Annotated in this window: 46 protein-coding genes and 1 pseudogene; all 47 read right to left on the reverse strand. The window is 33.6% G+C overall.

The annotated features are described in order from the left end of the window. Positions 1 to 19: 19 nt before the first annotated feature. A complete protein-coding gene (infB, locus tag V7056_RS03825; RefSeq protein ID WP_499699446.1) occupies positions 20 to 2,194 on the reverse strand; it encodes a translation initiation factor IF-2 in 2,175 nt (724 codons plus the stop codon). 23 nt (positions 2,195 to 2,217) lie between these two features. Continuing rightward, positions 2,218 to 2,517: a YlxQ family RNA-binding protein gene (locus V7056_RS03830; protein ID WP_499699448.1), complete on the reverse strand. Its 300-nt coding sequence runs from the start codon at positions 2,515 to 2,517 to the stop codon at positions 2,218 to 2,220. Then, positions 2,514 to 2,783 carry an RNase P modulator RnpM gene (gene rnpM, locus V7056_RS03835; protein WP_464958704.1) on the reverse strand — a complete coding sequence of 90 codons (270 nt, stop codon included), beginning with the start codon at positions 2,781 to 2,783 and terminating at the stop codon, positions 2,514 to 2,516. Before rnpM ends, V7056_RS03830 begins: the two co-directional genes overlap by 4 nt. Before the next feature lie 8 nt (positions 2,784 to 2,791). Next, positions 2,792 to 3,913 carry a transcription termination factor NusA gene (nusA, locus tag V7056_RS03840; RefSeq protein ID WP_499699450.1) on the reverse strand — a complete coding sequence of 374 codons (1,122 nt, stop codon included), beginning with the start codon at positions 3,911 to 3,913 and terminating at the stop codon, positions 2,792 to 2,794. A 16-nt stretch (positions 3,914 to 3,929) separates the two neighbouring features. Further along, positions 3,930 to 4,403 (reverse strand): ribosome maturation factor RimP, encoded by a 474-nt coding sequence (gene rimP / locus V7056_RS03845; protein ID WP_499699452.1) that lies wholly within the window; start codon positions 4,401 to 4,403, stop codon positions 3,930 to 3,932. A 242-nt stretch (positions 4,404 to 4,645) separates the two neighbouring features. After that, positions 4,646 to 8,953 carry a PolC-type DNA polymerase III gene (locus tag V7056_RS03850; protein ID WP_499699454.1) on the reverse strand — a complete coding sequence of 1,436 codons (4,308 nt, stop codon included), beginning with the start codon at positions 8,951 to 8,953 and terminating at the stop codon, positions 4,646 to 4,648. Positions 8,954 to 9,070: 117 nt separating this feature from the next. After that, positions 9,071 to 10,768: a proline--tRNA ligase gene (locus V7056_RS03855; protein ID WP_499699455.1), complete on the reverse strand. Its 1,698-nt coding sequence runs from the start codon at positions 10,766 to 10,768 to the stop codon at positions 9,071 to 9,073. A 23-nt stretch (positions 10,769 to 10,791) separates the two neighbouring features. Beyond that, positions 10,792 to 12,048: an RIP metalloprotease RseP gene (gene rseP, locus V7056_RS03860; RefSeq protein WP_430509373.1), complete on the reverse strand. Its 1,257-nt coding sequence runs from the start codon at positions 12,046 to 12,048 to the stop codon at positions 10,792 to 10,794. 13 nt (positions 12,049 to 12,061) lie between these two features. After that, positions 12,062 to 13,213 (reverse strand): 1-deoxy-D-xylulose-5-phosphate reductoisomerase, encoded by a 1,152-nt coding sequence (gene dxr / locus V7056_RS03865; protein ID WP_499699456.1) that lies wholly within the window; start codon positions 13,211 to 13,213, stop codon positions 12,062 to 12,064. Between the two features lie 33 nt (positions 13,214 to 13,246). After that, positions 13,247 to 14,035 carry a phosphatidate cytidylyltransferase gene (locus V7056_RS03870; RefSeq protein ID WP_499699457.1) on the reverse strand — a complete coding sequence of 263 codons (789 nt, stop codon included), beginning with the start codon at positions 14,033 to 14,035 and terminating at the stop codon, positions 13,247 to 13,249. A 17-nt stretch (positions 14,036 to 14,052) separates the two neighbouring features. Next, complete coding sequence (uppS, locus tag V7056_RS03875; RefSeq protein WP_499699459.1) at positions 14,053 to 14,832, reverse strand: undecaprenyl pyrophosphate synthase; 780 nt, start codon at positions 14,830 to 14,832, stop codon at positions 14,053 to 14,055. A gap of 193 nt (positions 14,833 to 15,025) precedes the next feature. Continuing rightward, positions 15,026 to 15,583, reverse strand: a complete 558-nt coding sequence (gene frr, locus V7056_RS03880) for a ribosome recycling factor (RefSeq protein WP_499699461.1) — start codon at positions 15,581 to 15,583, stop codon at positions 15,026 to 15,028. A 3-nt stretch (positions 15,584 to 15,586) separates the two neighbouring features. Next, positions 15,587 to 16,309 (reverse strand): UMP kinase, encoded by a 723-nt coding sequence (pyrH, locus tag V7056_RS03885; RefSeq protein ID WP_087998518.1) that lies wholly within the window; start codon positions 16,307 to 16,309, stop codon positions 15,587 to 15,589. 92 nt (positions 16,310 to 16,401) lie between these two features. Next, positions 16,402 to 17,286: a translation elongation factor Ts gene (gene tsf, locus V7056_RS03890; RefSeq protein ID WP_499699463.1), complete on the reverse strand. Its 885-nt coding sequence runs from the start codon at positions 17,284 to 17,286 to the stop codon at positions 16,402 to 16,404. A 125-nt stretch (positions 17,287 to 17,411) separates the two neighbouring features. Further along, positions 17,412 to 18,110 carry a 30S ribosomal protein S2 gene (gene rpsB, locus V7056_RS03895; protein ID WP_056470859.1) on the reverse strand — a complete coding sequence of 233 codons (699 nt, stop codon included), beginning with the start codon at positions 18,108 to 18,110 and terminating at the stop codon, positions 17,412 to 17,414. Between the two features lie 158 nt (positions 18,111 to 18,268). After that, a complete protein-coding gene (locus tag V7056_RS03900; RefSeq protein WP_499699465.1) occupies positions 18,269 to 18,835 on the reverse strand; it encodes a hypothetical protein in 567 nt (188 codons plus the stop codon). A gap of 271 nt (positions 18,836 to 19,106) precedes the next feature. Then, complete coding sequence (locus tag V7056_RS03905) at positions 19,107 to 19,874, reverse strand: FliA/WhiG family RNA polymerase sigma factor (RefSeq protein WP_499699467.1); 768 nt, start codon at positions 19,872 to 19,874, stop codon at positions 19,107 to 19,109. Positions 19,875 to 19,896: 22 nt separating this feature from the next. Next, positions 19,897 to 20,394 (reverse strand): chemotaxis protein CheD, encoded by a 498-nt coding sequence (locus V7056_RS03910; protein WP_499699468.1) that lies wholly within the window; start codon positions 20,392 to 20,394, stop codon positions 19,897 to 19,899. Continuing rightward, positions 20,387 to 21,028 (reverse strand): chemotaxis protein CheC, encoded by a 642-nt coding sequence (locus tag V7056_RS03915; protein ID WP_499699470.1) that lies wholly within the window; start codon positions 21,026 to 21,028, stop codon positions 20,387 to 20,389. Before V7056_RS03915 ends, V7056_RS03910 begins: the two co-directional genes overlap by 8 nt. Then, positions 21,028 to 21,492, reverse strand: coding sequence for a chemotaxis protein CheW (locus V7056_RS03920; protein WP_499699472.1), 465 nt, complete (start codon positions 21,490 to 21,492; stop codon positions 21,028 to 21,030). The genes V7056_RS03915 and V7056_RS03920 overlap by 1 nt, the downstream gene beginning before the upstream one ends. 18 nt (positions 21,493 to 21,510) lie before the next feature. Continuing rightward, positions 21,511 to 23,529 (reverse strand): chemotaxis protein CheW, encoded by a 2,019-nt coding sequence (locus tag V7056_RS03925; RefSeq protein ID WP_499699473.1) that lies wholly within the window; start codon positions 23,527 to 23,529, stop codon positions 21,511 to 21,513. Between the two features lie 15 nt (positions 23,530 to 23,544). Continuing rightward, positions 23,545 to 24,675 carry a protein-glutamate methylesterase/protein-glutamine glutaminase gene (locus tag V7056_RS03930; RefSeq protein ID WP_499699475.1) on the reverse strand — a complete coding sequence of 377 codons (1,131 nt, stop codon included), beginning with the start codon at positions 24,673 to 24,675 and terminating at the stop codon, positions 23,545 to 23,547. A gap of 8 nt (positions 24,676 to 24,683) precedes the next feature. After that, positions 24,684 to 25,538 (reverse strand): MinD/ParA family protein, encoded by an 855-nt coding sequence (locus V7056_RS03935; protein WP_499699477.1) that lies wholly within the window; start codon positions 25,536 to 25,538, stop codon positions 24,684 to 24,686. Continuing rightward, positions 25,535 to 26,719 (reverse strand): flagellar biosynthesis GTPase FlhF, encoded by a 1,185-nt coding sequence (gene flhF, locus V7056_RS03940; RefSeq protein ID WP_499699479.1) that lies wholly within the window; start codon positions 26,717 to 26,719, stop codon positions 25,535 to 25,537. The genes V7056_RS03935 and flhF overlap by 4 nt, the downstream gene beginning before the upstream one ends. Next, a complete protein-coding gene (gene flhA, locus V7056_RS03945; protein ID WP_499699481.1) occupies positions 26,716 to 28,752 on the reverse strand; it encodes a flagellar biosynthesis protein FlhA in 2,037 nt (678 codons plus the stop codon). Before flhA ends, flhF begins: the two co-directional genes overlap by 4 nt. Positions 28,753 to 28,764: 12 nt before the next feature. Next, on the reverse strand, positions 28,765 to 29,847 hold the full coding sequence (gene flhB / locus V7056_RS03950; protein WP_499699482.1) for a flagellar biosynthesis protein FlhB: 1,083 nt from the start codon (positions 29,845 to 29,847) through the stop codon (positions 28,765 to 28,767). A gap of 1 nt (position 29,848) precedes the next feature. After that, positions 29,849 to 30,625: a flagellar biosynthetic protein FliR gene (gene fliR / locus V7056_RS03955; protein ID WP_499699484.1), complete on the reverse strand. Its 777-nt coding sequence runs from the start codon at positions 30,623 to 30,625 to the stop codon at positions 29,849 to 29,851. A gap of 5 nt (positions 30,626 to 30,630) precedes the next feature. Beyond that, a complete protein-coding gene (fliQ, locus tag V7056_RS03960; protein ID WP_087998531.1) occupies positions 30,631 to 30,900 on the reverse strand; it encodes a flagellar biosynthesis protein FliQ in 270 nt (89 codons plus the stop codon). Positions 30,901 to 30,914: 14 nt separating this feature from the next. Next, positions 30,915 to 31,580 carry a flagellar type III secretion system pore protein FliP gene (gene fliP / locus V7056_RS03965; protein ID WP_499699486.1) on the reverse strand — a complete coding sequence of 222 codons (666 nt, stop codon included), beginning with the start codon at positions 31,578 to 31,580 and terminating at the stop codon, positions 30,915 to 30,917. Beyond that, positions 31,573 to 32,238: a flagellar biosynthetic protein FliO gene (locus tag V7056_RS03970; RefSeq protein ID WP_499699488.1), complete on the reverse strand. Its 666-nt coding sequence runs from the start codon at positions 32,236 to 32,238 to the stop codon at positions 31,573 to 31,575. The genes fliP and V7056_RS03970 overlap by 8 nt, the downstream gene beginning before the upstream one ends. 36 nt (positions 32,239 to 32,274) lie before the next feature. After that, positions 32,275 to 32,637, reverse strand: a complete 363-nt coding sequence (gene cheY, locus V7056_RS03975) for a chemotaxis protein CheY (protein ID WP_087998534.1) — start codon at positions 32,635 to 32,637, stop codon at positions 32,275 to 32,277. A 27-nt stretch (positions 32,638 to 32,664) separates the two neighbouring features. After that, the gene (gene fliY, locus V7056_RS03980) at positions 32,665 to 33,900 is read right to left on the reverse strand and encodes a flagellar motor switch phosphatase FliY (RefSeq protein WP_499699490.1); all 1,236 of its coding nucleotides are present in this window, start codon (positions 33,898 to 33,900) and stop codon (positions 32,665 to 32,667) included. Beyond that, the gene (gene fliM / locus V7056_RS03985; protein WP_499699491.1) at positions 33,893 to 34,888 is read right to left on the reverse strand and encodes a flagellar motor switch protein FliM; all 996 of its coding nucleotides are present in this window, start codon (positions 34,886 to 34,888) and stop codon (positions 33,893 to 33,895) included. Before fliM ends, fliY begins: the two co-directional genes overlap by 8 nt. 31 nt (positions 34,889 to 34,919) lie before the next feature. Then, on the reverse strand, positions 34,920 to 35,348 hold the full coding sequence (gene fliL / locus V7056_RS03990) for a flagellar basal body-associated protein FliL (RefSeq protein ID WP_499699493.1): 429 nt from the start codon (positions 35,346 to 35,348) through the stop codon (positions 34,920 to 34,922). A gap of 4 nt (positions 35,349 to 35,352) precedes the next feature. After that, positions 35,353 to 35,562: a flagellar FlbD family protein gene (locus V7056_RS03995; protein ID WP_499699495.1), complete on the reverse strand. Its 210-nt coding sequence runs from the start codon at positions 35,560 to 35,562 to the stop codon at positions 35,353 to 35,355. Positions 35,563 to 35,607: 45 nt separating this feature from the next. Then, positions 35,608 to 36,867 (reverse strand): flagellar hook protein FlgE, encoded by a 1,260-nt coding sequence (locus tag V7056_RS04000; protein WP_499699497.1) that lies wholly within the window; start codon positions 36,865 to 36,867, stop codon positions 35,608 to 35,610. 47 nt (positions 36,868 to 36,914) lie between these two features. Beyond that, positions 36,915 to 37,415, reverse strand: a complete 501-nt coding sequence (flgD, locus tag V7056_RS04005; protein ID WP_499699499.1) for a flagellar hook assembly protein FlgD — start codon at positions 37,413 to 37,415, stop codon at positions 36,915 to 36,917. Between the two features lie 3 nt (positions 37,416 to 37,418). Continuing rightward, a complete protein-coding gene (locus V7056_RS04010) occupies positions 37,419 to 38,735 on the reverse strand; it encodes a flagellar hook-length control protein FliK (RefSeq protein ID WP_499699500.1) in 1,317 nt (438 codons plus the stop codon). 30 nt (positions 38,736 to 38,765) lie between these two features. After that, the gene (locus tag V7056_RS04015) at positions 38,766 to 39,374 is read right to left on the reverse strand and encodes a MotE family protein (RefSeq protein ID WP_499699502.1); all 609 of its coding nucleotides are present in this window, start codon (positions 39,372 to 39,374) and stop codon (positions 38,766 to 38,768) included. Between the two features lie 12 nt (positions 39,375 to 39,386). Further along, entirely contained in the window at positions 39,387 to 39,827 is a 441-nt protein-coding gene (gene fliJ / locus V7056_RS04020) for a flagellar export protein FliJ (RefSeq protein WP_499699504.1), read from the reverse strand. After that, positions 39,827 to 41,146 carry a flagellar protein export ATPase FliI gene (gene fliI, locus V7056_RS04025; RefSeq protein WP_499699506.1) on the reverse strand — a complete coding sequence of 440 codons (1,320 nt, stop codon included), beginning with the start codon at positions 41,144 to 41,146 and terminating at the stop codon, positions 39,827 to 39,829. The genes fliJ and fliI overlap by 1 nt, the downstream gene beginning before the upstream one ends. Further along, positions 41,133 to 41,912, reverse strand: coding sequence for a flagellar assembly protein FliH (gene fliH / locus V7056_RS04030; RefSeq protein ID WP_499699508.1), 780 nt, complete (start codon positions 41,910 to 41,912; stop codon positions 41,133 to 41,135). Before fliH ends, fliI begins: the two co-directional genes overlap by 14 nt. Continuing rightward, positions 41,905 to 42,929 (reverse strand): annotated as a pseudogene (gene fliG, locus V7056_RS04035) (flagellar motor switch protein FliG). The gene fliH and the pseudogene fliG overlap by 8 nt, the downstream one beginning before the upstream one ends. Before the next feature lie 10 nt (positions 42,930 to 42,939). Continuing rightward, a complete protein-coding gene (gene fliF / locus V7056_RS04040) occupies positions 42,940 to 44,535 on the reverse strand; it encodes a flagellar basal-body MS-ring/collar protein FliF (RefSeq protein WP_499699510.1) in 1,596 nt (531 codons plus the stop codon). 79 nt (positions 44,536 to 44,614) lie between these two features. Further along, complete coding sequence (fliE, locus tag V7056_RS04045; protein ID WP_499699512.1) at positions 44,615 to 44,917, reverse strand: flagellar hook-basal body complex protein FliE; 303 nt, start codon at positions 44,915 to 44,917, stop codon at positions 44,615 to 44,617. 15 nt (positions 44,918 to 44,932) lie between these two features. After that, entirely contained in the window at positions 44,933 to 45,391 is a 459-nt protein-coding gene (gene flgC, locus V7056_RS04050; protein WP_499699514.1) for a flagellar basal body rod protein FlgC, read from the reverse strand. 3 nt (positions 45,392 to 45,394) lie between these two features. Next, a complete protein-coding gene (gene flgB, locus V7056_RS04055; protein WP_499699516.1) occupies positions 45,395 to 45,790 on the reverse strand; it encodes a flagellar basal body rod protein FlgB in 396 nt (131 codons plus the stop codon). Positions 45,791 to 46,173 lie beyond the last annotated feature (383 nt).

Here is a 46,173-nt window from a genome sequence, read left to right on the forward strand (position 1 = left end):
GTCGCCTCCGCTTTTCTTTTTATCGTTTAATTTCTTCCATTACATAAGCTTCGATGATGTCGCCTTCTTTAATGTCATTGTATTTTTCGATTGTGATACCACATTCGTAGTTCGTAGCAACTTCTTTCACGTCATCTTTGAAACGTTTAAGCGTGTCTAATTGACCTTCAAATACAACAATACCGTTACGGATTAGGCGTACTCCGCTATCACGAGTAATTTTACCATCGATTACGTAACAACCAGCAATTGTTCCAACTTTAGATACTTTGAATACTTGTCGAACTTCAGCTTGACCAATTACTTTCTCTTCAAACTCAGGGTCCAACATACCTTTCATTGCAGCTTCAATTTCTTCAATTGCTTTGTAAATGATGCGGTGTAGGCGAATATCTACATTTTCTAAGTCCGCAGTACGTTTTGCATTTACATCTGGACGTACGTTAAATCCAATAATAATAGCATTTGATGCAGATGCTAAAATAACATCAGATTCAGTGATTGCTCCTGCGCCAGTGTGAATGATTTTAACTTTAACGCCTTCAACTTCAATTTTTTGTAGAGATGCAGCCATTGCTTCTACAGAACCTTGAACGTCAGCTTTTACAATTAGGTTAATTTCTTTTACATTACCTTCTTGAATTTGTGCAAATAAATCTTCAAGTGATAATTTTGAGCTTTCGCTTCTTTGTTCAAGTACTGCTTTAGATGCACGAGCTTCCCCAACTTGACGAGCACGTTTTTCATCAGCAAATACCATAAAGCGGTCTCCTGCTTGAGGTACTTCATTTAAACCTGTAATTTCAACAGGCATAGATGGACCAGCTTCTTTAATACGACGGCCTAAATCATTTACCATCGCACGTACACGACCAAATGATGTACCAACAACAATTGGGTCACCAACTTTTAATGTACCGTTTTGAACTAAAAGCGTAGCAACAGAACCTTTACCTTTATCTAACTCGGCTTCTATTACTGTTCCAACAGCTTTACGTGAAGAGTTTGCTTTATATTCTTCTACTTCACTAACTAGAAGGATCATTTCTAATAATTGATCTACTCCTTCTCCGTTTAATGCAGAGATCGGAACGAAAATTGTATCTCCACCCCACGCTTCAGAAACTAAACCATATTCAGTAAGTTCTTGCATTACGCGGTCTGGGTTTGCTGCTTCTTTATCCATTTTATTAACTGCAATAATAATTGGTACTTCTGCAGCTTTTGCGTGATTGATCGCTTCTACTGTTTGTGGCATAACACCGTCATCAGCAGCAACTACAATAATTGTGATATCAGTTACTTGAGCTCCACGAGCACGCATCGTTGTAAATGCTGCGTGACCTGGTGTATCTAAGAACGTAATTTTCTTACCTTCTATTTCAACTTGGTATGCACCAATATGTTGAGTAATACCACCTGCCTCACCAGCAGTAACTTTTGACTTACGGATATAGTCAAGTAATGTCGTTTTACCATGGTCAACGTGACCCATAATTGTAACGACAGGAGGACGTTCCGATAAAGAAGCGTCATCATCTTCTTCAATAAAGTTTTCGAAATCAGATTCGTCAACAATAACTTCTTCCTCTACTTCTACACCGTAATCACTAGCTAGTAATTCAATCGTGTCTTTATCAAGGTCTTGGTTAATTGTTGCCATAATTCCAAGTAAAAATAATTTTTTAATTAATTCAGATGGTTCTTTACCTAATTTTTTTGCAAGCTCAGATACTTTTAAAGAACCTGAGAAAACGATTTTATTTGAATTGTTCTCAGTTGAGTTGTTTTTATGAGTCATATTTTGGTTGCCTTTCTTATTCCCATTCGTTTGTCGATCTTCATTTTGACTGCTTTGCTTTTGGCTATCAGTCTTTTTCTTTTTATTACTGTTCTTTTTTGATTTTACTTTTGTGTCTTCTAGTTGGTAGTCTACTTCAACATCAAGTTCATCACTTGTTTCAAAATTTAACGCAGGTATTACCTTAATAGAAGGTTTTGATGCTGCTTTTTGGGGTTGATTTACCTCTACAGACTTTGGTTGAAAACTTATATTTAACTTTTCAACAATATCCTCAGCAATTGTGGCCATATGATTTTTTACTTCTATTTTTAAATCCTTGAGTCTTTCAATAATTTCTTTACTTGAAACATTTTGCTTTTTAGCATACTCATAAATTCTAATTTTCGTCATACGTTCACCCCCAGATTAGTCCATTAATTTAATAATGTCTGAAGTTTTGTTGCAAATCCTGAATCAGTAATTGCAACGACCACGCGAGCGTCTTTCCCAATAGCGTGCCCTAAATCATAACGATTTTCAACAAACACAAGTGGTGTCTTATAAAAATTAGTCTTATCTCTGATTTTCTTTGCTGTTAACTCAGAAGCATCTTTTGATAAGATAACAAGTTTGGCTCTTTTTTGTTGAACTTCTTTAACAACTAATTCCTCACCTGAAACCACTTTTCGAGCTCTAGCTGCAAGTCCTAATAAGGACAATCCTTTATTACTCATACTTTGTCCTTTTCAACAAAAGCTAAAAGTTCTTCATATAAACTTGAATCAATTTTTGCATTTAATTGCTGTTCTAATGTATTTTTTTGCTGGGCAAGTTTTACAACTTCTGCTGACTTTGTAAGATAAGCACCACGCCCAGATTTTTTACCTGACGGGTCAATTGAAACTTCCCCTTCTTTAGAACGAACAACACGAATTAATTCTTTTTTAGGTTTCATTTCTTGTGTAACTACACACTTACGTAATGGAATTTTTCGATTCATGAGTTGACTCACTCCTCATTAAAGTCTTCAGCGTAAGCATCATACTCATCTTTTGAAGCATGTTCTGGAATTGATGATTGATAATCAATTCCTAGTTTATCTGCATCAGATTGTGATTTAATATCAATTTTCCAACCTGTTAAACGTGCAGCTAAACGTGCATTTTGGCCTCTTTTTCCAATCGCAAGAGACAGTTGATGATCTGGTACTACTACTGTTGTTGCTTTATCCTCTTCATTTACAAGAACTTGAATTACTTGAGAAGGGCTTAATGCATTTGCAACGAATTCAACTGGGTCACTTGACCAACGAACGATGTCGATTTTCTCGCCTTTTAATTCGTTTACAATAGACTGAACGCGTTGACCTTTTTGTCCAACACAAGCTCCTACAGGATCTAAATCTGAATTACTTGTAAATACAGAGATTTTAGAACGGTCTCCTGCTTCACGTGCAACAGATCGTATTTCTACAACACCATCATAAATTTCTGGTACTTCTGTTTCAAATAAGCGTTTTAGTAGACCAGGATGAGTACGTGAAACAAAAATTTGAGGTCCCTTTGAAGTTTTCTCAACCTTTGTAACAAATACTTTAATTCTATCATGGATTTTATATTTTTCTGTAGGTATTTGCTCTGTCACAGGAAGTACTGCTTCAATTTTACCTAAATTTACATATATTGCACGAGAGTCGATACGCTGAACTGTACCAGTCATCATATCTTCTTGACGATCGATATATTCAGAGTAAATAACGCCACGTTCTGCTTCACGTACTCTTTGTGTTACGACTTGTTTAGCAGTTGTAGCAGCAACTCGACCAAAATCTTTAGGCGTTACTTCTAGTTCAATAATATCTCCAACGATAAAATTAGGATTATGTTGACGAGCTTCTTCAACAGTAATTTCTAAACGTGTATCAAACACATTACTAACTATTTCTTTTCTTGCAAAAACTCGAATTGATCCATTATGTAAGTTAAAGTCAACCCGAACATTTTGTGCTTGATTAAAATTTCGTTTGTAAGCAGAAATTAAAGCTGCTTCAATCGCTTCAATTACTACGTCTTTACTTATTCCTTTTTCTTTTTCAATAATTTCCAGTGCTGTTATTAACTCCGAACTCATTAAAAGTACCCCCTACTTAGAAAAACGTCACAGCAAGCCTTGCACTTGCAATTTTTTGCGTTGGAATTGTTATCATTTTTTTTCTTGTTTTAATCGTTAATTCAAGTTGAACTTCCTCAGAAGTATAAGAAATTAATTTACCTTCAAATTTTTTCTCATCTTGGATTGGTTCGTATGTCTTGATATTAACTTGCTTTCCAATTGCCTTTAAAAAATCCTGTTCTTTCTTTAATGGACGTTCAGCACCTGGTGAAGATACATCTAGAAAATATAGATTTTCAATTGGATCCTTTTCATCTAAAATTTCACTAAGTCTTTCACTCACCGCAGCGCATTGCTCCAAATCAATTCCAGACTCATTATCTATAAATACTCGAAGGAACCAGTCTTTTCCTTCTTTTACGTATTCGACATCAACTAATTCTAATCCTAGTTGTTCAATTATTGGTTGTGCTATTTCAGTAACAACCTCTGTGACCTTCTTACTCAAGAAGAATCCTCCTTCCAAACATTACAAGATGAAAATTCCCTGCTATTTAGCAGGGAAATTATCTTTAGTATTTCCAATTTACGTAAAAATCGTTAGTAAAAACATTAACAATTCATACGAAAAAGATGAATCTGGTCTTTAGGGTAATAAGAAAGAGCAGGTTGCCCCTGCTCTTAAAGAAATTCCCGCGCTAAAATTACATCTGTACTAACTATACCATAATTCCCAAGTTTTGCAAACTGTTAAAACCCGTCGAATAAGGATAGTTGATTTTGATCAGGTAAATCTTGTAAACAGCCTTGTTTATCTAAATATTCAAGAACTGTTTTTGAAATCTTACTTCTTTGTTGTAAGTCTTCCTTCGATAAAAATTCGCCATTTTCTCTGGCTGAAACAATATTTTTTGCGGCATTTGTTCCTAAACCAGGAATTGCATTAAATGGAGGGATTAATTTATTTCCATTTACTAAAAATTCATCTGCACTTGATTTATATAAATCCATTCGTTCAAAAGAATACCCTCGCTCACACATTTCCAATGCTAATTCAAGAACAGTCATTAAACTTCTTTCTTTAACTGAAGCATCTAAACCTTTAATGGCGATTTCATCTATTTTCACTTTAATCGTACTAGGTCCAGCAACCATTGCTTCAATGTCAAAATCTTCAGCTCGAACTGTAAAATAAGCAGCATAATATAGGATTGGGTGATGAACTTTGAAATAAGCAATACGAACAGCCATTAATACATAGGCAGCAGCGTGGGCTTTAGGGAACATGTATTTGATTTTTTTACATGAATCAATATACCATGCAGGAACTTTATTATTTCTCATTTCTTCTTCCCACTCTGGTGGTACACCTTTACCTTTACGAACGGATTCCATTATTTTAAATGCTAGTGATGGTTCCAGACCTTGATAAATTAAATAAACCATTATATCATCACGACAACCAATTACTTCTGATAGTGTACAAGTGCCGCTATTAATTAATTCAGATGCATTTCCAAGCCAAACGTCAGTACCATGTGATAGTCCAGATATTTGAACTAGCTCAGAAAATGTTGACGGTTTTGTTTCTTCTAACATTTGTCGTACGAATTTTGTACCAAACTCCGGTATTCCGTACGTACCGGTTTTACATCCAATTTGAGCCTCAGTTACACCAAGTGGTTCTGGACCTGCAAAGATTTTCATTACTTCCGGATCATCCGTTGGGATTGTTTTTGGATCAATTCCACTTAAGTCTTGAAGCATACGGATTACAGTTGGATCATCGTGTCCAAGTATATCAAGCTTTAATAAGTTATCATGAATGGAATGGAAATCAAAATGTGTTGTTTTCCATTCAGATTTTACATCATCAGCAGGAAATTGGATTGGTGAAAAATCATAAATATCCATATAATCTGGAACAACGATAATTCCTCCTGGATGCTGTCCTGATGTTCTTTTTACACCAGTACATCCCATTGCTAAACGATCAAACTCAGCACCTCTTAACATTAAGTTGTGATCATTCGCATAGCCCCTTACATATCCATAGGCAGTTTTATCTGCAACAGTTCCGATTGTACCTGCTCTATATACGTAGTCCTCACCGAATAGTACTTTTGTATAGTTATGAGCCGTTGGTTGATATTCACCACTGAAGTTCAAATCAATATCGGGTACTTTATCACCTTTAAATCCAAGGAATGTTTCGAACGGTATATCATGACCATCCTTCTTATATGCAGTTCCACATTCTGGACAATCTTGATTTGGTAAATCAAAACCTGAACCGACAGAACCATCATTGAAAAATTCCGAGTGTTTACAATTCGGACATACATAATGTGGTGGCAAAGGATTTACTTCAGTAATTTCTGTCATTGTTGCGACCAGTGATGAACCTACAGAACCACGTGACCCTACTAGATATCCATCATCTAATGATTTTTTTACAAGCTTATGAGAGATTAAATAAATTACTGCAAAACCATGTCCTATAATACTTTTTAATTCTTTTTCAAGCCTAGCTTCTACAATTTCAGGTAAATCTTCGCCATAGATTGAACGAGCCATACTGTAACTCATATTACGGACTTCATCTTCCGCTCCTTCAATTTTAGGAGTATAAAGATCGTCTTTAATTGGTTTGATATCTTCTATTAAACTAGATATCTTCTTAGTATTTGTTACTACTATTTCTTTTGCTTTTTCATCCCCTAAGAATGCAAAAGACTTTAACATTTCATCCGTCGTTCTAAAATGAACATCTGGTAAACGATGTCTGTTTAAAGGATTCGCTCCGCCTTGCGATCCGATTAGAATTTTACGGTAAATTTGATCTTCTTTTTGTAGGTAATGAACATTCCCTGTACCTACGACAATCTTTTCCGTTTTTTCGGCCATTTTCACTAATTTCGTAATGACTTCTCTTAAGTGCTGTTCATTTCGAACAATTTCTAACTCAACTAAGTGTAATAAGACCTCCGGTGGCATAACTTCTATATAATCATAGAATTCCATTAATTTTTCTGCTTCTTCAGGTGACTTTTGCACACTTGCTTCAAATACTTCACCTTTATCACAAGCCGACCCTACTAATAAACCTTCTCGATGTTTAACTAATAAAGATTTTGGAACCCTCGCTACGCGATGATGATAATGAATATGAGAGTAAGAAACAAGTTTAAATAAGTTTTTAAGTCCAACTTCATTAGTAGCTAACAATGTTGCATGTGATGGTCGAGCACGTTTATATGCATCACCTTTACCCATATTGTTATTTAATTCATCATGGTAATTCATACCTTGCTCGGCTGCGTCTTTTAACATTTTAATCATTAAAAATCCTGTTGCTTCTGCATCATAAATTGCACGGTGATGTTGTGTTAAATTAATATCGAATTTTTTACAAAGTGTATTCAAACGGAAATTTTTAAAATCAGGATATAAATTTCGCGCAAGTTCTAGTGTATCGATTACACCATTTTCAGTCATGCCAATTTCGTATTTTTTGAATCCCATTTGAATAAAGCCCATATCAAAGGATGCATTATGTGCAACCAATATACAATCTTCCATCCATTCCTTGAATTCGCGTAAAACTACATCAACATTAGGTGCATCTTTCACCATTTCATCCGTTATACCTGTTAATTCAATCGTTGTTGCAGAAAGAGGATGATGCGGGTTTGCAAATCGTTCAAATCGGTCTATTATTTCACCATTATGAATTTTTACAGCTGCTAATTCAATAATCGTGTCATATACAGCAGAAAGACCTGTTGTTTCAACGTCAAATACAACATAAGTTGCATCATCTAATGAAACATGAGAAGGATTATAGGCTGTTGGGACACCATCATTCACTAAATTGATTTCTACACCATATAAAATTTTGACTCCGTGCTTTTTCCCTGCTCCAAATGCTTCAGGAAAAGATTGAACAACAGCGTGATCAGTAATCGCAATTGCTTCGTGGCCAAATTTACTAGCTTGTTTAACTAAATCAGCCGCAGAAACAACTGAATCCATTTGACTCATATGAGTATGAGCGTGTAATTCAATTCTTCGTTCTCCTTCTGGAGCTTCGTCTTTACGCTCATCAGGTGTTATTTCATTGATATCATTCGCAATCATGACTAAATCACGAACAAATGTATCATTTTGGACAGACCCTCTAACTTTTAGCCACATACCTTTTTTAATTTTATTAAGCATCGGTATGTCTTCTTTATCTCGTGAGAACATCTTAACAAGTATTGAGCTTGTATAATCAGTTATTTTAAATGTGATTAATACACGGCCACTTTTTAATTCACGTACATCAGAATCAAATACATAGCCCTGTATGATTACACGTTTTTCTTCTTCTATTATAGATGAAATTGTATTAATCTCGTTTTCTTTAATATAGTAACCGACAACTAATGGTCCTTGTGGCCCTTCCCCATCAGCTTCCTCAGCTTCACGTTTATCTAATTCAACGAGTACTTCCATTGCTCGTTTTCGATCTTCCTCTGCTTTTTTCTCAAGGAATTCATTTTTTTCTTCAATATTATCGTTTATCTTATTTTCAAAAAACAACTTTGGAAAGCCGACATTTTGATAAAGTTCTTGCAGCTGTGGTGCATATCTATTTGTAAATGCATTTTCTTCAATAACACTATTTAAATTAATGCAAACTTTATTTTTTTCAACCGTAGGGATTGCATTTTCAATATGATGGAGGATCGGTGATTTTGATTCAACCGATTGAATCATATAAGACCAATAATCGATTACTTTCTGTTCCTCAACAATAGTATTATCAGTTTTTATAACGACAGAGATATCTGCTATATGTTTAAATGTTCTTAATAAATTCGTAACGAATACTTGGAACGTAGCAAAAGGTAAAACATTTTCAATTTTAAATGTAAACTGCCATTTTCTTTCGCTTTTATTAACTTCAAGATTTACGATTTCCCCGTTGTTAAAATACGTTTCACGAAATTCTTGCGGAAATTGGAGCTGATCTAATAATAGCTGAAAACGTTCGTGTCGAGTTTGTCCCATTTTTTCACCAACCTTCGAAAATTACATTAGTTTCTTACATAACAGAAAGTACCTCTAAAATAGAGGTACTTTATTTGTTTTGTTTTAACGCCTTATTAGCGTATGAACATAGCTATTCTATTTTAACATATTTAATTCATTCATAAGGTTAGAAATTTCTACTTCTTGACTAACTTGTCCGTCTCGTGTTTTTAATTCAACAATTCCTTCTGGCGCACGTTTTCCTACTACAATTCGAACAGGAATACCAAATAAATCAGCGTCAGCGAATTTAACACCTACACGTTCATTTCGATCATCAACTAGAACATCTTGACCATTTTCTTTTAGCATTTTGTAAATGTCTTCTGCTAATTGTACTTGCTCATCATTTTTTGTATTAACAGTGATAACATGTACATCAAATGGAGCTAGATTTTTTGGCCAGACAATTCCTTTTTCATCGTTATATTGTTCTACAATCGCAGCTAATGTACGTGATACGCCAATACCATAGCAACCCATAATGATCGGATTTGATTTACCATTTTCATCTAAGAAAGTTGCATTCATCGATTCCGAATATTTCGTACCAAGTTTGAAAACATGTCCAACCTCAATACCTTTTGCAAATTGAATGACACCATTTCCGTCTGGTGATGGGTCACCCTCTTGGATAAAGCGTAAATCAACAAACTCTTTTACAGTATAATCGCGATTTACAGTGACATTAATATAGTGGTATCCTTCTTCATTTGCGCCACAGCAACCATTGACAATCCCTTGTACTGCATTATCAGCTAATATTATTAAATCTGGTTTTACACCAATTGGACCTAAAGAACCGACTTCACAATTCATTAATTCTTTTACTTCTTCCTTAGTAGCTAATTCAACAGAATGTGCACCTAAGTAATTTTTTAATTTAATATCATTGATTTCATGATCACCTCTAGCAAGAACAAGAACGAATTCTTCATCTGCTTTAAAGATGATTGATTTAATGCTTTTTTCAATTGGTAAGTTTAAATAATCAATTACTTCATCAATTGTTTTTTGATTTGGCGTAGATACTTTTTGTACCTCGTCCATTTTTTCATCAGTTTGTTCATAAACTGTCACAACTGGTGCCATTTCAATATTTGCAGCATAATCTGATTCCGTTGAGAATGCAATTGTATCCTCACCGATTTCAGATAATACCATAAATTCATGTGTATCTTTTCCACCCATTGCACCAGAATCGGCAACAACTGCTCTGAAATTTAATCCACAACGTCTAAATACATTGCTATATGCAGTAAATAAACGATCATAAACTTCATCCAAACTTTCTTGTGATGCATGGAATGAATATGCATCCTTCATCAGAAATTCACGTCCACGTAATAAACCAAAGCGAGGGCGCTTTTCATCACGGAATTTAGATTGAATTTGGTATAGTGTAATCGGTAACTTTTTATATGATTTTAACTCATCACGTACAACTGAAGTAACAACTTCTTCATGTGTTGCCCCTAATGCAAACCCACGTCCATGACGATCACGTAAACGCATCAGTTCAGGTCCGAAATTATCCCATCTTCCCGATTCTTCCCATAATTCTTGAGCTTGTAAAGCAGGCATTAACATTTCCATTGCACCTGCGTTATTCATTTCTTCACGCACAATATTTGCTACTTTTTGAAGAACTTTATTCCCTAAAGGAAGAAAGCTATAAATACCTGAAGCGTTTTGTCTAATAAATCCCGCTCTTAGTAAAAGTTGATGACTCTTAATATCTGCATCTGATGGTACTTCTCTAAGAGTTGGGCTAAACACTATACTTTGTTTCAAAAAAATTCACCTCAAATTTCTTTCTACATAAATAATCTTTTTATATCATTCCATGTAACAATAATCATTAATAACATTAATAAAGCAAAACCAATAAAATGAACGACGCCTTCTTTTTGACGATCAATTGGTCTACCTCGTAATGCTTCGATCGCGAAAAATGTTAATCTTCCACCATCAAGAGCTGGTAAAGGTAGTAAATTCATAATCCCTAAGTTAATGCTTAAGAATGCCGCCCATTTCATCAAGTAGAAAATGCCAGATTGTGCCGCTTGATCTGTAACTTGATAAATACCAACTGGACCAGAAAGACTATCAATCGAGAATTTACCAGTCACTAATTGACCTACAGCAAAAACGATTTCCTTCGTCCATCCAATTGTTTCTGTTACACCATATTTAATAGATGATAATACATTCTTTTCAACTGGTGCATATACACCGATTAAACCATTTACTTTGTTATCTATTTTTTCTGCTTTTGGTGTAACTGGAATTGAAATGACTTCATCGTTTCGTTTTACTTCAAATAATAATTCTTTTTCAGGACTTTCTCTTACAATCTTAACCACTTCAGCCCATTTACTTACTTCTTTATTATCAATTGATAAAACTGTATCTCCTGATTTTAAGCCAGCTGTTGAAGCCGCACCTTTTGGTAGTAATTCACCAATTTTTGCGTCATCAATTGGTGTACCTTGAAGCAATCCTAATAGGATAAATATAAATAGAGCTAAAATAAAGTTCATCATCGGTCCAGCAAAAATCGCAATTGCTCTTTTCCCAACTGATTTACTATTAAATTGTCGATTATAAGGTGCAATTTGATGACCTTGTCCTTCGCTATAAATAAAAGCTTTTTCATTCACGCGTATTGTTGAAAGCTCTTCGTTTCCTTCTTCAATACCGATAATTTCTAATTTGTGCTCTAAATCTATTGAATCTACTTCAATAAAACGAAGGTCAGCAAAACGATCAAATTGATCTACGACAATTTTAGAAACTTCACCATGATCATTATATTGTAAACCGATATGAGACCCAGGTTTTACTTGTACCATTTCAGGGTCTTCCCCTGCATATCTTACATAACCGCCTAGTGGAAGTAGTCTGATCGTATAAGTTGTTTCATTGCGATAAAATGAAAAGACCTTTGGACCAAATCCAATTGCAAATTCTCTACATAATATCCCTGCTCGTTTTGCAAAATATAAATGACCTAATTCGTGAAAGAATACTAGTACACCAAAGATCACAATAAACGCAATTACTGTATTCATGATATGACCACCCTTACTTTATTTGTGATGAAACGAATTGTCTAGTTTGCTCATCTATTATACGAATTTCTTCTAACGAAGGTTTGCTAATACACTCGTGTTTTTCCAGAGCATTTTCAATTAAATTTTCAATCTGTAAGAATGATATTTTTTTCTGTAGGAAAGCACTTACTGCTTCTTCATTCGCAGCATTCAGTACTGTAGGAAGACTTCCACCTACTTTTCCTGCATGATATGAGTATGCTAAACATTTAAATCTGTTAAAATCCATTTCTTGAAAGTGAAGCTTTCCAAACTGAATCAAATCAAGTGGTTTGTGTTGGTGAACCGGTTTTCTAGATGGATAATTCAATGCATATGCAATTGGTACCCTCATATCAGGAGTTCCTAACTGTGCCATAACACTACCATCATCAAACTCTACCATTGAGTGAATAACACTCTCTCGATGTTGGATCACTTCAATTTTTTCATAAGGCATATTAAATAACCAATGTGCTTCAATTACTTCTAATCCTTTGTTCATCATAGTTGCAGAATCAATCGTAATTTTTGCACCCATCGACCAATTTGGATGGTTTAAGGCATCTTCAACAGTTACATTTTCTAATTGTTCTCTTGTTTGATCTCGAAAACTACCGCCTGAAGCAGTGATGATTAACTTATGTATTTCTTTTGGATTTTCTCCATTTAAACATTGAAAAATTGCTGAGTGCTCACTATCTACTGGTAATATAGAGACACCGTACTTTTCTGCTTCTGCCATAACAAGATGTCCTGCAGTAACTAATGTTTCTTTATTTGCCAAAGCAATTGTTTTTCTGTTTTGGATTGCCTTCATAGTAGGAACTAATCCTACACTTCCAACTACAGCGTTCACTAAAATAGAACTTTCGTGGTGAACTGCAACCTCAATCAATCCTTCTTCACCATAAAGAACTTTTGTATGAGCAGGAATGTTTAAATTCATTAACTTGTCAGCTTCTTCTTTACCTGCAACTGAAACTAGTTTTGGTTCGAATTCTAAAATAATTTTGTATAATTCTTCGATATTTTTGCCAGCTGAACATGCTACTAAATCAAAATCATCTGATTGGTTTCGAATAATATCAAGAGTTTGTATGCCGATCGAACCAGTGGCTCCAAGTAAGCTGATTTTTTTCATATGGTATGTCTCCTTATACACAAAAAACTAATGCTATATTACAAATAGTAAATAGACAATTGGTAATGTAAAGATAATACTGTCGAATCTATCTAAAATTCCACCGTGGCCAGGAAGTAGTTTCCCTGAATCTTTTACCCCGTAATATCTTTTATATGCAGATTGAACAAGGTCACCTAATTGTCCAAAAATTGACACTAAAATTGATACTAAAATTAAATATAGTATTGAATAATCTAAAGTTAACACATTCGACAAAATTATCGCAACTACAACGGCACATAATATCCCGCCGATAGATCCTTCAATTGTTTTGTTTGGACTAATATCTGGCCATAACTTTGATTTCCCCATTGATTTCCCAATAAAATATGCACCTGAGTCTGTTGCCCAGATTACAAATAATGGGAAAAAGAAGTCTTCAATTCCCATGTTTCTTAATTCATACATAAAGTGAAATCCAAACCCTACGTAAAAACTACTTAGGACGATGAAAGAAGCATCTTCAAAAGTAAATGTATTCTTTGTAATCACCGTATATGATAAAAGTAATAGGATTAGTACAATTGCCACTTCGGTTTTCCCTATTTGAACCGGTAAAATCGAATCTGACACTTGTTTTGGTGTAATTGCTACCCATGTTAAAAGTAACCCAAGTACAGATTGTGCACTAAATAGATTTAACTTTTTCATTCTTATCAGTTCAAAGTATCCAATTGTACCTAGTGCAAATACTAGTAGTCCAAAAGGCCAATCACCAAATATTACTAATCCTAAAAAAAGTGCTCCAGCTATAACTCCTGTAAGTATTCGCTGCTTCAATTTCGTTCACCGCTTTCTTAAATACCACCATATCTTCGTGCTCTATTTTGATATTCCTTTATCGCATCAATAAGGCTTTCTTCTGTAAAATCTGGCCATAATACATTCGTAAAGTATAATTCCGAATAAGCAATTTGCCATAACATAAAGTTACTGATTCTTAATTCACCACTTGTACGAATTAATAAATCCGGATCTTTTAAATCATTCGTCATTAAATACTTTCCGAATAACTCATCATTAATTTCTTCTTTATTTATTTTATTATCCAAAACATCTGAAGAAATCTGTTTAACCGCTGTAATAATTTCATCTCTTGATCCATAATTCAAAGCAAAATTTAAAATCATTCCAGTATTATTCTTCGTATCATCTACAGCCTTTAATACTGCGTCTAAAGTGTAACTCGGAAGCTGTTCTCTATTCCCTGTTAATCTAACTTGAACATTCTCTTCAATTAGTTCAGGTAAAAATGTACCTAAAAACTCTTGTGGTAATTTCATTAGAAATTCAACTTCTGTTTTTGGTCTTTTCCAATTTTCGGTTGAAAATGCATAAAGCGTTAGCGTTTTTACACCTAGTTTGCTAGCAGTTCTTGCAATCGTTCGAACGACTTTCATGCCTTCATAATGGCCTTTAATTCTAGGTAAATTCCTTTTTTGTGCCCATCTTCCATTACCATCCATGATGATGGCAACATGCTCCGGTATGACTCCATCTTCCCCAATTAATTGCGAATTTGGAGGGACATTTATCTCTTGCTTATTTCTTTTCAAGAAAGAAAATAATTTAAACATTTTTAATCCTCCGTTTAAGTACATCAAATTACATTATTGAGTAAAAAAACCCCCTTAAACAGAGGGTCTTTTTACTCAAAAGCGCTTAGTTAATTAATTATATGATATAAACGAAAATTTTAAATACTAATATTCAAAAATTTTTGTAACAATTCTAAGCGCTAAAGTATGATATACCTTCAATACAGAAGTATTAAACTTCCATAATCTCTTTTTCTTTATCTTTCGTAATTGCATCAATTTTTTCGATATGAGAATCAGTTTGCTTTTGAATGTCTTCTACAAGGCCGCGTAATTCATCCTCAGTAATATCGCCATTCTTTTCAGCTTTTTTCAGATCATCATTTGCATCACGACGAACGTTACGAACTGCTACTTTTGCATCTTCTGCTGATTTTTTTACTACCTTAACTAAATCACGACGACGTTCTTCAGTTAATGGTGGGAAAGTAATACGAATCACTGTACCATCATTTGATGGATTTAATCCTAAATCAGCTTTTTGGATTGCTTTATCCATATCATTGATTACTGTTTTATCGTAAGGCGTAATTAATAATAATCTAGCCTCTGGTACTGAAATGTTAGCCATTTGGTTAAGTGGTGTCGGTGCACCATAATATTCAACTGTTACACGATCTAATATAGCTGGATTTGCACGTCCTGCGCGAACTGTAGCTAATTCTCTTGAAAACGCAGCAACTGCTTTTGTCATTTTTTCTTTTGCTAAAGAAATGATTTGATTTGACATGAGTTATTTCCCCTTTACAATTGTTCCAATATTTTCGCCTAGTACGGCACGTTTAATATTACCTTCTTCCATAATTGAGAAGACAATTAGTGGAATATCATTGTCCATGCATAATGAAGAAGCTGTTGAGTCCATTACGCCTAAACCTTCTTTTAATACATCTAAGTATGTAAGTGTTTCGTATTTAACTGCAGTTTTATCAATTGAAGGATCAGCAGTATATACACCATCTACATTATTTTTAGCCATTAAAATAACGTCTGCTTCGATTTCAGCAGCACGTAATGCAGCTGTTGTATCAGTAGAGAAGTATGGATTTCCTGTACCAGCAGCGAAAATCACAACACGTTTCTTTTCTAAATGACGAATTGCTTTACGACGGATATATGGTTCTGCAACTTGACGCATTTCAATTGATGATTGTACACGAGACTGTACACCTAATGTTTCAAGGCTATCTTGAAGTGCTAATGAGTTCATTACAGTACCTAACATACCCATATAATCTGCTGTCGCTCTGTCCATTCCCATCTCACTGCCTGTTTTACCACGCCAAATATTTCCTGCACCAACTACAACTGCTACTTCTACATCAAGTTCAGCTATTTCTTTTACTTGTTCTGCAATCGATTTAATTACTGCAGGATTTATACCAAATCCTTGTCCACCAGCTAATGCTTCACCACTAAGTTTTAATACAACGCGATTATACTTTGCTCTACTCATAATTCCCTCCATTTACGTACATACCTATGTATTCTCTTGCTTTAAAAAATAGGGAACACTAAGTGTCCCCTATTTTCATTCAAAGTAACTTATTAGTTACCTTTTACTTGATTCATTACTTCTTCAGCAAAGTTATCTTCACGTTTTTCTAAGCCTTCTCCAACTTCAAAGCGAACAAATGATTTAACAGTTCCGCCAGCAGCTTTAACGAATTGGCCAACTTTTACGTCTGGGTTTTTAACGAATGATTGATCTAATAAGCAGATCTCTTCAAAATATTTACCAATACGGCCTTCAACCATTTTAGCAACAATATTTTCAGGTTTTCCTTCGTTTAATGCTTGTTGAGTTAAGATATTGCGCTCATGCTCAACTTCTTCTTGAGATACAGCATCACGAGAGATGTATTTAGGGTTGATCGCAGCAACGTGCATTGAAACGTCTTTTGCTACATCTTCCTTAGTAGTTCCTTCAACTAATGTAAGAACACCAATACGTCCGCCACTGTGTAAGTAAGCACCAAATGCATCTGCATCAGTTTTTGAAACTAATGCAAAACGACGTAATGAGATTTTTTCTCCGATTTTAGCGATTGAGTGGTTGATGAAAGTTTCTACTGTTTCACCATCAGCCATTGTTTGAGCTAAAGCTTCTTCAACAGTTGCAGGTTTGTTTGTTACGATTTGTTTAGCTAATGCAGCACCTAATTCTTTGAAACCTTCGTTTTTAGCAACGAAATCTGTTTCAGAGTTTACTTCTAAAAGAACAGCATCATTTCCAGATACTTCTACGAAAGTTAAACCTTCAGCAGCGATACGATCGTTTTTCTTAGCAGCTTTTGCGATACCTTTTTCACGAAGGTAGTCAATCGCTTGATCCATATTTCCGTCTGTTTCAGTTAATGCTTTTTTACAATCCATCATACCAGCGCCAGTTTTTTCACGTAATTCTTTTACCATTTGTGCAGTGATTGCCATATTGTTCATCTCCTATATGTAAGCTTATTTTATTCAATATTTTAAAAAGGTAAACATTCTTTTTAAGAATTAAACCTTAAAAAAAGGTGATAAAAGGCTAAACCCTCTTATCACCTTTAATTTCATTAAGCAGTTGTTTCTTCGCCTTGTTTCGCTTCAAGAATCGCATCTGCCATTTTTGATGTAAGAAGTTTTACAGCTCTAATAGCATCGTCGTTTGCTGGGATAACGTGATCGATTTCATCTGGATCACAGTTAGTATCAACAATACCGATGATTGGAATGTTTAACTTACGTGCTTCAGCAACTGCGATACGCTCTTTACGAGGATCAACAACGAATAATGCATCTGGAAGTTGCTTCATGTCTTTGATTCCGCCTAAGAACTTCTCAAGACGTTCTAATTCTTTTTTAAGTTGGATAACTTCTTTTTTAGGTAATACTTCGAAAGTGCCGTCTTCTTGCATTCTTTCGATATCTTTTAAACGTTTAACACGTTTTTGGATTGTTTGGAAGTTTGTTAAAGTTCCACCTAACCAACGTTGGTTGATGAAGTACATTCCAGAACGGATTGCCTCATCTTTAATAGCTTCTTGAGCTTGTTTTTTTGTACCTACGAAAAGGATGTTTCCGCCTTCAGCAGCGATCCCTTTCATTACGTTGTAACATTCTTCAACCTTTTTAACTGTTTTTTGTAGGTCGATGATGTAGATACCGTTACGCTCTGTGAAGATGTAACGTTTCATTTTTGGGTTCCAACGGCGTGTTTGGTGACCGAAGTGAACACCAGCTTCTAATAATTGTTTCATAGAAATTACTGACATTTTATTTCCTCCTAATGGTTCTTTTTCCTCCGCTCACGTCATCTTCTCCTATCACTCCCATACTGGGTAGCACCAATAAGAAAATCGGCAAGCGTGTGTAATAACACCATGGATTAATATAGCATAGCTAGATCGTTTTATCAAGTAAATTAGAAAAATTATTGTCGAAGTTTCAACATTAATTCTATTTCTGTTCTACCTTTATCTAGCTTTTTCGCAATTTCATCCGTAGTTAGTCCATCATTTTTCATAGAAATGATTTCATCTAACAGGCTATTTTTAGGCCTTTCTGGTGTTAGTTTTTCAGTAGCTTTAACACTTTCTACTACTGTTTTTTCACGATTTTGTATGAGCCCAGAAATATCGTTTTGATCGCTTTCATTTAATAGTAGATCTTTATAATCTATTTCTGTTTGCTTTTCTACAAAATCAAATCTCTTAACTAGATTTTGTTTTTTAGAAACGAAAGATTCATTTCTATTAATTGTTGGAGCATTTTGGACCTGCTTATTATTATTGGAATTATTACTTAATTTATTCAAAAATTGTTCATTTTCCTCTTTCCATTCTTCAATAAATGAATAGAGTACATCTTCTGTTTCTTGTTTAATATGAAATAATGAAGTTTCAATTTCCTTGTATTTAGATAATTGCATTGTTAAATAAATATTCCAGACACATAATAATAAAAATAATATAAAACAAAAAATAATTAGTACCGTCAATCAATTCACTTCCCAAGATGATTAAATTTCAGCTCTTTTCTAACAGATTGTTGCTTTTAGAATTTGAAACGGCAAAGACAAAAGTTGATTACAACGGAAGGTGCGAGTCTCCTGCAGGATATGCGGAAAGGCTAGAGCCCCGCAGGCCCACAAGAATGCTCAACATTCACCCCACGAAAAGGTAGGGCATCCTGGCGTTGTAACCAACTAACGCATTCTTATATTTCAACAATTGATTAAAAAACAGCTTAATATAAGACAAATATTTGAACTAGTTTTTACTTAAAAAATCTCTAAGTTTAAAAATTGCTTTTGCATGTATCTGTGAGACTCTAGATGTAGACAATTTTAACACTGTACCGATTTCAGTAAATGTTAATTCATCATGATAAAACAAACTGATCACTAATTGTTCTTTTTCATTTAATTCAGTTACAATCGTAGCAGCCAACTGTTTAATTTGCTCAGCTTTTAGTAATTCTTCTTCTGGATTTAAGGTGCCATTATCTCTTAAAGTTTGGATGAAATTAACTTGTCCATCTCCATCATCTTTAATCTGCTCATCAACAGATAACATATTTGAAAAAAACACATCGTTAACGACATTTACAACTTCATTAGAAGAGTATCCTGTGTATTCTGCAATTTCTTCAGGCGTTGCTTTACGTTGGAGTGATTGCTCCAATGTTTCAATTGCATAATCGATTTTCTTTGCTTTATCTCTAGTAGTACGAGGTAGCCAGTCTTCTTTTCGAAGACCATCCATAATGTTACCTCTAATTCTAATAGAAGCATATGTTTCAAATTTTAAATCCCTATTTGGGTCAAACTTTTCTAAAGCGTCATATAATCCCATCATTGCAAAGCTTCGTAAGTCATCTCTGTTAACATTCGAAGGCAAACTTTGAGATATTCTATTTACTTGAAAATGAACTAATGGCATATAGATCCGAATTAGAGCATCACCAGCATGAATATCGCGATCTTCTATCCACTTTTTCCAATAACTATATGAATCATTTTTCAGGATTTGCGACACAGTCTTTCACCTCAGCTACTTACTAAATTATGATAACACCTTGATTTACAATTCTTATGTTCAATAGTGAGTTTTCTGGTGAAAATTCAATCGTTCGGCCTTTATTGCCTCCTACATCTGAACCCAGCACTCGAATTTGAAGTTTTTCTAATTGTTGTATTACTGCTTCTACGTTTCTGGGACCTATCCTCATCATTTCATTGGATGAACTGAATTGAAACATTTGTGATCCACCAGCTAGTTTAGCTTTTAAATTAGCTCTTCTACCACCATTAATAACTACGTGATCTACTAATTCATTAATCGCCGTATCAGCAAACTTAGCCTTATTTAGTTGACCTTCCTTTGCTAGGCTTGAATCAGGTAGCATGACATGCACCATACCACCTATCTGTCTTTCCTCATCATATATGACTACACCTACACACGAACCTAACCCAGATGTTCTTATTACCTGAGATCCCTTTACAACTCCCATTTCTGCAATACCAATTTTTGTAATTTGAACAAGATTACTCATTGGAACCTAAACCTAGCGAATTGAATATTATTTCAAAACTATCAGGATCAGGAAGTAAGAAGAAATGTCCATTTAACTCCTTATTTTCCTTATCTTCATCAGAAAAGAAAATCGTATCGATAACGATCGCTTCATCACTAACTTGTCCTATTTCAATTAAACCGTATGAAATAATTGCTCCAAACATATCGATTGCAAGTGCCGGTACAGTAGGATAAATATTTAATTTCGTAAAATCTGAAAAGGATGATAAATATGAACCTATTAATATATTTCCAACTTCTTGTAATACAGATGCTGCTATCGGATTTTGTTCAAGATCTTCTATTTGAAATTCAGGGTCGTTTGTTAATTGTTTAATGATATTTGTAGCTTGTTCTAGGCTCGTTACAAAGTACATACTTCCAGGTGCTTCACCTTCTATGCGGAAGTAGACAGAAGCAACGACATTTTCAGCTCCACCAACAAGTTCCATCATATCGTTAAACGGCATAATCTTAACATTTGGTACACTCATATCAATCTTGGTATTTAAAAGGCTTGACAGAGCAGTAGCAGCGTGCCCTGCTCCGATATTTCCTATTTCTTTTAAAATGTCTAGTTGCAGGGATTTAATCTGTTCTTGAAAGGACATTATTTAACCTCAACAACTTTCATATCTGCATCATCATTTATATCTAAAACATTTTCTAAATCTAGAATAATAAGTAGTCTTTTATCTAATTTTGCAATTCCTTCAATGTATTCATGTTTCTGTTCACCAACTACTTCAGGTGCACTTTCAACACAATCATTTGGAATATCAATTACATCATTTGCAGAATCTACGATAAATCCAACTTCTTTATCTTCAAACGTTACAATAATGATACGCGTGCGCTCATTATATTCTTTTTCTTCTAAATTAAAACGAAGACGTAAATCAATGATCGGTGTAACTACTCCTCGTAAGTTAATAACACCTTTAACAAAATTGTTAACTTTTGGAACACGCGTAATGAATTGAATTTTTTCAATTGATTTTACGTTTTTAACCGGTATACCGTATTCCTCATTATTTAAATCAAACACAATTACTTTTTCTACTTGAGACATCATACGTTTATCTCCTAACAGTTATTTAATTAATGCATTACAATCTAAAATTAATGCTACTTGACCGTCACCTAATATAGTTGCTCCTGAAATTGCGAAAACATTTGTTAAATAATTCCCTAAAGATTTAAGAACAATTTCTTGTTGTCCAATAAATGATTCAACTACTAAACCAGCAAGTTTGTCACCTTTTCTTACAATGACAACTGAAATTCCATCTGTGTTATTTTCTGATTCAAATGGTACATTAAATAAATCATTTAAAAACAACAGTGGTACGACTTTCCCACGGAAATCAATTACTTTTTGATTGTGTGCACTCATGATATCTGTCTTTTTAATAAACGCTGTTTCAATGATTGATGATAATGGGATTGCGTACTTCTCTTTTTGTAGCTCAACTAACATAACTGAAATAATTGAAAGTGTTAAAGGTAATTGAACTGAGAATGTAGTGCCGTGTCCTAAAATAGAATCAACAGATACTGTTCCACCTAATGATTCAATTTTACTTTTTACTACATCTAAGCCTACTCCGCGACCAGAAATATCAGATAATACTTCAGCAGTAGAGAAACCTGATGCAAAGATCAATTCGAAAACTTGTTTATCTGTTAATGTAGAAGCTTGTTGTTCTGTAACAATTTTATTTTTAATTGCCTTCTCAAGTACTTTCTCACGACTAATTCCAGCCCCGTCTTCTTTTACTTCAATAAAGACATGGTTTCCACTATGGAATGCCTTCAGCTCAACAGTACCCGTTTCAGGTTTACCTTTTGACACACGAACCTCAGGTTTTTCTATTCCATGATCAAGCGCATTTCTAATTAAATGAACTAATGGATCCCCAATTTCATCAATTACCGTACGATCAAGCTCAGTTTCAGCACCGATAATTTGTAAATCGATTTTCTTATTTAAATCTTTCGATAATTGTCTAACCATTCGTGGGAATCGGTTAAATACTGTATCGATTGGTACCATTCGCATATTTAAGATAATGCCCTGTAAATCACTAGAAACACGTGTCATTCTTTCTACTGTTTCTTGTAGTTCACCATGACTTAAATCTCTAGAAATTTGCTCAAGTCTTCCACGGTCAATGACAAGTTCTTCAAATAAATTCATTAATATATCTAAACGTTCAATATTTACACGAATCGTTTTACTATTACTTTGAGCCGTTGCTTTATTTTTTTGCTCAGCTTCTGGAGCAACCGCTACAGCAACTTCTTTTTCAGCTGCAGCAATTTCGTTCATTACTTCTTTTTGTTCATTTTCTTGTTTAATACGGCTTAGATCAAAGCTAGTAATCTCAACATTATGAATCTCAGAAATTTTCATTATTACGTTTTTTACTTCTGATTTATCGATTTTTGTAATAAATGTAACATAAAAAACGGCATCAAACTGCTCAGTTTCTAATTTATCAACTGAGGGATTACTTTTTAGAATTTCTCCGTTTTGTTCTAATGATTCAAAAACCATAAATGATCGTGCTGCTTTTAAAATACATGAAGCTGTTAATTCTACTTTAATTTCAAATACATTAAATCCTTGGTCCACTGATTGCTCTATAACTGTATAGTCATATTCATCGTATTGAAGTGTCAGTTGATCTGATCCATTTTTCACTTCATTTTTTTCTTCAACGAATTCTGTACCTTTCTCGATCGCTGCTAACTTCAGCACGACTTCTTTTACATCTCTTTTCCCCTCTCCACCTGTACTAATCGATTCAACCATTGCCTCTAAATCATCAATTGATTGAAATACTACGTCTAATATAGATGAACTAACAGAGATTTTATTATTTCGAATCGCATCTAAAACATTTTCCATTTGATGTGTTAAACTTGCTAAATCTTCATATCCCATTGTTGCGGACATACCCTTTAAAGTGTGAGCGCTTCTAAAAATTTCATTTACGATTGCTAAATTAGTAGGTTCTTTTTCAAGTCCTAATAAATTCTCATTAATATTTTGTAAATGTTCTCTGCTTTCATCTATAAATAAATCTAAATATTGATTCAGTTCCATAGTCTTACTCCCTTATTATTTGGAATGTTTAATTATGGTGTCAGCTACTAGTTGAATAGGTACTACTTCATCTACTACATTTAATAATGCTGCTGCTTTTGGCATCCCAAAAACAACCGATGTTTCTTCTGATTCTGAGATTGTTGTGCCTTTACATTGTTGTTTAATTAGCTTCATACCTTTAGCACCATCTGCTCCCATACCGGTTAAGATTGCTGAAGTAATTTCATAGTTTACTAAACTACTAATCGATTCAAACAATACGTCAACTGAAGGACGGTGACCATTTTTAGGTGGTTCCTCAGATAGATCTATCAATAATTCATTATTTTTTTGGATCACTTTCATGTGAAACCCACCTGGGGCAATGTAAGCAGTACCATTTGCTACTCTTTCACCATTTTCAGCTTCCTTCACATGAATTGCAGATAGCTTGTCCAATCGAACTGCCAAGGAATTTGTAAAACCAGCTGGCATATGCTGCACAATAAAAATCGGGGGTTGAAATCCATTAGGAATCTTTGTTAAGACCTCCTGAAGTGCTCGTGGACCCCCTGTGGATGTACCAATGCATACAATTCTATTACTTTGTTTGGTGAACACATGTGCATCTGCTGGCTTGACAATTTGTACCTTACTTCCATTTTTGACTGGTATTTTGATCTCTTCAACCACTACTGGAATTTTACTAATTTTATGAATAGGTAGTTTTGGTGTTTGTTTCGGAAACTGTAATTTTTTCAAGTTTACCGTTATAGCCATCTTTACCTTTTTAATAATTTGATCGGAAACCGTTTCAATATCTAATGAAATGGCTCCAGATGGCTTTGGAACAAAGTCAACAGCTCCGTTATCTAAAGCGATAAATGAACTTGTTGCACCTTCTTGCGTTAAGCTCGATAACATAATTACTGGCACTGGACAATCTTTCATGATGACTTTTAATGCATCTAAACCATTCATGACAGGCATCTCAATATCAAGTGTTACTACATCAGGCTTTAATTGAATTACTTTTTCGATTGCTTCTTTCCCAGTTTTTGCTGTACCAATTACATGAATGCCTTCATCAGATGATAATATATTTCCAATCATCTTCCTCATGAAAGCCGAATCGTCGACGACAAGAACATTGATTTTCTTCAATTAAACCACTACCTTTTTAAAAATAGAGATTTCATACGATGTATAAAGGAATGTGACGGTTGTTCATTAATATCCTCGTTTACGTATTTTTTGCTTATTAATTCTATATTTTTTGAAGGTTGACTTGATGGTGAATGTAGAATAAATGGTTTTTGTGAAATAACCGCTTTTCTTACACTTGGATCATCATAAATCATCCCTAATAGATTTACCTCAACATTCATAAAATGTTTGATTGCTTGCTCTAATCTAAAATGAACTGATTCTCCTTCTTTCTGAGAATTTATTCTATTAACCACAATGGATAATTTAGCTCGCACTTGATTTAATACTAGATGTTTTATCATTGCGTAAGCATCCATAATCGCAGTAGGTTCTGGAGTTGTGATGACAAAGATTTCATGCATTGCAGAAAGTAACTTTATTGTTTGTTCACTCACTCCTGCACCCATATCAAAAATGATATAATCAAACTCTTCCATTGCAGTATCTAACTCATTAAATAGATGTGAAAGTTTACTTTCACTTAATGAAAAAATGTTTGATAATCCCGAACCTCCAGATATATATTTCAACCCATCTGGCCCTATATTCATAATATCACGAATCGTCAAATTTTTATTAAAAATGTCAATAATTGATAAATTAGTCACGGTTCCTAATAGGACATCAATATTACCCATTCCAACATCAAAATCCAGTAATAATACCTTTTTACTTTTTTGACATAATGAAATGGCAAAATTTAAGCTGAAATTTGATTTTCCAACCCCGCCTTTTCCACTAACAATACCAATTACTTTACTTTTTGGTTGATTTGCAAATTGTAATTTTTCCCTTAAAATAGTCGCTTGGTCACTCATAGCTGAACATCCTTTGCAAGGATCGAATAAATTTTATTAGGGCTTCCTTCCATAATATCGTCTGGAACATTTTGACCATTTGTTAAGTAAGCCACCCCAACCTGTTTTTCGACCATAAAGTTTAACATCGAACCGTATGATTCTGTTTCGTCAACTTTAGAAAAAATCACTTTATTAATAGGAATCGAGTGAAATTGTTCATAAATCTTTTTCATATCTTTGTACTTAGATGTTAATGCAAGTACTAGATACGTTTCCAATTCATTAAAATCAATAATTTTCTTCAATTCAGTAACGTATTTCTCATCTCGGAAATTTCGTCCCGAAGTATCGATTAACACTAGATCATATTGTTCAAACTTGTCTTTTGCATTTTTAAAATCTTCTAAGTTATAACAAACCTCAATTGGTACACCAAGGATTGTTGCATATGTTTTTAATTGATCTATGGCAGCAATTCTATATGTGTCAGTCGTAATAAATGCAACTTTTTTTCGATATTTTAATACTGCTTCAGCTGCGATTTTAGCAAGTGACGTTGTTTTACCAACTCCAGTAGGTCCTACTACATTCACATATCTAATATCATCATGTTTATGACCAAATTCTAAATCCTTCATCTTCGTCATGATCGATGACTTTAACCATTCATTAATTTGCTCTTTTGAAACTTGATTTGATAAAAGCGCCATTCTAGGCTTGATTTCTAAAATTATTTCTTCAGTCAGTTCTTCTAGAATGTCTTGATCCAATAATTTGGTTTTTAGTTCCTCTATTAATGGATGGAGCGACTCTTCCCCAGATTGATTATTGCTCATTTTTGTAATCATTGATTTCAGTTGTTTCATTTCTTTCAAGAGATTTTCATGCTCTAAATCTTCTTTTGGTTTTTCCTTTTTTGGTATAACGATTTCTTCTTCTTTTATTAATGGAACTAGATCATCTATTTGACTTTGAAATGAAACTGTTTTCGGTTGCTCTTTTTGAATTGTCGTTTCCCGAGCTGCTTGATTTTGATCCAAAGCAGCTATTAACTCTATTTTCTTTTTGGCAAAGAAACCAAAAACGCCACCTTCTTGAATGACTCTTGAATTTAGAATGACAGCATCATGTCCAAGTTCTTCGGTTACCTTTTTCATTGCTTCTGCCATAGTGGGTGCAATAATTTTTTTTACTCTCATCCTACTCTCACAACTCCTACGCTTTGAACTTCAAGATCTGCATCCAATTCATTATATGAAAGGACTGGAAGTGTCGGCATATATCTTTCCACCAACTGTTTTACATACATTCTTATTGCAGGAGAACATAATAAAATTGGTTGTTGCTGTGCAATTGACATTTCTTCAACTTCTTTATTTACGGCCTTGATGAACTCTCCTGAAGTATCTGGATCAATTGATAAATATGAGCCATGCTCTGATTGAGTAATAGAATCGGCAATAATTTTTTCAACCTTACCCGATAAAGTAATTACTTTTAAAGATTCATTAGATTGACTAAATTGACTTGTAATTTGTCTAGCTAGTGCTTGTCTTACGTACTCTGTTAACACTTCTGGATCAGTCGTGTATCTACCATAATCAGCTAATGCCTCAAATATAACAGGAAGATTTCTAATAGATACTTTTTCTTTTAATAGTTTTCCTAAAACTTTTTGAATATCTCCAATTGATAGTGGATTTGGTGTTACTTCATCTACTAAGATAGAATAGTTTTCTTTTAAATGATCTATTAAATTCTTCGTTTCTTGTCTACCTAATAATTCATGCGCGAAACTCTTAATGATTTCAGTAATATGAGTTGATACAACTGAAGGCGGATCGACAACTGTATAGTTAAACATTTCCGCTCTTTCTCTCATTTCTTCTGAAATCCATTTTGCTGGTAAACCAAACGAAGGCTCAAATGTATCAATACCTATAATTGAAGGCTCGTCATAACCAGGATTTAATGCTAGATAATGATCTAGTAATAACTCACCATGTGCAACTTCATTCCCTTTGATTTTTAAAACGTATTCGTTTGGTTGAAGTTGTATATTATCTCTTATACGAACAACTGGTATAACTAACCCTAGTTCGATTGCCAATTGTCTTCTAATCATTACAATTCGATCTAGAAGATCTCCACCTTGATTCGTATCAGCCAATGGAATTAATCCATAACCGAATTCAAACTCTATTGGATCAACCTGTAATAATTTAACAACACTTTCAGGTGCTTTTAGATCATTTGTGACAATTTCTTCTTGCTGTTCCTCTATTACAGTTTCATCTACAACTGGTTTTCTAGATAATTGATAAGCACCAAACGCTAAAAGTGCACCAATTGGCAGTGTAACAATATCATTTAATGGTGTTACTAACCCTAATAATGTAATAGAACCTGCTGAAATATATAATAATGTTGGATATGCTAATAATTGACTTGTTAAGTCCGTTGCTAGATTGTCTTCTGAACCAGAGCGTGTAACCATAATACCTGTAGCTGTTGAAATTAATAGCGCAGGAATCTGACTGACAATCCCATCACCAACAGTTAATGTCGTGAATTGTTTTGCTGCTTCGGCAAAGCTTAAATCCAATTGAATGACACCTATAATCATCCCTACGGCAATATTTATGATTACAATAATAATTGTTGCAATCGCATCACCTTTTACGAATTTACTTGCTCCATCCATCGAACCATAAAAGTCTGCTTCTCTAGAAACCTTTGTTCTTCTCTCTCTTGCTTGTACTTCAGTAATCATGCCTGCATTTAAGTCAGCATCAATACTCATCTGTTTACCTGGCATCGCATCAAGCGTAAATCTTGCTGCTACCTCAGATACACGTTCAGAACCTTTCGTAATTACGATAAACTGAATAATAATTAAGATTAAGAACACTACAAAACCGACAATTGCATTTCCGCTTGTAACGAAATTACCGAACGTTTCTACAACATTACCACCATGTCCCGTTGTTAGGATTGCCCTAGTTGTTGATACGTTCAAACCAATTCTAAACAAAGTTAAGATTAATAACAGTGATGGAAACACAGAAAATTCAAGTGATTCTTTTACATTCATTGAAAGTAATAAAACAACAAGTGCTATTGACATATTTAACATGATTAGAAAACTAATTAACCATGTTGGTAAAGGAATAACTAACATGACAACGATAAATATTACACTGATAAGCACTGTTAAGTTCTTTGCTGACATTAGTTTCTCCCCTTAAATCTTTCTTTTCAACTTATAAACATATGCCAATATTTCGGCAACTGCTTTAAAAAATTCTTCTGGTACTTCATCTCCAATGTCCGTTTGGGCATATAGCGCTCGAGCAAGGGGACGATTTTCAATCGTTACAATATCATGTGCTTTTGCAATTTCTCTAATTTTTAATGCTAGGAAATCTACTCCTTTTGCAATAACGTATGGAGCATCTCTTTTTTCCTCATCGTATTTAAGCGCAACTGCATAATGAGTAGGATTTGTAATGATTACATCAGCATTTGGAATTTCCTGCATCATTCGACGCATCGCAATTTCCCTTTGCTTTTGTTTAATTTTTGATTTAATCAGTGGATCCCCTTCGGATTTTTTATACTCATCTTTAATATCTTGCTTTGACATTCTAATATTTTTTTCAAAATCAAAGCGTTGATAAAACAAGTCTAGCATTGCAACTATAAATAAAGAGCCAGATGCGTATAAACCACTTTTAACAACTAAATTATAGATTGTTTCAGCAACTTCCCTAATACCGACAAAGGGTAAATTTAAGATTTCCTGTTTACTTTGCCAAATAATGTAAAAGGTAGCTGCGCCAACAATAGAAATTTTTAATAATGACTTTACTAATTCAACGATTGCTCTTAATGAGTATATTTTTTTAAATCCTTGTAATGGATTCAAGCGATCAAACTTTACAGCAATTGATTCAGTCGAAAACATAAAACCAACTTGCGATATATTAGCTACGATAGCAGCAATAAAAGCAACTCCTAAAAAAGGACCAATTAAAATTAAAATTTGCATGTAAATTTTAGATAGCACTGAACTAGCATTTTGATTAGAAATATCTTTTAATAAATTATGTTCCAGATAGTCCTTCATCACATGCTCAAATTGGTCAAAAAGAAACTGTCGACCAAATAGTAAAAAGAGAAACATGGAAAGTAAAATCACAGCTGTATTAATCTCTACGCTTTTAGCTACCTGCCCTTTTTTCTTCGTTTCTTCCCTCTTTTTGGGGGTTGCTTTCTCAGTTTTTTCCCCAGAAAAAAGTTGTAAATTAAGTTTAATTTGCGTCATTTTAAATTCCTCCAATTAGCTGGATGAGGGAATTTGTTGATTGCACAACTAATTCAAATAAATGCTGAACTAATATCATCATTGTTGGTAGACCGATAATTAATAAGATAAAAGCAATAATTACTTTAAGTGGAAGGCCAACAACAAAAATATTCAGTTGAGGAACAATTCTCGTTAATATACCTAATGCAATATCTACTAAAAATAATGATGCGACAATTGGTAGCGCCATTTGAAATGCAATTACAAACATTGATATAAAGATTTTTACAACTTCAAGCACAAATTCCTCATGACCAATGGGTAATCCTGTCGAATTTACAGGAATAATTTTGAAGCTATTTATGATCCCTTGTAGTAAAAGATGGTGTGCGTTTACCGATAATAAAAATAGGATCGTAATTGCATTTAAAAATTGAGCTGTAATTGGATTTTGCATACCCGTTTGAGGATCAAATACACTTGCCATTGAAAATCCGACTTGAAAATCGATTAATCCTCCAGCGATTTGTATTGCTGACATGACTATAAATGCAATCAATCCAAGTGCTAAACCTATTACTGCTTCTTTCATCAATAAAAATAGATAATTATCTATATTTAGTAGTGGTTGTTGGTCGACAAGAAAAAATGCAATATAGCTCGTAAAGAAGGAAAATCCCACTTTATGACTTGCCGGTATTGATCTGTTCGAAAAAATCGGAACTGTGACAAAAAAACTTGAGATCCTCACGAAAATTAATAGAAATGCAGGTATGCTTTGATATAAAGTCTCCATTTTTATTAACCTACGAAATTATTCAAATTACTAAAAATTTGAAATGTAAATTCTACTAATTTAGTCAACATCCAAGGTCCAAAGAAAATCAGTGCGACTAATATAGCAACTATTTTTGGAATAAATGCTAATGTTTGCTCTTGAATTTGGGTTGTTGCTTGAAAAATACTGACAATCAAACCGATTACTAAAGCAATAATTAGTAATGGACCACTCACAATAAATAATGTATAGATTGCCTTTTGAGCAATTGTTATAACGAATTCTTGACTCATTTTTCAGTTCACCTCTAGAAGCTTTCGAGCAATGATTTAACAATTAAATACCATCCATCTACCATAATAAATAATAATATTTTGAAAGGTAGTGAAATCATAATAGGTGGTAACATCATCATCCCCATCGACATTAATACACTTGCTACAACCATATCAATCACTAGAAACGGAATAAAGATCATAAACCCCATTTGAAAAGCAGATTTTAATTCACTGATTGCATATGCTGGTACTAATGTAGTTAAAGGAATGTCTTTCATACTTTTAGGCTTTTCCATACCTGTATAACCCATAAATAACTCTAGGTCCTTTTGTCGTGTATGCTTACTCATGTATTCTTTTACCGGAACTGAAGCGCGATCATATGCTTGTTCCAACGTTATTTTATTATCAAAAAGTGGTGTTAAGGCTTGTTTGTTTACTTCTTGAAATGTTGGAGCCATAATAAAAAATGTTAAAAACATTGCTAATCCTAGTAAAACTTGGTTAGGTGGTACACCTTGAGTACCAAGTGATGTTCTAACAAATGAAAGAACAATGATGATTCTTGTAAAACATGTAGTAAGAATGATTATTCCCGGTGCAATTGATAATACCGTTAATAATAATAATAGTTTCACCGATGTTGTAACCGTTTCTGGATTACTAGAATTAAAGTATTGAACTACATCATTCATTGTTGTCGATCCCTTTCTCATCAATTCTAGTAAGGATTGAATTTTTCTTACCTTTTAAAGACTGCATTTGTTGATTAAATAGATTTTTAAATGATTCTTTTGTTGAATCTATCTTTGTTGAATCTATTTTTCGATAATCTTGTTTGATTACGTTTTCAAACCATTTTGATACTTTTACCTCAGCTTGCGTTTTTTGCTCTCTTAATCCTTCAATCGATTGTATTTCTTCTTCATCACTGATCTCTTTTAGTAAAGTAATATCCTCACCTACGCCAACTACATATAATGAGTTTCCAATTTTTAAAATTTGAACGGATTTATTAGATCCAATCGATGTGCCACCAAGAGAATTGATTACATTATTTTTTGAGAAAGAATTTCCATTTCGTTTAATCCAGTAAAGTACTAAATATAATAGTCCAATGACAATTCCAAATGAAATGATCATTTTCACATAGTCAAAAAATGTTAGTTTGGTAGACTTTACTTCTGAGATGTCTTGACTAGTCTGCTTTTTTGTATTGTCATCACATAACTTTGGGTTATCTATACAATCTTGTATAGATGGGTTTGATTGAGCCGCAAAGCCAACTGTGGGCTTAAACGGCGAAATCATCACCATCAATGACAACAACGTTAAAAAAAGTAGCTTCTTCATTCGTTGTCACCTTCTTTTTAAATTCATTGCTAGATTTTAAGCTAGTGTTTTAGAAATAGCTTCAATTACACGATCAGCTTGGAAAGGCTTAACAATAAAGTCTCTAGCTCCAGCTTGAATTGCGTCAATTACCATAGCTTGTTGTCCCATTGCAGAACACATAATTACTTTAGCATTTGGATTAATTTTCTTAATTTCTTTTAATGCTGCAATTCCATCCATTTCTGGCATTGTAATATCCATTGTTACTAGGTCCGGTTGATGCTCTTTATATTTTTCAACAGCTTGAGCTCCGTCAGCAGCTTCAGCTACTACATTAAAACCATTTTTTACTAAGATGTCTTTAATCATCATTCGCATAAATGCTGCGTCATCAACTATAAGAATATTATTTGCCATTTCAAATTCCTCCAAAATATATTTAAATTATTTTAAATTATTTAATCGATCACTTTTACTTACAATATCGGTAACACGTACCCCAAAATTCTCATCAATTACAACTACTTCACCTTTTGCAATTAACTTACTATTAATTAGAATTTCAACAGGTTCGCCTGCAAGCTTGTCCAATTCTAAAATTGAACCAGTAGTTAATTCTAGAATTTCTTTAACTGAACGTTTTGTTCTTCCTAATTCAACAGTTACATTCAATGGAATATCGAATAACATATTTAAATTTCTAGCTTCATTTTCAGTAATTGTTACAGGTTGTAATTGTGAAAAAGCAGCTGGTTGAACAGATTGGTTACTTACAGGGTGTGATGCCCCAATCATTTGATTTCCAAAAGAATTTGAACTTATTGGTGTATATGACACTTGTTGAGCCATCCCATTGTTTATAGGCTCTTGATATGCATGCGATGTTTGTTGCACTTGCTGCTCTTGTTGTGGTACTTGTTGTTGCTGTTGCACTTGCTGCTGTGCTGCCATAGGCGCTGCCGCTGGTGTTTCAACAACTGGTGAATTCAACTTAAACAATTCATCAACTAACTCTTTTCCAAAGTCATATGGTAAAAGCTGCATGATCGAGGAATCAATTAGTTCCCCTACTTTTAATCTAAAAGAAACTTTAATTAAATACTCATCCTGAGGAACTTTATTTGTTCCCTCACCAACTTGGAAATCAATCAATCCAATCGTAGGTGGTGAGATATCTACCTTTTTCTTAAAGATTGTACTCATTGATGTAGCTGCTGAACCCATCATTTGATTCATTGCTTCTTGTACTGCACTTAAATGGATTTCATCTAATTCAACATCTTCTACAATTCCATCACCACCAAGCATTAAATTGGCAATGATTGCAGCGTCTCTTGTATCAATAACGAATAAATTTGCGCCAGCAAACCCAACTGTGTATCCTACTTGAACAGCGACGTATGGTGATTGAAACTCTTTTTCTAAATTTTGTCGATGTAAAACAGATAAACTAGGAGTCGTAATTTCTACTTTTTGATTTAATAATGTTGATAGAGCAGTAGCAGAACTACCAAATGAAATATTTCCTATTTCTCCTAATGTATCCATTTCAATGGACGACAGTAAATCCTCCAAAGGGGGTACATCATCTTGATTATTTATTTCGACTGGCTCTTCATTTAAAGATCCACCATTTAATAGTAGTTCTATTTCTTCTTGAGATAGGATTTTATCACTCATCACTTCCTCCCCCTTTCAACTCATCTAATATTTGAACTGCAACTTTTTTACCTACGACACCAGGTTGGGCAGTAAATTTATAACTATCACCTATTTTTATATCTAAGGCTTCGTTCGTATCTTTATCCAATACGATTACATCACCTATATCCATATTCAATAAGTCATTAATGGAAATTGTTGTTTTGCCTAGTTCTGCCGTAATTTCCAATTTCGTTTTATTAATTCTTTTATTAATAAACTCTGATTCCTCAACATTTTTTGGCTTAGTATTTGGTTGCATCCAATATCTTACAGATAACTTTGGAATCATCGGTTCAAGTACTACATGAGGAATACAAATATTAATCATCCCGGTCGTATCACCAATTACAGTATTAAATGAGATTACAACTACCGTTTCATTTGGTGAAACAGTTTGTAAAAACTGAGGATTCACTTCAAAATCGGTTAATACTGTGTCTATATCTGCGATCGTACTCCATGCATCACGCAGATTTTCAACAGCCCTTTCAAATAATTGAGTCATGATTTTAGTTTCGATTTCAGTTAAGTTCTCAACTTTATTAATACTATTGCCCTGACCACCTAGAACTCGGTCAAGCATTGCATACGCAATATGCGGATTGATTTCAAAAATAATTCTTCCATCTAAAGGAGGTACTTCAAATACATTTAAAATCGTCATTTTAGGAATCGAGCGAATGAATTCCTCGTATGGAATTTGGTCAGTTGACGCAACACTTATTTGTACATAAGTCCTTAATTGAGCTGAAAAATAAGTTGTTAACAATCTGGCAAAATTTTCGTGAATTCTTGTTAAACTACGGATATGATCTTTCGAAAAACGAAGTGCACGTTTAAAATCATACACTTTTACTTTTCGTTCACTTTCTTCCTTTTTTAGTTCTTCGGCATCCATTTCACCTGTTGAAATAGCTGAAAGAAGCGCATCTATTTCATTTTGTGATAAAACTTCTCCTGACAAGCAATTCACCTCCTCTTACATGTAAGATCGACTATTGTAGGATGAATGAGGTGGTGTATACTTTTTCAACTTTTCCATCCTGCATTATACCGTTTAATTTTTCTTTTAACGTATTTTCTAACTTTGAAATACTATCTTTTTCCTTCAATTGCTCACTTTGCATTTGAGCCAGTTGCTGGATGATTAAGTTCTTCACTTGAAAATCTCTCTTTTCAAGTTCAGCTTTCGCATCTTCACTTGAAGTTTGAATTTTATAAGAGATTTTTATATAATCTCCATTTTTTAAGTTCGTTGTGATTTCTGGAACATCAACTGAAGCTTCAATAATTTCATCAATTGTTGGTTCCCCACTTGCAGGTTTTACATTTACTTTATTAATAATAATGACAGTAACTGTTCCAATAAGCGTAATCGCTAACAGAAGCACGATCATAATATTTACTAACTTATTTTTAAACAATGGACTACGCCTCCATTTTTTTATCAGTACCTAATAAATTAATTGATTGATAAAATGCAGTTACTAATTTTACTACTTCAGCTTCTGGTTCTTTTACAAAAAATTTATGACCATTCGTTAAAGTAATTGTTGTATCGGGAAATGATTGTATTTCCTCGATATAAATTGCATTTAATGTAAATTTATTTCCGTTTAATTTTGTTAAGCTTATCATTTATAGTAGAGGATTAAGCTTTAACATAATCCTCCTTCACCTACCTTAACGTTTTAAGTTTACAAGCTCTTCTAAGATTTGGTCTGAAGTCGTAATGATTCTAGAGTTCGCTTGGAATCCACGTTGTGCTACAATCATGTCTGTAAATTCTTCAGATAAATCTACATTTGACATTTCTAAAGCACCCGCTGAAAGTGTTCCACGAGAATTTCCAGGAGTTGAAACATTTGGTATACCTGAGTTATTACTTTCTTGGAACGTATTACCACCTGTTTTTAATAAACCACCTGGGTTTGAGAAAGTTGCTAAAGCAATTTGTCCAAGTGCTTTAACTTGTCCATTAGAGAATACACCAGTAATTTCACCTGATTGACCAAATGTAAAGCTTGTTAGTGTACCACCAGCAGATCCATCTTTTTCTTTAACTGATGCGCTAGAAGCCTCGGCAGTTTGGGTTAATTTATCAAATACTAATTTATCTGGAGTTAATACGATTGACGCAGCACCTACAGTTGATGGAATTGTAACATTAGCACCAAAAGGATACGTAATAGGTGGTGTTGTATCAACGATTAATGATCCATCGGGATTAAAGCTTAAAGTTCCTGAACCATAAGTTGTTGGTACTGTTGGTGCCGTTACTACATTTTGAACTGCAACACTCCAAGTATTGGAAGCGGTTTTTGTATAGACTACATTTAAAGGTACCTCATTTCCTAATGAGTCTCTAACTGCAAGATCCATTGATACTTTATCGCCAACTGCTGCATTACTAGATAAATTACCGTCAAATTTTACTGTAGTTGTAGCTGATGGCGCTACTGTAGCATTTTTATCAATTGTTAAATTCATTAATTTACTAGTATTAGGCTTACCTGTTACTGGATCCATTGCATAGCCTTGTACTTTCAAACCATCAGAGTTAATAAGATTTCCAACACTATCAATATCAAAGTTTCCTGCACGAGTATAGAATTGCTGGTTCCCATTCTTCACTACAAAGAATCCGTCACCCTCTATACCTACGTCTAGTAATCTACCAGTTGTTTGAAGACTTGAGTTTGTCATAATCGTATCAATTGATGATACAGCAGATCCTAAACCAATTTGCTTTGCATTTGTTCCACCACGATTGTTTTGTGCGCTACTAGCACCAGACATTGTTTGACTCGCAATATCCTTAAACGTTACTCGTCCTTTTTTAAAGCCATACGTATTAACGTTAGCAATGTTATTTCCAATTACATCTAATTTAGTTTGGAAGTTTTTCATTCCACCAATTCCTGAATACATCGAACGAAGCATTAATTTTCCTCCTTAAATAAGTAAATGACTATTTATAAATGGTTTATTTAATTAGCAGTTTCTGTTTCTGGTTTAGTTTCTGGTTTAGTTTCTGGTTTAGTTTCTGATTCAGTGATTTCACTAATTTTTGAAATGTATTCTGTATAAGTTGATTTACCATTCGTTAATTGAACTAAGTATCCATCTTTATTTCTTTCGACTGATTTAACGATACCTTCTTCAATTGTTGTCGACTTACCATCCTCAGAAACGACTATATAGGATACTTTTTTTCCTATTAATTCACTGAACTGAAGTAAGTTAGTTGACATACTAGTTAAAAAACTGTTCAAAGATGTATTCATGTTTGTCATTTGTTCTAGTGAAGAAAATGTTGCTAGTTGCGCAATATAGTCTTTATCTTGCATTGGATTTAATGGATCCTGGTTTTTCATCTGCGCCATAAGTAGTTTAAGAAAATCATCTTTTCCTAGATCACTGCCAGACTTTTTACTTGTTTTCGCATCCGATGAATTAATAGCATTTAACGCATCTAAAATTGTACTCATTGGCTACAGGCTCACTTTCAAGAACTCATCTAAAAATGAAGAACTAACTTCTTCCTCTTTTTCAGATTGGTTTGATTGTTTTTGTTGTTGATTTTGTTGCTTTTGTTCGCGTTCACGATTTAAGTAAGATGAATTATCAGTTTGCAATGATTGATAAAGGTCAATTTTTTCTACTTGTAGATTATTCATCTGTAGTGCTTGCTTTAAACCATCCATATTTGATTGTAATAACTCTTTCGCTTTTCCAGATGAAGCAATAATTGTTGCAGTCATTCCTTGATCATTTTTAACTAGTTCAATAGAAATTCGTCCCAAGTGTTCTGGAAAGAGTTTTATAAATATTTTTTGTTGACCCATCTCATTCGTAAAATTACTTTTTTGAATGATATTTTGGAAGTCTCTAACAAATTGATTCGCCTCAGCCTTATTAGTTGTTTTACTAATGAATAAAGCAAACTGTTTAACATTTTCCCCAGTAAACGATTGATTTGAAGATGAAAAGTTTTGATTTTCCGTTTCGGAAGTATTTATTTTTGTCATTGAGACAGGTTCTATATCAACTTCTTCAGTATTAGAGATTCCTTGTTTTTCAGTATTAACTTTTGTATCAGTTAATTGTGAAGTCGATACCATTTTCAAGATACTATCAGATACAATCTTAATTTGATCAGTACTCAAACCATTATCTTCTAAAAATTTGTCTAAAACCGGTATCAATTTCTTTATATCACTTTGAGAAATTTCACTGGTTGAATTTTGAAGTTGATCAGTTGGTTTTGCTTCAGATTTAATCGTTTCCATTAACTTTGAAAGAATATTAGATAAAATCGTTGAAATACCTTTTAGATCATCTAATTGGTTTATTTCTGTTGATTTTTTAATGTCCACTGAAGTTAAAATGGCATTCATGAAACCTTTTGAGTCTGTTGATAAAATTCCATCTGATAAATTAAAAGCAGTATTACTGGAGTCATTACTTTTTGATGAATCCTGTATAGACGTTTCAAGTTGTTTTTGAATCAATGACTGTAATAGTGTTAATAAATCAGCCATCCAATTCAACTGATCTGTATCAGCGTCACTACTTTCTTCTATTTTTCCAAGTGCATCTTCTATTAGCTTTTCTAGTTTGTTTATATCAGCCTTTTCTTCGATATTTTTCACTAGTTTAATATTTTTTTCACTCGGTTGAACTGTTTGAAGAGATTGTGAGTCCTTCATAACTTTATCAAAAGATTTATTATTCTTCTGAAAATATGAAGATTTTGATTTCAATGGTTGCACGATATTGAATAATTGATTTTTTTCAATCCCATTCATACTGTTCACCTCCCTCCACTTTACTGTCTGTTATCTTGAATTTGCTGTCATCATGGAAGTAAACTTAGCAGCTTTTTTAACATCCATGTTAGCTAGAATTTCTGTTACTGCCTCGTTTTTAAGGTTTGAAAGAATATAAAATGCTTCATCTTCTGTTACTGACTGTAATATTTGAGCTGCTTGTTTTGAAGACATTTGCTCATAAGTTGTAAATAGTTTTTTAGATAAAGCCTTTTTCTCTTCCTCTGAATCAATTGTTGCTGTATTTCTTTCTTCTAAATCCTTTATTTGTTGTCTCAACTTTTCAGCTTCAATTCGTAAACTGTTAATATGTTGATCTTTTTCTTTTGATTTACTTTTCAATGTTTTTAATTCTTCTTCAACTTTTTTATTTGTTGCTGTAAGCTTTGTAAGCTTATCTTTCATTTGCTCATTTTCTGATATTGGAGACTCACTTTTCACGTATGATTCAATAAATGGAATATGTGAAGCAATCTTCCTTGCCTCTTTCGGTACATTAACACCAGCGACATATAAGATAATAACTGCAATTGTTACAGTAAAAAGTATTGGAATTAAAAAGACAAAGATAAAATATTGGAAAGTGCTATAATCTTTTTCGTTCGTCTCAATCTGCATATTCATCACCTATTAGTTTCGATTTACAAATTGTTGAAGAGATAGGTCATCCATGAGTTTAGACTCTAAATTAAGTAAATTTGCATATTGAAGTTTAAAAGCTTTTTCCTTCATCTTTTCAAATTTCTTCACTTCTACATTTTGATCGAGTAATTCTTCTTGTTTAGTAAGCATAATATTTCTAGTTCGCATTACATCAATTTGAGCTTTTGAAATGTCTCTCTCTAATGCGTCTCTAAAAAGTTGTTGTTGTTTAATTCCAATGATTGAAAGGCCTAAATTTAATTCTTGTTCTGTATGTTCATCAAGCATTTCTTTTTTTCTTAGAAGCTCATATAATTTAGTCGCTTCTTTCTCAAAGGTTTTAACAGCAACTTCATAGCTCATTTGAACTTGTTCTTTTTCTTTTTGTTTAATTGTTAATATTTTTTCAAATCGAAATGGTATTGCCATTATTGATCACCCTTACTAACAATTGAATTTAAAAGTTGAACGGTCTCTTCTGCTGAATAATTTTCATGAACAGATTGCTTAAAAAATTCAACAATTTTTGGATAATAAAATATAGCTTCATCAATTTCTACGCTTGTTCCTCGTTTATAGGCACCGATGTTGATTAAATCCTCTGAATTTAAATACGTTGCTAATAACGTTCGAACTCTATCAGCTAGTATCAAATTTTCTCTCGGTACGACTGCTGACATTACCCTACTTACGCTTTTAAGAACATTGATTGCTGGAAATTGACCTTTATTTGCCAATTCACGATCTAATACAATATGACCGTCTAAAATACCGCGGACTGTATCTGAAATCGGTTCATTTAAATCATCTCCATCAACTAGTACAGTGTAAAATGCGCTTATTGTGCCATGCTCACTTGTACCTGTTCTTTCAAGTAATTTAGGTAATATCGCAAATACAGAAGGTGTATAACCTTTAGTTGTTGGTGGTTCTCCTGTCGCTAAACCGATTTCACGTTGAGCCATAGCAACACGTGTAACACTATCCATCATGAACATGACATTTAAGCCACGATCTCGAAAATATTCAGCGATTGCTGTTGCCGTAAAAGCTCCTTTTAGTCTCATTAATGCTGGTTGATCAGAAGTAGCTACAACGACAATTGATTTTGCTAAACCTTCAGGGCCTAGATCTCTTTCAATAAATTCTCGAACCTCTCGACCACGTTCTCCAATTAATGCAATGACGTTTAAATCTGCAGTCGCGTTTCTAGCAATCATCCCCATTAACGTACTTTTACCAACACCACTACCTGCGAAAATTCCGATTCTTTGACCACTTCCGACACTTAGCATACTATCGATTACTTTTACACCAACCTCAACTTGTTCCGAAATTGGTGGTCTCTTCATCGGATTTGGTGGATCGTTTTCAGTTGCTACTGGTCTTAAGCCTTTTGGTAAACTTGAACCATCAAGCGGTTCTCCTAAGGCATTAACAACTTGTCCAATTAATGAATTACCAACTTTTACTTGAAGTGACTGTCCTGTAGTTTCAACAATACAACCTGGTGAAATATCATGTACATTTGTATAAGGCATAAGTAAGACGTTTTCATCATTGAATCCAACAACTTCTGCAAATACTTTCTTCTTTTGATTTTTATCAAGAAAGATGTAACATAAGTCGCCAATTGAGGCTTTCGGACCTTTTGATTCAATCATCAATCCTATTACTCTTAGCACCTTACCGTACCTTCTATAAGAGTCTATTGAAGGAAGCTGTTGGATCACTCTAGTTAGTTGCATCTACTTCCTCCTGACTTAGTTCTAAAAGTTTCCTAGAAATTTCACTTAATTGAACATCCACACTTGCATCAATTCTTCCAAATGAAGAATCAATTACGCAGCTACCTATTGATAATGTTTCATCCGGATAAATAAATAACTTTGATTCATTTAGTAATATTTTTTCTAATTCAACCCGTTGAGACACTAATAAATCATATTGAGAAGGATGAATTGTTAATCGAATATCCTTCTCTTCTCTGATTTCATGTAAAACCTTCTTGACGATTGGCAATAGATGCTCCTGATTTTGATCAATTTCAAGTAATAAAATATGTTCTGAAACTGCTAAGCCAAGCTTTAAAATCGCATCTTCACTTTCTTCTATTCTGTTTAGATAATCAACTTTAGAAGATTCTACTACTTCTTTCGCTTCATTTAATAAACTCTCATATTCATACATAGCAATTTGTCGGCCTTCCTCTTTCCCAAGAGCAATACCCTCTTCTTTTGCTAAATGAATCAAATTGTTCTTTTCTTCAAACCAAAGTTGCTTCATTTGGTCTATTTCTAATTGAGCATCTCTTTTTTGAATCTCAATTTCTTGTTTAACAAGTTCCAATTTATTTTGATATGTTTCAAGCTCTTCCTTAATATTGAGAAGTTGCTCGTTATCATTATCATTTTCTAACAGTTCTTCAGTTTGATGAAAGACTCTTTGGATACCGATTGTTTTTGTTGGAGTAGTTTCATTTTGCAATTGCTGTCTCTTTATTAGATTAGACAATGATATCCTCTCCTCCGCCTCTAGCAACTACGATTATGCCTGATTCTTCTAATCGACGAATAGTTGATACGATACGAGTTTGAGCTTCTTCTACATCACGTAAACGAACCGGTCCAAGATACTCCATTTCTTCCATAAATGTTTCTGCCATTCGGTTTGACATGTTCTTGAAGATAACGTTTTTAACTTCTTCACTAGCAACTTTAAGTGATAGCATAAGGTCTTCATTATCAACATCTCGAATAACGCGTTGAATTGATCGATTATCAAGGGTAACAATATCTTCGAATACAAACATTCTCTTTTTAATTTCTTCTGCCAGTTCAGGGTCCTGAACTTCAAGTGCTTCTAAAATTGTTCTTTCTGTACTTCGATCGACACCGTTTAATACATCAACAACAGTTTCTATACCACCAGTTTGTGTATAATCTTGCGTCACACTTGTTGATAGTTTTCTTTCTAAGAGCTGTTCTACTTCATTAATGATTTCTGGTGATGTACTATCCATTAATGCGATCCTTTTTGCAATATCCGCCTGCATATCTTGTGGTAACTCAGAAAGGATTTGACCTGCCTGAATTGAATCAAGATAAGATAAGATAAGATTAAAGCGATTGTTTGAGGATGCTCATTTTGAATAAAGTTTAATATTTGTGATGGATCAGCTTTTCTAGCAAAATCAAATGGTTTAACGTGTAATGAAGATGTCAATCTATTAATGATTGTTTGAGCTTGATCTCCACCTAATGCTTTTTCCAAAATTGTTTTTGCATAGCCGATACCACCTTGCGTGATATATTCTTGCGCTAATGCGATTTGGTGAAATTCTTCTATAATACCTTCTTTATCCTTCGCTTCTACCTTACGAACACCAGAAATCTCAAGTGTTAATCTCTCAATTTCTTCCTCAGATAAATGCTTGTATACTTGAGCAGATACATCTGGACCAAGAGAAATAAGAAGAATAGCAGCCTTTTGTTTACCACTTAACTCAGTTGATTTATCTTTCTTTGCCATTGTTCTCCTCCTAGTCCTCTGAAATCCAGCTTCTTAATAGTTTCGCAAATTCTTCTGGCTTTTCTTTTGCCATTTTTTCTAATTGCTTTCTTCTTACAGTTCCATCCGTTTCAGTTTCATTATTTATGTCTGGTACATCAATAATTGGTCCACCTAAATCCTCAACTGTAATTTCTTCTTCTTGTCGACGTTTACGAAGTAATAAGAATACTAGAATGATAATAATTAACAATAAAGCGCCACCAGCGATATACATCCATAATGGAATTGTTGACTTCGTAGTAGTTAAGGCAGCATTATTTCCTTTAAATTGCGAAACTGAGACTGCAACTTTTTCTGCTACTTGGTCTTGAGTTAACTCTACTCCATCTTTGTTGTATCCTTTATCGATTGATGTTTTTACAATTGTGCCAAGCATTTGTTTGATTTCATCAATTGTTTGCTGTGGTAGTGAGTTCACATCTTTTGGATTAGGTGGTTCAACAGCAAGTTGAATACTTAAATCTCTAATTCGATATGGTGCATCAACGATTTCATTTTTAATTCGATTGACATCATAGTTAATTCTTTCTTCTTCTTTTGTATAATCTCCATTAGATGAAGTATTTGAACCTTGATAGCTAGCAATATCTTCATCACCAGTTCCAGCTACTCCACCATCAGTTGGCTTCGAACCAGCATAAGCTTCTTTTATTTTTTCTGAGCTTACGGCAATTCCTTGGATATTTTCTTTATCAACTGGTTCTACTAATTCCTGGTTACTTTTCTTTTGGCTAAAATCGACATCAGCAATTACACTAACAGCAACTTTATCAGGACCCATCATTTTACCAAGCAATTGTTGAACTTGAAGTTGAATATCTTTTTCTACATTATTTTTAATATTTTCTTGTGATGCAATATCTGTACCAATTTGTGATTCTTCATCTTCATTTTTTATGTCAAAACTATCAAAATATTGGTTGGTTATGACGATATTAGAAATAGGTAAGTTAGGAACACTTTTTGAAACTAAATGATAAAGAGCAGTTTTTTGTTCTTGATTAAACTTATAACCAGCTTCCGTTTCTAATACGATTGAAGCGGATGCCTCTCCAGCCTCATCTGTGATCCACAAACTCTTTTCTGGAAGGGTTATCATTACTTTCGCATTATTAATCCCATCTATTTCTTTCATTAAATTAGCAAGTTCATTTTGCATAGCTTCTAGCTTTACAACATTAAACTCACTATCAGTCATACTAAAATTGGAATTACTTCCAAAAAACTCATAATCGATTGTACCTGAATCTGGAATACCTTTTGAAGCAAGGTCTACCTTCAGCTCATCAACTACCGTATCTGGTACATATATTGTTTGACCATTATCCTTAATTTCAGAAGTGATCCCTTTTGAATCTAGCGTCTCTTTTATTTGCCCTGTTTCAGAAGGGGAAAGATTACTATATAAAGGAACTAAATTTTCTTTCGTAAAAAAATAAGTACTTGCTGCTAATATAACTACTAATAGGACTGGGAGCCCAATTAAGAATGATTTTTGTTTTAACGTTCGTTCCGTCCAAAAATTCTTTATTCGAGCGATCCATCCCTTCACCTTTTCGTTCATTACAATCCCCCAGATGTTGTTCAAAATATGAAAAACATTTTATATATATTTATTTAGCTGACTTAAATTGGTTTTCCCATTACATTTGCATTCTCATCATTTCTTGATATGCATCAATAACTTTATTTCGAATTTCCATCGTAGTTTGTAACATAATACTAGATTTTTCAGATGCGATCATGACATTATGTAAATCAACGTTTTCGCCTCTTACTAATTTATTTGTTAAATCACTTGAAGCAAGGCCTGCCTCGTTTACTTCATTAATAGAATCTTTTAAAAAACCTGCAAATTTAGATTGTATTTCACCTGATGTACTAACAGCATTTGTTGGTTTTAGAGGCTGTAAATTAAACGATTGAATTTGATTGATTTGTGTCATCTAATGTCCCTACCTTTACTTTCCAATTTCTAAGGCTTTTGTTAAAAGCCCTTTAGATGCATTTAGAACCGTAACATTCGCTTCATATGATCTTGTTGCACTCATTAAATCTACCATTTCCTTTAACGGATCTACGTTTGGCATTTGTACATATCCATTCTCATCGGCATCAGGGTGCTCAGGATTATATACTAATTTAAAAGGGGACTGATCCTCTGATATTTTAGTCACTTTAACACCGCTCCCAGCACTAGCGTTTGATTGTACAGTGTCATTGAAAATACTTGCAAAACTACCACTTCCGTTGCTAGAAGAGATTTCTACCATTTTTCTTCTGTATGGTTGCCAAACTCCATCTACCATTTTTGATCTAGTAGTTTCTGAATTCGCCATATTGGATGAAACTACATCCATTCGTAGTCTTTGCATTGTAAGTGCAGAAGCTGAAGTATTAATACTATTAAAAATACTCAAAACCTATTTCCCTCCTCTTATGACACTCTTCAATGTATTGAACTGTCCGTTAATTCGATCAACTAAAGCTTGGTTATATATCTGATTTTCAGCTAACTGAGCCATTTCAGTATCTAAATCAACATTATTTCCATTATGTGAATAAGAAGTATCACTTTTTTCAATGATTGAATTAGATGATGTTTGTCCATATTTAAAATCAAAGTGTTTACTATTCGTTCTATTTGCCATAAAGTTCGCATTCATTTCATTTTCGAGAAAGGACTTAAAAGATACATCTTTTGCTTTGTAATTTGGCGTATCTGCATTTGCTATATTTTGAGAAATAGCCTTTTGCTTTTGTACTGAATAATCAAGTCCTCTTTCTAATGCAGTGATTGTATTAGAAAATAATTTCATATGTCCTCCTCTGTCTATCAAAAACGTCTTAATCTTACAAAAATCAACATTTTATATCTAATATATAAATATTTCGACAATATGTTCCAATCTACTACGTAATAAATTATAACTATGTAAGACTTGCATTGAAACTGTATATTTTCACATATTACAAATAGGTATATTGGACTAAAATATTAAGCGAATTGAAGTCATATTGTTAATTCGTATGAAATATTTTCTATAAAATATGACAAATTATTTCATATTTGAAACATTACTTTAATAATTATACTATATATTACCAAGAAACGACCGAATTTGGTATACGTTTCACAATAATTTAAATATTTTGTCTAAAAATATCACTGGAAATTCTTCAATTTTATACAAATTTATGG

It is taken from the genome of Bacillus sp. JJ664 (assembly GCF_036962205.1).
In the GTDB taxonomy this organism is placed as follows: domain Bacteria; phylum Bacillota; class Bacilli; order Bacillales; family Bacillaceae_G; genus Gottfriedia.

Excerpts from the sequence above, each read along its gene's own strand:
- fliI (WP_499699506.1), bottom strand. The coding sequence starts at position 41,146 with ATGCAACTAACTAGAGTGATCCAACAGCTTCCTTCAATAGACTCTTAT.
- infB (WP_499699446.1), bottom strand. The coding sequence starts at position 2,194 with ATGACGAAAATTAGAATTTATGAGTATGCTAAAAAGCAAAATGTTTCA.
- V7056_RS03830 (WP_499699448.1), bottom strand. The coding sequence starts at position 2,517 with ATGAGTAATAAAGGATTGTCCTTATTAGGACTTGCAGCTAGAGCTCGA.
- cheY (WP_087998534.1), bottom strand. The coding sequence starts at position 32,637 with ATGGCAAATAATATTCTTATAGTTGATGACGCAGCATTTATGCGAATG.
- dxr (WP_499699456.1), bottom strand. The coding sequence starts at position 13,213 with ATGAAAAAAATCAGCTTACTTGGAGCCACTGGTTCGATCGGCATACAA.
- V7056_RS04000 (WP_499699497.1), bottom strand. The coding sequence starts at position 36,867 with ATGCTTCGTTCGATGTATTCAGGAATTGGTGGAATGAAAAACTTCCAA.
- fliP (WP_499699486.1), bottom strand. The coding sequence starts at position 31,580 with ATGAATGATGTAGTTCAATACTTTAATTCTAGTAATCCAGAAACGGTT.
- V7056_RS03920 (WP_499699472.1), bottom strand. The coding sequence starts at position 21,492 with ATGATGTCTCAAGTAGAAAAAGTAATTGTGTTTGATTTAAATAATGAG.
- V7056_RS03910 (WP_499699468.1), bottom strand. The coding sequence starts at position 20,394 with ATGAGTAATCTTGTTCAAATTACAAAAATTGGTATTGCAGAAATGGGA.
- flhB (WP_499699482.1), bottom strand. The coding sequence starts at position 29,847 with ATGACGCAAATTAAACTTAATTTACAACTTTTTTCTGGGGAAAAAACT.
- rpsB (WP_056470859.1), bottom strand. The coding sequence starts at position 18,110 with ATGTCAGTAATTTCTATGAAACAATTATTAGAAGCTGGTGTTCACTTC.
- V7056_RS03925 (WP_499699473.1), bottom strand. The coding sequence starts at position 23,529 with ATGGAACTGAATCAATATTTAGATTTATTTATAGATGAAAGCAGAGAA.
- pyrH (WP_087998518.1), bottom strand. The coding sequence starts at position 16,309 with ATGAGTAGAGCAAAGTATAATCGCGTTGTATTAAAACTTAGTGGTGAA.
- V7056_RS03915 (WP_499699470.1), bottom strand. The coding sequence starts at position 21,028 with ATGTCCTTTCAAGAACAGATTAAATCCCTGCAACTAGACATTTTAAAA.
- flgB (WP_499699516.1), bottom strand. The coding sequence starts at position 45,790 with ATGAAATTATTTTCTAATACAATCACTGCATTAGAAAGAGGACTTGAT.
- V7056_RS04010 (WP_499699500.1), bottom strand. The coding sequence starts at position 38,735 with ATGAATGGGATTGAAAAAAATCAATTATTCAATATCGTGCAACCATTG.
- flhA (WP_499699481.1), bottom strand. The coding sequence starts at position 28,752 with ATGTCAGCAAAGAACTTAACAGTGCTTATCAGTGTAATATTTATCGTT.
- fliE (WP_499699512.1), bottom strand. The coding sequence starts at position 44,917 with ATGACACAAATCAATCAAATTCAATCGTTTAATTTACAGCCTCTAAAA.
- frr (WP_499699461.1), bottom strand. The coding sequence starts at position 15,583 with ATGTCAAATCAAATCATTTCTTTAGCAAAAGAAAAAATGACAAAAGCA.
- V7056_RS03850 (WP_499699454.1), bottom strand. The coding sequence starts at position 8,953 with ATGGGACAAACTCGACACGAACGTTTTCAGCTATTATTAGATCAGCTC.
- uppS (WP_499699459.1), bottom strand. The coding sequence starts at position 14,832 with ATGTTTAAATTATTTTCTTTCTTGAAAAGAAATAAGCAAGAGATAAAT.
- tsf (WP_499699463.1), bottom strand. The coding sequence starts at position 17,286 with ATGGCAATCACTGCACAAATGGTAAAAGAATTACGTGAAAAAACTGGC.
- V7056_RS03995 (WP_499699495.1), bottom strand. The coding sequence starts at position 35,562 with ATGATAAGCTTAACAAAATTAAACGGAAATAAATTTACATTAAATGCA.
- fliJ (WP_499699504.1), bottom strand. The coding sequence starts at position 39,827 with ATGGCAATACCATTTCGATTTGAAAAAATATTAACAATTAAACAAAAA.
- fliR (WP_499699484.1), bottom strand. The coding sequence starts at position 30,625 with ATGGAGACTTTATATCAAAGCATACCTGCATTTCTATTAATTTTCGTG.
- fliY (WP_499699490.1), bottom strand. The coding sequence starts at position 33,900 with ATGAGTGATAAAATCCTATCTCAAGAAGAAATAGAACTACTATTAAAT.
- fliQ (WP_087998531.1), bottom strand. The coding sequence starts at position 30,900 with ATGAGTCAAGAATTCGTTATAACAATTGCTCAAAAGGCAATCTATACA.
- flgD (WP_499699499.1), bottom strand. The coding sequence starts at position 37,415 with ATGAGTACAATTTTAGATGCGTTAAATGCTATTAATTCATCGGATGCG.
- V7056_RS04015 (WP_499699502.1), bottom strand. The coding sequence starts at position 39,374 with ATGCAGATTGAGACGAACGAAAAAGATTATAGCACTTTCCAATATTTT.
- nusA (WP_499699450.1), bottom strand. The coding sequence starts at position 3,913 with ATGAGTTCGGAGTTAATAACAGCACTGGAAATTATTGAAAAAGAAAAA.
- flhF (WP_499699479.1), bottom strand. The coding sequence starts at position 26,719 with ATGAGAGTAAAAAAAATTATTGCACCCACTATGGCAGAAGCAATGAAA.
- fliF (WP_499699510.1), bottom strand. The coding sequence starts at position 44,535 with ATGAACGAAAAGGTGAAGGGATGGATCGCTCGAATAAAGAATTTTTGG.
- rnpM (WP_464958704.1), bottom strand. The coding sequence starts at position 2,783 with ATGAATCGAAAAATTCCATTACGTAAGTGTGTAGTTACACAAGAAATG.
- rseP (WP_430509373.1), bottom strand. The coding sequence starts at position 12,048 with ATGAATACAGTAATTGCGTTTATTGTGATCTTTGGTGTACTAGTATTC.
- V7056_RS03970 (WP_499699488.1), bottom strand. The coding sequence starts at position 32,238 with ATGAAGAAGCTACTTTTTTTAACGTTGTTGTCATTGATGGTGATGATT.
- V7056_RS03935 (WP_499699477.1), bottom strand. The coding sequence starts at position 25,538 with ATGAGTGACCAAGCGACTATTTTAAGGGAAAAATTACAATTTGCAAAT.